General features: G+C 36.3%; 50 protein-coding genes (2 of these 50 running past the window's edge). 32 read left to right on the top strand and 18 right to left on the bottom strand.

What is annotated here, in order from left to right; all coding sequences use genetic code 11:
- The 13 genes from serS to EKM00_RS03315 all read left to right on the top strand — a co-directional run.
- A protein-coding gene (serS, locus tag EKM00_RS03375; protein WP_126451915.1) for a serine--tRNA ligase crosses the window boundary here: on the top strand, positions 1 to 53 show its end. 1,219 nt of this gene lie to the left of the window's left edge; the window shows 53 of its 1,272 coding nt (coding positions 1,220-1,272); its start codon lies beyond the left edge, outside the window; it ends in the stop codon at positions 51 to 53.
- 29 nt (positions 54 to 82) lie between these two features.
- Positions 83 to 664 (top strand): TIGR00730 family Rossman fold protein, encoded by a 582-nt coding sequence (locus EKM00_RS03370; RefSeq protein ID WP_126451916.1) that lies wholly within the window; start codon positions 83 to 85, stop codon positions 662 to 664.
- Positions 665 to 717: 53 nt separating this feature from the next.
- A complete protein-coding gene (locus EKM00_RS03365) occupies positions 718 to 2,496 on the top strand; it encodes a tetratricopeptide repeat protein (RefSeq protein WP_126515240.1) in 1,779 nt (592 codons plus the stop codon).
- A gap of 69 nt (positions 2,497 to 2,565) precedes the next feature.
- Entirely contained in the window at positions 2,566 to 2,877 is a 312-nt protein-coding gene (locus EKM00_RS03360) for a DUF4286 family protein (RefSeq protein WP_126451918.1), read from the top strand.
- Between the two features lie 183 nt (positions 2,878 to 3,060).
- Positions 3,061 to 3,516, top strand: coding sequence for an ORF6N domain-containing protein (locus EKM00_RS03355; RefSeq protein WP_233592230.1), 456 nt, complete (start codon positions 3,061 to 3,063; stop codon positions 3,514 to 3,516).
- A 116-nt stretch (positions 3,517 to 3,632) separates the two neighbouring features.
- Positions 3,633 to 4,412, top strand: coding sequence for a 16S rRNA (adenine(1518)-N(6)/adenine(1519)-N(6))-dimethyltransferase RsmA (gene rsmA, locus EKM00_RS03350; protein ID WP_126451919.1), 780 nt, complete (start codon positions 3,633 to 3,635; stop codon positions 4,410 to 4,412).
- Positions 4,402 to 5,754, top strand: a complete 1,353-nt coding sequence (gene mgtE, locus EKM00_RS03345; RefSeq protein WP_126451920.1) for a magnesium transporter — start codon at positions 4,402 to 4,404, stop codon at positions 5,752 to 5,754. Before rsmA ends, mgtE begins: the two co-directional genes overlap by 11 nt.
- 207 nt (positions 5,755 to 5,961) lie before the next feature.
- Entirely contained in the window at positions 5,962 to 6,738 is a 777-nt protein-coding gene (gene proC, locus EKM00_RS03340) for a pyrroline-5-carboxylate reductase (RefSeq protein ID WP_126515238.1), read from the top strand.
- Positions 6,739 to 7,091: 353 nt separating this feature from the next.
- On the top strand, positions 7,092 to 7,709 hold the full coding sequence (locus tag EKM00_RS03335) for a hypothetical protein (protein ID WP_126515237.1): 618 nt from the start codon (positions 7,092 to 7,094) through the stop codon (positions 7,707 to 7,709).
- Between the two features lie 198 nt (positions 7,710 to 7,907).
- The gene (locus EKM00_RS03330) at positions 7,908 to 8,258 is read left to right on the top strand and encodes a hypothetical protein (protein WP_126515236.1); all 351 of its coding nucleotides are present in this window, start codon (positions 7,908 to 7,910) and stop codon (positions 8,256 to 8,258) included.
- Between the two features lie 146 nt (positions 8,259 to 8,404).
- Complete coding sequence (locus EKM00_RS03325) at positions 8,405 to 8,785, top strand: Dabb family protein (RefSeq protein WP_199734590.1); 381 nt, start codon at positions 8,405 to 8,407, stop codon at positions 8,783 to 8,785.
- Between the two features lie 55 nt (positions 8,786 to 8,840).
- Complete coding sequence (locus EKM00_RS03320; protein ID WP_126515234.1) at positions 8,841 to 9,437, top strand: hypothetical protein; 597 nt, start codon at positions 8,841 to 8,843, stop codon at positions 9,435 to 9,437.
- Between the two features lie 102 nt (positions 9,438 to 9,539).
- The gene (locus tag EKM00_RS03315; protein WP_126515233.1) at positions 9,540 to 9,911 is read left to right on the top strand and encodes a hypothetical protein; all 372 of its coding nucleotides are present in this window, start codon (positions 9,540 to 9,542) and stop codon (positions 9,909 to 9,911) included.
- An 82-nt stretch (positions 9,912 to 9,993) separates the two neighbouring features.
- Here the strand turns inward: EKM00_RS03315 and nhaA are convergent, their stop codons facing one another.
- Positions 9,994 to 11,163 (bottom strand): Na+/H+ antiporter NhaA, encoded by a 1,170-nt coding sequence (gene nhaA, locus EKM00_RS03310; RefSeq protein WP_126515232.1) that lies wholly within the window; start codon positions 11,161 to 11,163, stop codon positions 9,994 to 9,996.
- 145 nt (positions 11,164 to 11,308) lie between these two features.
- On the opposite strand from nhaA, the gene EKM00_RS03305 reads away from it, so the two are divergent.
- From EKM00_RS03305 to EKM00_RS03295, 3 genes are all read left to right on the top strand, one after another.
- Entirely contained in the window at positions 11,309 to 12,256 is a 948-nt protein-coding gene (locus EKM00_RS03305; protein WP_126515231.1) for a 2-hydroxyacid dehydrogenase, read from the top strand.
- 80 nt (positions 12,257 to 12,336) lie between these two features.
- The gene (locus tag EKM00_RS03300; protein ID WP_126515230.1) at positions 12,337 to 12,525 is read left to right on the top strand and encodes a hypothetical protein; all 189 of its coding nucleotides are present in this window, start codon (positions 12,337 to 12,339) and stop codon (positions 12,523 to 12,525) included.
- Between the two features lie 176 nt (positions 12,526 to 12,701).
- A complete protein-coding gene (locus tag EKM00_RS03295) occupies positions 12,702 to 12,983 on the top strand; it encodes a TM2 domain-containing protein (protein WP_126515229.1) in 282 nt (93 codons plus the stop codon).
- Positions 12,984 to 13,257: 274 nt separating this feature from the next.
- Here the strand turns inward: EKM00_RS03295 and EKM00_RS03290 are convergent, their stop codons facing one another.
- Positions 13,258 to 15,060 carry a GNAT family N-acyltransferase gene (locus EKM00_RS03290; RefSeq protein WP_126451930.1) on the bottom strand — a complete coding sequence of 601 codons (1,803 nt, stop codon included), beginning with the start codon at positions 15,058 to 15,060 and terminating at the stop codon, positions 13,258 to 13,260.
- Positions 15,061 to 15,259: 199 nt separating this feature from the next.
- Here EKM00_RS03290 and EKM00_RS03285 point away from each other — a divergent pair, with 199 nt between their 5' ends.
- From EKM00_RS03285 to EKM00_RS03275, 3 genes are all read left to right on the top strand, one after another.
- Complete coding sequence (locus EKM00_RS03285; protein WP_126515228.1) at positions 15,260 to 16,021, top strand: exodeoxyribonuclease III; 762 nt, start codon at positions 15,260 to 15,262, stop codon at positions 16,019 to 16,021.
- A gap of 172 nt (positions 16,022 to 16,193) precedes the next feature.
- Positions 16,194 to 17,135, top strand: a complete 942-nt coding sequence (locus tag EKM00_RS03280) for an OmpA/MotB family protein (RefSeq protein ID WP_126515227.1) — start codon at positions 16,194 to 16,196, stop codon at positions 17,133 to 17,135.
- Positions 17,136 to 17,413: 278 nt separating this feature from the next.
- Positions 17,414 to 18,451: an aldo/keto reductase gene (locus EKM00_RS03275; RefSeq protein ID WP_126451933.1), complete on the top strand. Its 1,038-nt coding sequence runs from the start codon at positions 17,414 to 17,416 to the stop codon at positions 18,449 to 18,451.
- 51 nt (positions 18,452 to 18,502) lie between these two features.
- Here the strand turns inward: EKM00_RS03275 and EKM00_RS03270 are convergent, their stop codons facing one another.
- The 4 genes from EKM00_RS03270 to panC all read right to left on the bottom strand — a co-directional run bounded on the left by EKM00_RS03270 (position 18,503) and on the right by panC (position 23,659).
- On the bottom strand, positions 18,503 to 20,470 hold the full coding sequence (locus tag EKM00_RS03270) for a biosynthetic peptidoglycan transglycosylase (protein WP_126515226.1): 1,968 nt from the start codon (positions 20,468 to 20,470) through the stop codon (positions 18,503 to 18,505).
- A gap of 378 nt (positions 20,471 to 20,848) precedes the next feature.
- The gene (radA, locus tag EKM00_RS03265) at positions 20,849 to 22,210 is read right to left on the bottom strand and encodes a DNA repair protein RadA (RefSeq protein ID WP_126515225.1); all 1,362 of its coding nucleotides are present in this window, start codon (positions 22,208 to 22,210) and stop codon (positions 20,849 to 20,851) included.
- Between the two features lie 235 nt (positions 22,211 to 22,445).
- Entirely contained in the window at positions 22,446 to 22,796 is a 351-nt protein-coding gene (gene panD, locus EKM00_RS03260) for an aspartate 1-decarboxylase (RefSeq protein ID WP_126451936.1), read from the bottom strand.
- Between the two features lie 14 nt (positions 22,797 to 22,810).
- The gene (gene panC, locus EKM00_RS03255) at positions 22,811 to 23,659 is read right to left on the bottom strand and encodes a pantoate--beta-alanine ligase (protein ID WP_126515224.1); all 849 of its coding nucleotides are present in this window, start codon (positions 23,657 to 23,659) and stop codon (positions 22,811 to 22,813) included.
- A gap of 108 nt (positions 23,660 to 23,767) precedes the next feature.
- Between panC and EKM00_RS03250 the strand changes: the two genes are divergently transcribed.
- The 7 genes from EKM00_RS03250 (at position 23,768) to EKM00_RS03220 (ending at position 34,896) form a co-directional block, all read left to right on the top strand.
- Entirely contained in the window at positions 23,768 to 24,574 is an 807-nt protein-coding gene (locus EKM00_RS03250; protein ID WP_126451938.1) for a glycogen/starch synthase, read from the top strand.
- A gap of 20 nt (positions 24,575 to 24,594) precedes the next feature.
- On the top strand, positions 24,595 to 26,184 hold the full coding sequence (locus tag EKM00_RS03245; RefSeq protein ID WP_126515223.1) for a DUF4270 domain-containing protein: 1,590 nt from the start codon (positions 24,595 to 24,597) through the stop codon (positions 26,182 to 26,184).
- Positions 26,185 to 26,193: 9 nt separating this feature from the next.
- Entirely contained in the window at positions 26,194 to 28,041 is a 1,848-nt protein-coding gene (glmS, locus tag EKM00_RS03240; RefSeq protein WP_126515222.1) for a glutamine--fructose-6-phosphate transaminase (isomerizing), read from the top strand.
- Between the two features lie 381 nt (positions 28,042 to 28,422).
- Positions 28,423 to 31,248 carry a carboxypeptidase-like regulatory domain-containing protein gene (locus EKM00_RS03235; protein ID WP_126515221.1) on the top strand — a complete coding sequence of 942 codons (2,826 nt, stop codon included), beginning with the start codon at positions 28,423 to 28,425 and terminating at the stop codon, positions 31,246 to 31,248.
- Between the two features lie 33 nt (positions 31,249 to 31,281).
- On the top strand, positions 31,282 to 32,775 hold the full coding sequence (locus EKM00_RS03230; protein WP_126515220.1) for an SGNH/GDSL hydrolase family protein: 1,494 nt from the start codon (positions 31,282 to 31,284) through the stop codon (positions 32,773 to 32,775).
- A gap of 258 nt (positions 32,776 to 33,033) precedes the next feature.
- Complete coding sequence (gene atpD, locus EKM00_RS03225; protein ID WP_073204939.1) at positions 33,034 to 34,545, top strand: F0F1 ATP synthase subunit beta; 1,512 nt, start codon at positions 33,034 to 33,036, stop codon at positions 34,543 to 34,545.
- A 69-nt stretch (positions 34,546 to 34,614) separates the two neighbouring features.
- Positions 34,615 to 34,896, top strand: a complete 282-nt coding sequence (locus tag EKM00_RS03220; protein ID WP_126457953.1) for a FoF1 ATP synthase subunit delta/epsilon — start codon at positions 34,615 to 34,617, stop codon at positions 34,894 to 34,896.
- 167 nt (positions 34,897 to 35,063) lie between these two features.
- Here EKM00_RS03220 and EKM00_RS03215 read toward each other — a convergent pair whose 3' ends face one another.
- The 4 genes from EKM00_RS03215 to EKM00_RS03200 form a co-directional block, all read right to left on the bottom strand.
- On the bottom strand, positions 35,064 to 35,273 hold the full coding sequence (locus EKM00_RS03215; protein WP_126451944.1) for a helix-turn-helix domain-containing protein: 210 nt from the start codon (positions 35,271 to 35,273) through the stop codon (positions 35,064 to 35,066).
- 334 nt (positions 35,274 to 35,607) lie between these two features.
- A complete protein-coding gene (locus EKM00_RS03210; protein ID WP_126515219.1) occupies positions 35,608 to 37,164 on the bottom strand; it encodes a phosphatase PAP2 family protein in 1,557 nt (518 codons plus the stop codon).
- Positions 37,154 to 38,077, bottom strand: coding sequence for a hypothetical protein (locus tag EKM00_RS03205; RefSeq protein WP_126515218.1), 924 nt, complete (start codon positions 38,075 to 38,077; stop codon positions 37,154 to 37,156). The genes EKM00_RS03210 and EKM00_RS03205 overlap by 11 nt, the downstream gene beginning before the upstream one ends.
- A 485-nt stretch (positions 38,078 to 38,562) precedes the next feature.
- A complete protein-coding gene (locus EKM00_RS03200; RefSeq protein WP_126515217.1) occupies positions 38,563 to 39,102 on the bottom strand; it encodes a hypothetical protein in 540 nt (179 codons plus the stop codon).
- 295 nt (positions 39,103 to 39,397) lie between these two features.
- Between EKM00_RS03200 and EKM00_RS03195 the strand changes: the two genes are divergently transcribed.
- Positions 39,398 to 40,537, top strand: coding sequence for an aminotransferase class I/II-fold pyridoxal phosphate-dependent enzyme (locus EKM00_RS03195; protein WP_126515216.1), 1,140 nt, complete (start codon positions 39,398 to 39,400; stop codon positions 40,535 to 40,537).
- A 267-nt stretch (positions 40,538 to 40,804) separates the two neighbouring features.
- Here EKM00_RS03195 and rpoN read toward each other — a convergent pair whose 3' ends face one another.
- The 3 genes from rpoN to EKM00_RS03180 form a co-directional block, all read right to left on the bottom strand.
- Positions 40,805 to 42,271, bottom strand: a complete 1,467-nt coding sequence (rpoN, locus tag EKM00_RS03190; protein WP_126451949.1) for an RNA polymerase factor sigma-54 — start codon at positions 42,269 to 42,271, stop codon at positions 40,805 to 40,807.
- Between the two features lie 75 nt (positions 42,272 to 42,346).
- Positions 42,347 to 43,783, bottom strand: coding sequence for an asparagine--tRNA ligase (gene asnS, locus EKM00_RS03185; protein ID WP_126515215.1), 1,437 nt, complete (start codon positions 43,781 to 43,783; stop codon positions 42,347 to 42,349).
- Between the two features lie 464 nt (positions 43,784 to 44,247).
- Positions 44,248 to 46,665 carry an efflux RND transporter permease subunit gene (locus tag EKM00_RS03180; RefSeq protein ID WP_126515214.1) on the bottom strand — a complete coding sequence of 806 codons (2,418 nt, stop codon included), beginning with the start codon at positions 46,663 to 46,665 and terminating at the stop codon, positions 44,248 to 44,250.
- A gap of 198 nt (positions 46,666 to 46,863) precedes the next feature.
- Here EKM00_RS03180 and EKM00_RS03175 point away from each other — a divergent pair, with 198 nt between their 5' ends.
- Both EKM00_RS03175 and EKM00_RS03170 read left to right on the top strand, forming a co-directional pair.
- Positions 46,864 to 49,134, top strand: a complete 2,271-nt coding sequence (locus tag EKM00_RS03175; protein WP_126451952.1) for a cation:proton antiporter — start codon at positions 46,864 to 46,866, stop codon at positions 49,132 to 49,134.
- Position 49,135: 1 nt separating this feature from the next.
- Positions 49,136 to 49,465, top strand: coding sequence for a DMT family transporter (locus tag EKM00_RS03170; RefSeq protein WP_126451953.1), 330 nt, complete (start codon positions 49,136 to 49,138; stop codon positions 49,463 to 49,465).
- Here EKM00_RS03170 and EKM00_RS03165 read toward each other — a convergent pair.
- The 4 genes from EKM00_RS03165 to EKM00_RS03150 all read right to left on the bottom strand — a co-directional run bounded on the left by EKM00_RS03165 (position 49,462) and on the right by EKM00_RS03150 (position 54,261).
- On the bottom strand, positions 49,462 to 51,960 hold the full coding sequence (locus EKM00_RS03165; protein ID WP_126515213.1) for a DUF5686 family protein: 2,499 nt from the start codon (positions 51,958 to 51,960) through the stop codon (positions 49,462 to 49,464). The two genes, EKM00_RS03170 and EKM00_RS03165, sit on opposite strands and share 4 nt — an antisense overlap.
- Before the next feature lie 111 nt (positions 51,961 to 52,071).
- Positions 52,072 to 52,635, bottom strand: a complete 564-nt coding sequence (gene frr, locus EKM00_RS03160) for a ribosome recycling factor (RefSeq protein ID WP_126451955.1) — start codon at positions 52,633 to 52,635, stop codon at positions 52,072 to 52,074.
- 70 nt (positions 52,636 to 52,705) lie between these two features.
- Complete coding sequence (gene pyrH, locus EKM00_RS03155) at positions 52,706 to 53,413, bottom strand: UMP kinase (protein ID WP_126451956.1); 708 nt, start codon at positions 53,411 to 53,413, stop codon at positions 52,706 to 52,708.
- Between the two features lie 68 nt (positions 53,414 to 53,481).
- Positions 53,482 to 54,261 (bottom strand): patatin-like phospholipase family protein, encoded by a 780-nt coding sequence (locus EKM00_RS03150; RefSeq protein ID WP_126451957.1) that lies wholly within the window; start codon positions 54,259 to 54,261, stop codon positions 53,482 to 53,484.
- Positions 54,262 to 54,493: 232 nt separating this feature from the next.
- Between EKM00_RS03150 and EKM00_RS03145 the strand changes: the two genes are divergently transcribed.
- Positions 54,494 to 55,099 (top strand): thioredoxin family protein, encoded by a 606-nt coding sequence (locus tag EKM00_RS03145; protein WP_126515212.1) that lies wholly within the window; start codon positions 54,494 to 54,496, stop codon positions 55,097 to 55,099.
- A 421-nt stretch (positions 55,100 to 55,520) separates the two neighbouring features.
- Here the strand turns inward: EKM00_RS03145 and EKM00_RS03140 are convergent, their stop codons facing one another.
- Positions 55,521 to 56,111 (bottom strand): thymidine kinase, encoded by a 591-nt coding sequence (locus EKM00_RS03140; RefSeq protein ID WP_126451959.1) that lies wholly within the window; start codon positions 56,109 to 56,111, stop codon positions 55,521 to 55,523.
- A 248-nt stretch (positions 56,112 to 56,359) separates the two neighbouring features.
- Between EKM00_RS03140 and EKM00_RS03135 the strand changes: the two genes are divergently transcribed.
- Together EKM00_RS03135 and rsmI are read left to right on the top strand one after the other, a co-directional pair.
- Positions 56,360 to 57,439 carry a hypothetical protein gene (locus EKM00_RS03135; protein ID WP_126515211.1) on the top strand — a complete coding sequence of 360 codons (1,080 nt, stop codon included), beginning with the start codon at positions 56,360 to 56,362 and terminating at the stop codon, positions 57,437 to 57,439.
- Positions 57,440 to 57,516: 77 nt separating this feature from the next.
- Positions 57,517 to 57,671: the 5' portion of a 16S rRNA (cytidine(1402)-2'-O)-methyltransferase gene (gene rsmI, locus EKM00_RS03130; RefSeq protein WP_126451961.1), read on the top strand. Its footprint extends 559 nt past the window's final position; only the first 155 of its 714 coding nucleotides appear in the window; its start codon is at positions 57,517 to 57,519; its stop codon lies off the right edge, out of view.

The following is a 57,671-nucleotide window of genomic DNA, read 5'->3' as shown; positions in this document are numbered from 1 at the left end:
TCGTAATTCCTGAGGTTTTGCGTGCGTATTGCGGATTTGATAGTATCAATTAGTTAAAACACTACTGAAAAATATTTTGTTGATGAAAAAGATTACGGTGTTCTGTGGCTCCAGTTTTGGGAATGAAAAAAATTATGAGGTTCAAGCGATAGTACTGGGACAGGTAATGGCTAAGAAGAACATTGATTTGGTTTACGGTGGCGCAAAAGTTGGTTTAATGGGTGCGGTTGCTGACGGTGTTTTGAGTGAAAACGGAAAAGTATTTGGTGTTTTACCCCGTTTTTTGATGTCTAAGGAAGTGGCTCACGATAATTTGACCGAGTTAATCATTGTGGAAAGTATGCACGAAAGAAAAACCAGAATGAATGAATTAAGCGATGGCGTAATTGCATTGCCTGGTGGATTTGGAACTTTAGAGGAGTTTTTCGAAATGCTCACGTGGGGGCAACTCGGACTTCATAAGAAACCCATTGGGATTTTAAACGTTGATGGATTTTATGATTTATTATTGCAATTCATCCAAAAAATGGTTGATAACGGTTTTTTAAAAGAAATCAATCAAAAGATGATTTTGGTTAGTGATAATGCGGAAGAATTGCTGAACAAAATGGAAAATTACACCGCACCGGAAGTTGGAAAATGGATTAAAAAAGGAAATGAATAAAGACACGAATATGTATTCCAAGACCTAATCTGAATTAGAAAAACAGATAAAAAATGAAAAAAATCGTTCTCTTAATACACCTGTTTTTATCGTTATTTGCTTTCGCCCAAAACGAACAATTGGCACAGTATTATTATGATAAAGGCGATTTTGAAAAAGCCAAAATCAGTTATGAAGAATTACTGCAAGAGATTCCATTAAACTCTCAGTATTTTTTAAGAATAATCGATTGTTCACAGCAATTGCAAGAGTTTGAAAGTGCCGAAAAAGCCATTCAAGAACGACTTGACAAGTACAATCAAGGAAATCTTCTGGTAGAATTAGGATATAATTTTCAGTTGCAAAAAAATGATGATAAAGCCAAGATGTACTACGATCAGGCATTAGACCGCATCAGAAAAAATCCAAATCAAGTGTACGGAATTTCAAACACTTTTGAGCGAAAAGTGCTACTCGAATACGCGCTGAAATCCTACCAAATCGCAGTAGAATTAGAGCCTAATTTTAATTTCAATTATCAAATAGGATTGCTTTACGGTCAATTGTCTAATATAGAAATGATGATTTCCACTTTTCTGGATGAAGCGTTTGCTAATCCTCAAAACTCCATTCGAATCCAAAATCAACTGGTTCGTTTTATGGCTGATGAAGGCGATGCAAATTTCAATGAATTGTTGCGTAAAGCTTTAATTGTAAGGACGCAGAAAAATCAAGACATTTTTTGGAACCATTATCTGAGTTGGTTTTATGTGCAGGAAAAGGAATTTGGGAAAGCATTTATTCAGCAAAAAGCCATTTATAAACGCAATCCAGAATCGCTTGCTACGATTGTAAATTTAGGGCAACTGGCAATTGACGAGGAAAATGAGGAAGCGGCAAAGGAAATTTTAGGGTTTGTATTGCAAAACACACTAGATTTAGAATTGCTGATCCAAGCGAATTCGTATTTGATTGCGATGAAAATTGAAAAAGCAACCGAAAAAGACTTTGCCGTTATCAGCAAAGAATTAGACGGTTTGGTGAAACAATTTGAAATAAGTCCTTTTACCTTATCTTTGCAGCTGATTCAGGCACATTTCACGGCATTTAAGTTAAAAAAACCGGAGGAAGGAAAGGCAATAATCAAGAGAGCGCTGGAATTGCAATTGAATGATTATCAGGTGGCTGATGCCAAAATGGAACTGGCAGATATTTTGTTGTACGAAGAAAAATTCAATCAGGCGTTGATTTATTATTCCCAGATTGAATTGGACTTGAAGAATGATGTAATGGCGCATGAAGCCAGTTTGAAAGCCGCAAAAACGAGTTATTTTAAAGCTGATTTTGCTTGGGCGTTGAAACAATTTAAGGAATTGAAATCAGCCAATACACAGTTGATTGCGAATGATGCTTTGGAATATTTTCTGTTAATCAATGACAATACCGTCGTTGATTCGACACAAACGGCTTTGAAACAATTTGCCAAAGGAGATTATCTGTTGTATCAAAATAGGAATCAGGAAGCGATAACGCAGTTTCTATCGATTTTAAAAAATCATAAAGGTCAGCAAATAGAAGCCGTGACGTTGTTGCGTTTGGGAAATATTTACGAAGAAACGGGCGATTTTACTTTGGCTTTAAGCCAATACCAAACGATTATGGATCAGTATAGCGATGGGATTTACATAGACGAAGCGCTGTATTTTTCGGCAGAGATATATAAAAAACAACTGCTATTGCCTGATAAAGCGAAACCTTTGTATGAGAAGATTATTTTTAATCATCAGGACAGTATTTATTTTGTGGAAGCCAGAAAGAAATTCAGGCAGTTGAGGGGAGATACTAATTTATAAGTAAATGTTTAATCGGTTAAATGTTTAACCGATTAACCGAAAAAACAATTAACCAGTTAAACAAAAAAAATGATACTATACAACGTCACTACAAACATACACGAAAGCGTTCACGATCAATGGATGATCTGGATGCAACACAAACACATTCCAGAAATTCTGGCTACAGGAAAATTCTCTTCGGCAAGAATGGTACGGGTTTTAATTGAAGAAGAAATGGGCGGAGTTACCTATTCCGTTCAATATGTGACGGACAGCAAAGACACTTTGGAGAAATATTATTTGGAGGACGCACCGGCTTTTCGTGAAGAAGGAGCGAAGCTGTTTGGGGACAAAATGCTGGCGTTTAGAACAGAATTAGAATTGATTGCGGATTATTAGAGTCCTTGCGAGGAACGAAGCAATCCTATTCAGATTGTCGTTTTGAATCACAATCTTCAAGTCGCAATTTGCGACCTCCAATTATAAAAAACATAAAAATTTCATTTTACGAGCGATAAAATTTCAATAATTCCAGATGACATTGTTATCAATAAAATTTATTTCATCAGAAACCAAAAAGTAATGCTGGATCGTGATTTGGCAATACTTTACGGGGTTGAAACAAGGGTTTTAAAGCAAGCTGCGCGAAGAAATTTGAATAGATTTCCAGAAGATTTTATGTTTGAATTATCTAAAGTAGAATTGGAGAATTGGAGGTCACAAATTGTGATCTCCAATTCTGAAAAGATGGGTTTGCGATATGCTCCGATGGCTTTTACAGAACACGGCGTATTAATGTTATCGAGTGTTTTGAATAGTGAAAAAGCAATTCAAACCAATATTCAGATAATGCGGATATTTACAAAAACGAGGCAAATGCTCTCCGATAATTCGGATTTACGTATTGATTTTGAAACAATGAAAAAGAAAATTGAAAATCAGGAAAAAAACATAGAACTCGTTTTTCAATATGTAGATGAACTTATGGAAAAGAAAGAAATCATTCCAGAACGAGGAAAAATAGGATATAAGAAGTAGTTGCAATATTGATTTTGCGATAGTTTTCTGGATATTTAATACAATACAGTGGTGCCTTAGGGGCAAAATAAACCTAACAATAAAGTGAGATTGCTTCGTGCCTCGCAAAGACAAACATGGAAAAAGTAAAAGCAAAAAAACACCTCGGACAACACTTCCTGAAAGACGAAAGTATTGCCAAAGACATTGCAGATACATTGAACTTAGAAGGGTATGATGATGTACTGGAGATAGGTCCTGGAATGGGCGTTTTGACAAAATATTTATTGGATAAACCAATGAACACCTACGTTATTGAAATCGATGCGGAATCAGTGACGTATTTAGATGAAAATTATCCAAAATTAAAGGATAGAATCATTTCTAAAGATTTCCTGAAATACAACATCAATGAAATTTTCGAAGGGAAACAATTCGCAATTATTGGAAATTTCCCGTATAATATTTCGACACAAATTGTGTTTAGAGCATTGGAATATCGCGATCAGATTCCAGAATTTGCCGGAATGTTCCAGAAAGAAGTGGCACAACGCATTTGTGAAAAAAAAGGAACAAAAGCGTATGGAATCCTGTCAGTTTTGGTACAGGCTTTTTATGATGCCGAGTATTTATTTACGGTAGACGAACATGTTTTTATTCCGCCGCCAAAAGTAAAATCAGGAGTTTTGCGTTTGCGCAGAAAAAAAGATTACAGCTTGCCTTGTGGTGAAAAATTGTTTTTTACGGTAGTGAAAACGGCTTTTCAACAACGACGTAAAACGTTACGCAATAGTTTAAAAACCTTAAATTTGTCGGATAGTTTGAGAGAAGATGAAATTTTCAACCTTCGACCAGAACAATTAAATGTAGCACAGTTTATAGCACTCACCCAAAAAATAGAAGCCGATGGAGTTTAAAATCAGCAAAGGATTAATTCAGGAATTAGAGCAACTCATTCAAAACAAAAACGACCAGCAACTGGAAGTATTATTGAATGATATGCACCATGCTGATATTGCTGAAATCCTCGATGAGCTTGATTTTAATGAAGCGACCTATATTTTTAAAGTATTAGACAGTGAAAAAACTGCCGAAATTCTTCTGGAACTAGAAGATGATTTACGAGAAAATATATTAAGCAGGCTTTCGCCAAAAGAAATTGCAGAAGAGTTAGATGAGCTGGAAACCAATGATGCAGCTGATATTATAGCGGAGCTTTCACAAAATTTGAAAGCCGAAGTAATATCAGAACTTCAGGATGTAGAACATGCCAAAGATATTGTTGACTTATTGCGCTATGACGAAGATACCGCCGGTGGAATCATGCACAAGGAATTGGTAAAAGTCAATGAAAATTGGAATGTGCTTACTTGTGTCAAAGAAATGCGCATTCAGGCCGAAAATATCTCCAGAGTCCATTCGATTTATGTGGTGGATGATGAAGACCGATTGAAAGGGCGTTTATCCCTCAAGGATTTATTGACCACTTCTTCCAGAACCCCAATTAATGATGTGTACATCCGGAAATTAAACTCCGTAAAAGTAGATACAGAAGATGTTGAGGTAGCCCGAATTATGCAGAAATATGATTTAGAAGCTATTCCTGTTGTAGATGAATTAGGAAGGTTAGTGGGCCGAATCACTATTGATGACATTGTGGATGTAATCAAGGATGAAGCCGATCAGGATTACCAGTTGGCTGCAGGTATCTCGCAAGATGTTGAAGCCGATGATAGTATATTCGAACATACAAAAGCGCGGTTGCCTTGGTTAGTTTTGGCTCTTTTAGGCGGTTTTATCTCCGTAAAAGTATTGGGCTTGTTTGAAGGTGCAATGCTGCAACATGGTAATTTATTCTTTTTCACGCCCCTTATCGCTGCGATGGCAGGAAATGTCGGTGTACAATCCTCGGCAATTATCGTACAGGGTTTGGCTAATAATACGTTGAGTGGGTCGCTATTTAATCGATTAGTGAAGGAAGTTTCCCTAAGTTTATTAAATGGATTGATTCTGGCTATAATATTATTTTTAGGAAGTCATTTTCTATTGGATGTTGAAATGATAATTGGCGTTATAATCTGCGTAGCATTAATTTCAGTAATTATTATTGCTTCATTAATAGGGACTTTTATCCCGTTATTGCTGGATAAATTTGGTATTGATCCCGCATTGGCAACCGGTCCGTTTATTACAACCAGTAATGATATTTGTGGCATTTTGATTTATTTTTCGATAGCAAAAATGATTTTAGGGTTTTAGGAAAGTAAGGAACAATGAGAATAGAACAACGAGAGTAGAGAGAATAGAATAAAGAGAATAGAATAGACAAAAAGAGAATAGAGAGGAAATACAACAACAACAAACGAATACATTTATAACTACACAACCAACATTTTTTCCAGACGGCTTGCTTTCTTTTGGAAAGTCCCGAAGCTTCTGGAGAGGAGAGGAAAAACCAAAACCAGCATGAAAGTACATATCATTGGCGGAGGAAACTTAGGAGTTTCTATCGCATTAGGACTATCAAAATTTTCACCAGAAGACCAAGTTACCATAACCCGAAGAAATACCTCCAGTATTCTGTATCTTGAAAAATTAGGAGCAACAGTTTCTACAAATAATATGCATCAGATTCAGGAAGCCGATGTCATTATTTTGACCATCAAACCATACCAAGTAGACACTGTTTTGGCCGAAATTCTTCCCGTAATTTCTAATAAAATCATCGCCTCGGCAGTGAGTGGATTGTCGATAGAAAATCTGCAAAACAAAATCGGTACTGCTAATAGTGCCATCCGAATCATGCCCAATATCGCGGCACAGTTTGGCGCCTCAGCCACCTGTATTGCGTTTCATGAAAAAGACAAAGAGCAGGCACAAGATGTTGTTTCCCTTTTTCAGAGTTTGGGAACCGCTCCTATTATTGACGAAAAATTAATGGATGCTGCAACTGTTTTGGCCGCCAGCGGAACCGCTTTTGCGCTACGCTACATTCGCGCCTCGATGCAAGCCGGAATCGAAATTGGATTTGACTGGCAAACGGCCTTGGCCATCTCGGCACAAACCGTAAAAGGCGCTGCCGAAATGCTACTAGAAGAAAAAGTACACCCGGAACAATTAATAGACCGCGTGACCACGCCGCAAGGTTGCACGATCGCGGGATTGAACGAAATGGAAATGCACGGATTCAGTTCGTCCCTAATCCGAGGTATTAAAACATCCTTGAAACAAATCAAGGGATAAATTTCATTTGGGCGTGCCGCCATTACAAAAAGGGTCCTCTCAGCGTAACTGTTGAGAGGACCCTTTTTTTATTGGCGTCAGGCTATCCGCGCTACTTCGGTAGCTAGCTGCTATCCTTCACGCGAACCCGATTGGTTTTTCTATACATTTTATATCTAAAATCAAAAATCGTTTATCAAAAATCTGCAATCATTTTTATTTTTTTTCAAATGTGGGAAACCGTAATGGGTTGTGTTTTATTTTTGATAGATTTGATAAAGAATTAATTTATATTTTATAAATGAATTAACAACGAACGTCTTAAAAAAGATGTGTAAAGTTGAAAATGTTTAATAGTAATGCAATATGAACTTATGGTAGAAGATGAAAATTTAATAGAATTGATGAAAGATGTGCATACAAAGTATGCTTCAGAAAATCTAATTGCCCTTATTCCAAATAAGTTGGCAAAAAAATACAATGCTTACTGTTCAATGAGAATTGACTTAAAGATGATTCAAGAATATTTAGCACTATTAAATTCAAATTCCAGTATTATTCAGTCGGCTCTAACTTATTCGGTAATTGCTTTATACGGAAAGTGTTTTACAGATGCATCAACAGATTGTAATGCTAAACTTGATAAAAAAGTATATGAAAACAATCAAGATTTTTTAGAAACTCACGATTTCTTGATGGATTTAAGGCATAAATTTATATCTCATCGAGGAAACACGTATAATGAAGTTGGAATTGCTTATTTATTAATTCCAAAAAATGAGCTTTTTTCGGAAGGCAGTATAGAATATATGAATTCAAAACGTAAAGGATTTATTAAATTAGAAATTGATAAGATTAATTTGTTGATAGTTTTTTTAAGTCAATGGTTGGAAAGTCAAACTGAAAAATTTCAACATAGATTAAGAGAGCAATTTTTAAAACAATTTTTGCCTTTCAAAATTGAAAAAGTAATTATCAACGATTTGTTTTAGCATTTACATAGCTTAATCGTAGTTTTTATATGTTTAATAATTAGATTGTTTTAATGCAATTTAATCGTTAATTAATTTTAATCGAAAGTTTATGCTTTCCTAATACACTACATCGTAAGTTGCAAAACACTATATATAACCATACCAAATCCAAAACTTTAATATTAGTAAATCATTTTTAAATTAAATATATACAACATGAAATTCAAAAAAATATTTTTAGCTTTCGCTACGATGCAATTCTTATTAATTATTAGTTGTGGAGAAATCGTAAAACCGATGGACGATCCGAATAACAAAACAGCACTTGCAGAAGTTAAAAAAGAAATGAAAGTAAAAGAAGCCATTATAACTGATGCAAACGTGCTTTATGTAAGTGTGGAAGATGATGGAACAATTCGAAATGGATATGCTCAATATTTATGTCAAATATTAAATGAAAATAAAGCAACTACTAAATGGGTGAAAATTGTAAAAGTTAATTCAATTAACGACCCAAATAGTGACAACGCATACGGAGTTTTATTAGGGGAATCAAATTGTAATTAATAAACGCTCTGCCCTGCTCCGTAAATTTTTCGTTATATAAACTGCGCAAATGTCTCTGACTTTGCGCAATTTTTTTTACTTAAGCTTCGCAAATATTAATATTTGTTTACACAATCAAATAAATCTTATATTTGAAAAAAATAACCATGAAAAAACTACTCCTATTAATCCTTATTTTAATTTCAAGTTATACTGTGAGCGCGCAAAAAGACGAACAAAAACAGCTCCTTAAGCATGTGGTGATGTTTGGTTGGAAACCTGGTACAGATGCAGCAGCAATTGACAAAGTGGTCACTGCTTTTGGGAACTTGGAACATAAAATCAAATTCATAAAAGCGTATGAATGGGGAATCAATAACAGTCCTGAAAACCTGAATAATGGTTTGACCCATTGTTTTGTGTTGGCTTTCACCAGCGAAGCGGACAGAGATGCATATTTAATTCATCCGGATCATAAAGCTTTTGTGGCTGTTTTGAGTCCGGCACCAGATAAAGTTACCGTAGTAGATTATTGGACGAATAAGTAAACAGAAATCTGGTTTAAAAATTTAAATAACAGAGAATAACACTAATAATCAATAAATGAGAAAAGTCCTAGTAGTCCTGATTTTAGCATTCAATCTAAATGCAAATGCCCAAGAAGTAACCGTTGAAAAATCAATTTTTGGCATACAAACCGGATTCGGAGTACACGCAGGAATTTGGTTTAACAATGAAAGTAAGGTGTCTAATAGTATCGCTGTGCGCAGTGAAATCGGTCTTGAAAAAGATTTTACGGTAGGAGATCACTATGATGGAACCGGTTTTATTTTGCAGCCAGTAGTCACTTTAGAACCAAGGTATTACTATAATCTGGAAAAAAGGAATTCAAATGGGAAGCAAATCGCCAATAATAGCGGGAATTATTTTTCCATTAAAACAAGTTACCATCCGGATTGGTTTGTGATTAATCTTGCAGATAACGTTACAAAAACGGCTGATTTAGCAATTGTACCCACTTGGGGTTTGAAGCGTACTATTGGGAATCATTTTACCTATGAAACTGCGGTAGGATTTGGGTATCGAGTGGTTTATTTGAAAGAGAATTCGGTTAACGGTAATGTCCAGAACACAGATGGAGCATACAATAGAAACCAATACATTCCTTTTTTACACCTAGGAATTGGATATACTTTTTAGGGTAAATATGTGTAGACTTGTTACAGGAACCATGAATAAGGTTTTGTTAGCATAAAAAACGGTAAAAAATCAAACATGAATTAGAGCACAATTGTTTTCAGAATGTCTAAAAGCAGTGGTATTTACAATAAATCCAATCGCTATGTAGTACGTATTGATAGCAAAACGGAGTGTGAAATGAACTACAGCAACAACCGGAAAGAATACCGTGTTTTGCCCGGAAAACATACCATAGAAATTGGTGATGGGACTTCTTTTCAAACAGAAGAGATAGTGCTAAAGGCGGGAGAAACGAAAGTACTGAGCATAAATCCTAGTCTTACGTACAATCTTGGATTCGGAATACTGACCGGAATGGTGGTAACCGGTTTGGTTATTCAATTTGCAGTACTTCAAAAATTTTCTCCTGTGATGATTATTCCATTCATGCTTTATTTATTAAAAAAAGAGATTTTAAAAATAGTTTTGCGATAAGTTATTCAAAATAGAAGCTTATTGAACATAAAAAAGCCTCGTTTAATTGCTTAAACGAGGCTTTTTAGGATCACAATATGTTTTATACTAGTGCTGTTTTCTTCTTTTTAGATTGTTTTCTTAAGGTATATTTCAACCAGAAGAAACCCGTCAGACCAGCAACAAAAGAAGCAATCAGAATAGCAATTTTAGAGTATGTAATAACTTCTTCGCCACTTTCTTTGAAAGCAAGAAGGGTAATGAAAATGGACATGGTGAACCCAATTCCACCAAGCATTCCTGCCCCAATTATTTTTTTCCAATTTAAATCTTTGGGCAACGTGCAAATGCCTAAACTCACTCCTAAAAAGGAGAAAAGCCAGATTCCAAGAGGTTTTCCCACCACAAGTCCCAACATGATCCCAATTGTATTAGTATGATTCAATCCTTCTGACCAATCAGAACCAATGGCAATACTGGTATTGGCGATGGCAAAAAGCGGCAGAATCAAAAACGCAACCGGTTTATGTAAAAAATGCTGTAATATATAAGAGGATGTTTTCTTGCCTCCGTCTCCAAATGGAATGACAAAAGCCAATAAGACGCCTGTAATAGTGGCGTGAACACCTGAATTCAGCATAAAATACCACATAGCAGCACCCCCAATTAAATAGGGGATAAGGTTGTGAACCTTTCTTTTGTTCAGGATAAATAAACCACCCATAATGGCAAAAGCAATAAACAGATTAGTAAAAGCAATTGTTTTTGTATAAAAAACAGCAATTACCAAAATAGCCCCTAAGTCGTCAATTACAGCAAGGGCAGTAAGGAATACTTTCAGCGAGGTAGGAACCCGATTTCCTAAAAGCGATAAAACTCCAATTGCAAAGGCAATGTCAGTAGCCATAGGAATACCGGCACCATTTTGTGTGGGAGTTCCAAAATTGAGCAGTAAAAAAATTCCCGCCGGAACAATCATCCCGCCTAAAGCACCAAAAATAGGTAAAGTGGCATTTCTAATACTCGACAATTCTCCTTTGTAGATCTCCCGTTCTAGCTCTAAACCAATCAAAAGAAAGAAGATAGTCATCAGTCCGTCATTGATCCAGTGGGTGATCGAATGGTTGCCGATATTGGTTTCCCAAAAAGCAATATAGTCAGATTGAAAAGGGGAATTAGCAAATAGAAGAGAGAGTATCGTAACTAGGAGTAATAAAAGACCTCCCGCTTTTTCGTTTTCAAAAAAGGCTTTGAATGTTTTTGTTAATCTCATTTGTTGTTTTTCTTTTCCTATAATTAATAGTATGAAGGATGAATAGGAATTCTGCAAATTTAAGCTTTTGAAAGCTAATTTCCGTTCTTAAAAGTATAAACCGTAATTTTTTTGTTAATTTTGACTATCAAAAAATACTATTTTTATGGATATTAAAATTCTGCACCTAGATAGCAATCACTCTTTACTTTGGGATCAATTGCAAAAATCCGGGTTTATCAATCACAGTGATTTTACTTCTTCAAAAGAAGAAATTGAAACTAAAATTCAGGAGTATCAAGGAATTGTGATTCGAAGTCGTTTCAAGATTGACAAAACTTTCTTAGATAAAGCTACTAATTTGCAATTCATCGCTCGCGTTGGAGCCGGACTAGAAAGCATTGATTGCGAGCATGCTGCATCTAAAAACATTACACTTATTGCCGCTCCAGAAGGAAATAGAAACGCTGTTGCTGAACACACCTTGGGTATGATCTTATCCATTTTTAATAAATTGAATCAAGCTGACAGCGAGATACGAGCGGGCCATTGGAACCGGGAAAGCAATCGCGGTCAGGAACTTGATGGTAAAACCGTTGGGATTATCGGGTATGGAAACATGGGAAAATCGTTTGCCAAAAAACTCCGTGGTTTTGATGTCGAAGTCTTGTGTTATGACATTCAAGAAAATGTGGGTGATGCTAATGCGAAGCAGGTTTCCTTAGCAGAATTTCAGCAAAAAGTAGATGTAGTGAGTTTGCATATTCCATGGACTTCCGAAACAAATAAAATGGTGAATGCTGATTTTATCAATGGATTTCTTAAGCCTTTTTGGATTATTAATACCTCTCGAGGCAAGAATATCGTCACTGCTGATTTGGTTACTGCCATGCAATCCGGGAAAATTCTCGGAGCAGGTTTAGATGTTCTGGAATATGAGAAGTTGTCTTTTGAAACGCTTTTTAACGATAAAAATACACCAGCGGCTTTTCAGTATTTGTTGACAGCCAAAAACGCAATTCTGACGCCACATATTGCCGGTTGGACTTTCGAAAGCCATGAACGATTGGCACAAGTAATCGTTGATAAAATAAAAGCAAAGTATCTTAGTTAGGTAAAATTTGTCGTGCCGTAGCAGCGCAATATGGGAATTGGAGTTTCTTCTTTAAAGTAAAAATTCCTAAAACTCGTCGCTTGTTGCGGAGACAGCATTTTGGTTTAAAAACCAATTCGTATCGTTTTACTTTTTGGTGGAAAGACAAAATGGGGAAGGATCGTTTTATCCAATGGAAGCCGTTTATGGATGATACCAATGATTTTGAGCCAAACGAAAAACGGTTCGTGCAAAATTTTATAGTTGATGATTTAGAACGGTTATTGTAAAAAGTATCAGATGAAGGTGTAGTAATTGTGAGTGATATGGAGGTTTGTAACTCTAGAAAATTCGGATGGGTTTTGAATAGTGGAGGAAATAAAACCGAATTTTGAACCAATTGGTAGAGTGTTTCAATAATTTTTATATTTTTAACCATTGAAAAACAATCTAATACAAATTATTTATGCAAAATTTGAAGATTGAAAATTGGAATAATCCGCTGCCAGTTCGTCAAAACAATAAAAAGCTGCCTGCCGGAATTTTAGCGATACTTTTAGGTCCTCTTGCGATTCATAAATTCCTATTGGGGTATACTACTGAAGGGATAATTTGGCTGGTAATTAGTCTTTTTACCTGCGGAACGGTGACATACATTTTAGGTATTATCGAAGGAATAATTTATTTGACAAAATCTGACGAGGAGTTTTACCAAATGTATCAAGTAGGTAAAAAGGCTTGGTTTTAAAACATAAAAAACGCCGGTTTTAGACTATTCCCAAAAAGTCAGACACTATTTGGGGGTATTTTTCTACCACAAATTTTACTAATTGCCCCGAATTAATTTTGTGCTGATTTGTAAAATTTCTAGCAACTAAGTAATAACCATGGTATAATGTCGTATTTTAAAGTCAAGATAAAATTATGTAACAATCTGATTTAAAGTTGTTTTACTTAAAGTTAATTCTTTTGACTTTACGACTTTTAAACTTTCGACTTACTTATTTAATGGGATTCTGAAATTAATCTTCTTTCTCGCTCAGTTTTCGCTCCAGTTCTTTCTGGAATTCTTCCATGACGGGCTTCATCGTACTTTCCGGAATGTCTGCAATCCTGATGTACATCAATCCGTCTACGGCATTGTTAAACAACGGATCCACATTAAATGCGACCACTTTTGCATTTTGTTTAATGTATTTTTTGATTAAAACCGGCAAACGCAAACTTCCCGGTTCCAGCTCGTCGATAATTTTATCAAACTTATTCAAATCCGATTCGGTTTCGTTAAAAATAAAATCCTTATCGGCATCTTTTAATTTTACTTTATACGCTTTTTTGGGATGAATGTATTGCGCAATGTACGGATCATAATAATTGGATTTCATAAATTCAATCATTAGGGATTTAGAAAAATCTGAAAATTGATTACTGATACTCACGCCTCCCAATAAAAATTTATGTTCGGGATAGCGTAAGGTGGTATGCATAATTCCTTTCCAAAGCAAGAAAAGCGGCATTGGTTTTTGTTGGTACTCTTTGATGATAAAAGCGCGTCCCATTTCGATAGATTTGTGCATCATGTCATGCAATTCGGGCTCAAATCTAAACAGATCGTTGAGGTAGAATCCATTGATTCCATACTTCGGATAAATTTCTGAACCTAATCCCATTCGGTACGCACCGGCAATCTTATGGGCTTCATTATCCCATAAAAACAAATGATGATAATATTTATCGTGCTTGTCTAAATCAATAGACTCATTGGTTCCTTCGCCTACTTCCCTAAAAGTGATTTCTCTAAGACGTCCTATTTCGTGTAGGACATTAGGAATTTTAGCGGCTTCAGTAAAGAAAACCTCGTAATTTTTACTTTGCAAAAGGCGGCAATCGCTATTTCTTGCGGCATCAACTTCGGCAATCATTTTTTCACTGTTGGCCGGAGTAACAATCTTCTTTGGACTTTTAGGGATTTTTAAGGTGGGTGTTGGCAAAAAAGGAATTTCTTTCTCAAAAGGATTGGCCAGCATATATGTTTTTTTTCGTAAAAACTCTGAGTATTCTTCTAAAGTCTTGTGCTCATTTTGTTCGCTTACGGAAATTGGTTTACCAATACGTACTTTGATCACACGACGTTTCTGGCTAAAGACTTCCGAAGGCAGTTTTGCCGTTCTAAAAGTGCTGCTTATTTTAGAAAGTAAATAAAATAATCGACTGTTTTTAGCATGAAAATAAATAGGGACCACAGGCACCTGTGCTTTTCTAATTACTTTGATAGCTCCTTCTTCCCACGGCTTATCTACCATTAACTTTCCGTCTTTATAGGTAGATACTTCACCTGCGGGAAACATGCCTAAGGGTTTTCCATCGCTTAAATGACGCAGTGTTTCCTTGATTCCCACCACGCTTGATTTAGCATCCTTATGATTTTCAAAAGGATTCACCGGCATGATGTATTTTTTGAGCGGCTTAATGCGGTGTAAAAGAAAATTAGCTATAATCTTGAAATTGGGCTCTCTCTCCAGCATTAATTTCAATAATAAAACCCCGTCAATTCCTCCCAGTGGATGGTTTGAAATCGTGATGTAAGCTCCTTCTTTTGGTAGGCGTTTTAAATCCTCTTCCGGAATTTCAAATTTTATTTGTAAATCATCTAATATTCCATTCAGGAAATTAACATCTTTCAAATGCTTATTTCTGTCGTACATTTTGTTTAAGGTAGAAATCTTTAGCACCTTCATAAGTATCCATCCTGAAAAGGTACCCAAAACTCCATACTTATCAGCATTTATTGCTTTTGCAACTTCTTTGGCGGTTACTAAACCCATGAATTTTTTTCTTTTAAAGCAAGAAACAAAGATAGCAAAAAACTCCATTTTCTCTATTTTTCTGAGTCAAACTTGTACTTTTTTATTACATTTGAAATCGGTACATACACGCCATAATTTTTTCTGACAGAATCTAAAAATGTATTTCTAATACCATTTGGAAATTATTTATTTCGACAGAAATTCAAATACACACTATATGAGAATTATTTCATACAACGTCAACGGAATCAGAGCCGCCATTTCAAAAGGATTTATCGATTGGTTGCAACAGGCAAATCCGGACATCATTTGCCTACAGGAAATCAAAGCCACTGAAGATCAAATTCCTGTGGAGGCTATTGCAAAGGCAGGGTATCCGTATCAATATTATTATTCAGCCACTAAAAAAGGGTATAGCGGCGTAGCAATTCTTTCAAAGATCAAACCTAATAATGTGGTCCACGGAACCGAAATTCACCACATGGATTTTGAAGGAAGAAATCTTCGGGCTGATTATGATGATTTTTCCGTGATGAGTTTGTACCTGCCATCTGGGACAAATATGGAGCGACTCGACCATAAATTTATGTTTATGGATGATTTTAAGAATTATATTGATGAACTCAAAAAAGAAACGCCAAACTTAATTATCTGTGGTGATTACAACATTTGCCACGAGGCAATTGACATTCATGACCCAATCAGAAATAAGACCGTTTCCGGATTTTTACCCCAAGAAAGAACCTGGCTTGACGGATTTATAAAGTCCGGATTTATCGATAGTTTTCGCCATTTCAACAGTGAACCGCATCAGTATTCCTGGTGGAGTTACCGCGCTGGAGCCAGAGGAAATAACAAAGGGTGGCGCATCGATTATAATTTAGTTGCCGATTCTTTGAAACATAAACTCAAAAGAGCCGTTATTTTATCAGATGCCGTACATTCAGATCATTGCCCGGTCTTGGTAGAATTAGAGTAATCCTCTTTAGCGCAGCCTAGGGAGGAGCTATTTCCCGCTATCCGTTACAATCTTTTCTCTCGTTAAAAAACGAGAGAAAAGGATTTTCACTTCTATCGGGGCTAGGACATCCGAATGGAATTCAAATTTTTGATTTCAAAACAACAATAAAAACGATATAAACACCATTAAAATGATTAAAAAATTTTCCTTAGGATTACTCGTATTGGCACTTTCAACATCCTGCGTGTCGAAAAAAATATACAATGACTTAGAAAACAAGTATGCGGATTCCAAAAAGGAAAACCGAAGTCTAACGGACGAAAATGAAGATTTACTGAAAACTAAAAACCAATTGGATTTAGATCGGACCGCTTTAACTTCTGACTTGAGTGCTTCTAAAGCAGCGCTTGATAAATTGAAAGCAGATTATGCTGCTGCTCAAAACAAACTCGAAGTCCTGCAGGATTCCTATGCCGCTTTAGAGAAAAACAGCGGAGAGGCTTTACAAAGTAATATGAAGAAAAATCGTGATTTACTAGGCCAATTAGATGAGAAAGCAAAAGCGTTGGCAGTAGAACAGGAGCGTTTGAGCAAAAGTGCCCAGCGTTTGCAAGAATTAGAAGATTTGATCGCCGCCAAAGAAGCTAACATGAAAAAACTAAAAGAAACACTCTCTAATGCTTTGAATAGTTTTGAAGGAAAAGGATTGACTGTCGAACAAAAAAATGGAAAAGTATACGTATCCATGGAGAACAAACTGCTCTTCAATTCCGGAAGTTGGTCAGTAGGTTCCGAAGGGAAAAAGGCAGTAGTAGAATTAGGTAAAGTTTTAGGAGACAATCCTGAAATCTCCGTTCTTATTGAAGGACATACGGATGATGATGCTTTTTCAGCTTCTGGACCAATTGCCGATAACTGGGATTTATCAACCAAAAGAGCCACCGCAATCGTAGCGATTTTGAGCGAAAACTCAAAAATCAACAAACAAAGTCTTACCGCCGCCGGAAGAGGAGAGTTCTCCCCGCTAGCCAGCAATGCAACTGCTGATGGAAAAGCGAAGAACCGTAGAATTGAAATCATTCTTACCCCAAGATTAGATGAAATCGCCGAAATGCTGAATGACATCAATTAATTGCCAATATATACTGTTATAAGTTTAGCCATTAAGGAATTAAGAAAATTGTGCGTGAATTCTTAATGAAAATTAATCTCTTAATGGTTTAAAAAAGGAACCTTTTCTTAACCGCTAATTCGCTAATTTTATCTCTTGATTGAGAGGTTTTTATTTGCGAATTCGCGGTTATTCTATTAACATCCTGTAAAGTTTTGTCAATTTTCTGTTAACACTAAATCGTAACCGCAAACTAATTTTATCTTTGTTTTCGAAAATAAAATACAATTTCCTTAAAAATGAAATACACTACACTACCCAATACTGATATAAAAGTCAGCAAAATTTGCCTTGGAACCATGACTTTTGGGCAACAAAACACAGAAGCTGATGGTCACGCACAAATGGATTATGCTTTAGAAAACGGAGTCAATTTCTTTGATACTGCCGAAATGTATTCTATTCCGGGGCGTCAGGAAACCTATGGAAGTACAGAGAAAATCCTTGGAACCTGGTTCAAGAAAACAGGGAAAAGAGAAGAAATTGTTTTGGCCTCCAAAATTGCCGGACCCAATCCTAATTTTGGCTACATGAGAGAAAAATTAGATTTTTCGCCCGCCAGTATCAAGTTTGCATTGGACAGTAGTTTGCAACGCCTGCAAACTGATTATCTGGATGTGTACCAATTGCATTGGCCGGAACGTAAAACCAATTATTTTGGACAACGCGGTTTCAAAGTGCAAGACGATGCTTGGGAAGATAATATTCATAATGTGCTGGAAGCATTAGACGGTTTTGTCAAGGAAGGAAAAATAAATCACATAGGTCTTTCAAATGAAAATCCTTGGGGAATTATGCGTTTTCTGGAGGAAAGCAAATACAATAATCTGCCAAGAATAAAGACGATTCAAAATCCGTATTCGTTATTGAACCGACTTTTTGAAAACGGATCCGCTGAAATTTGCCTGAGAGAAAATGTTGGTTTATTGGCTTATTCTCCAATGGCTTTTGGCGTTTTGTCCGGTAAATTCCTTACTGGCGAAGCGCATCCAAATGCCAGAATCAAATTGTTTCCGCAGTATTCCAGATACAACAGTCCACAATGCATCGAAGCCACGCGGCTATATCAGGAAATCGCTAAGAAAAACGGATTGACCTTGACGGAATTGTCGTTGGCATTTATAGAACAACAGCCGTTTGTAACCAGCACGATTATTGGCGCAACCACATTGGAACAATTAAAAGAAAATATTGATACCATTCAAGTATCACTTTCGGATGAAATCTTAAAAGCGATTGATGAAGTGCAAGCCGTGATTCCGGATCCGGCACCTTAATTTAACAAACCCTGTGAGAGTTCCAAACTCTGACAGGGTTGTTTTTAATAATTAAAGATCAAATTCATCATCAACGGCTAAGGAATCCATTTTTATTTGCGTGGAATCTTGTACTTTGAATTTGATAAAAGATTTTGCAGGTCCTGAAATCAATATTGGTAAGGTCTTGTAAATCGTGTCTTCAGAAGTCAAAAGTCCTCTTCGAAACATAATATTCGTTAAGAACGATTCTTGTTGTACAGCAAAATCTTTCAACATCCCTAGATCGTTAAACTGATACATGAATTTCTTAGGACTTGGAATGATTCTAGCAAGATACAAGCATTCGTTCAGCGATAATTCCAAAGGTGTTTTTTGAAAGTAAAATTGACTTGCTTCGCCAATTCCATATACATTTGGACCCCATTCGATAATATTAAAATACACTTCGAGCATGCGTTCCTTGCTTACAATCCGGTTGTTTTCCAGAATATAAACCAATAAAATTTCTTCCAGTTTACGGGAAACAGTTTTTTCCCGACTCAGAAAAACATTTTTCACTAATTGCATGCTGATGGTACTGGCGCCGCGGGAAAACTTTTTAGTTTTTATGTTTTTGATGATGGATTGTTTGAAAGCTTCGCTGATAAAACCACGATGCGAAAAGAAAGAAGGATCTTCCGTTGTCAAAACCGACTTTCGTAAATAGGGTGAAATTTGGTCCAGTGGCGTGAAATTTGGATTAGCAGAGCCCACTAAAACCGGACGTTGCAACACGTTCTTTATAAGTGCGCGATACACAAATTCGCCATTGAGTTTGTTCAGGTTGGCTTCACCGTATTTTGTAATTTTTAGATTTTCTTTTTTTAGTTTGCTGTCAAAAACCAGTTGATTGGGTTTGTTTTGGTTGAATGCAAAGTCCAATTTGTAATCAAAAGTACCACTGGCTTTCATGCCTTGAAAATTGGCAAATAAACCGTCTGGAAGCGAAGTGATAAAATCCTGCGCGTTCATTTTTGGAATATTCACTTTGAGTTTATAAATCGTGTCTTTTTCAGTTTCATAAGCCACATAAGGATGAAGTTTTATCTTGTTTAACTGAACTGTTGAGGTGCTGTCAATCGAAATAAAATCAGAACCCAAAAGAAAACGGTAGTCAAATTTGGCGTTTTTTAGCAATACATCTTTGCTGGCGATTTTAGGGTGGTTGAGTTTTAAATTAGCAATAGCCATAAACCCATCGATATGCAATTCATCACCGTCTTTATCTATGTTTTGAATATTCAAACGAATGGAGTCAAAGCTTGATTTTAGGTTGAACCGCTCGTCTAAATACGGCATTTTGATGGCACCGGTGTCGATATTAACGAATCTAATATCGGCTTTTTTATTTCTGGGATCGGCAAATCCTTTAATTTTCCAGTGCTGAGTAAAGGTGTTGGTTTGCACTTGAATAGCAGTTTCAAGTTGCTTGTTGACCAATCGCAATTTTTGGAAATTGATGTTTGTTTTTTTTTCGTTATCGTTAATTCGGATCGAAAGATTGTTCAGAATCATATCAGTTGGAACTAAATTTAGTACTTTTGAGATGATTCTGTAGGCAAATTGAGCGTAATCTCTTTTCTCATTTTGTACTGGTGTTTGATTGTCCCTCTTTAAAAAAGCATCGTAATTTCCCTTTTTTCCTTTTTTTACTAATTGAATAAAACCATTCTGAACCTCTAAAGTACCAAGTTGTAGGTCGCCGGTTGTCAAATGCCACAAATTAACGCTGGTTTTTAATTTTTTAATTTTAAAAAGCGTATCGGCATTTTTTGGAACCAAAATGATTTCAGTAAGATTTAGACCGGACAATCCTTCAAAAGAAGCTTTTTTTATCGTAAAAGTACTGTTGTAATCCATTTTCATTTCATGGGAAACTTTTGCAATGGTTTGCTGTAAAACGGCATCACGAAAGAGGTAAAAAGCAATAATTATAGTGGTAAACAATACAAAAAGTATTTTTGTTGCTAGAATTATGTTTTGTTTTTGGGTTTTCATAAACAGTTTTAAAAATAAAAGAATCTAAAATACAAGGCGTTTATAATATTATTCATAAAGAAAAGGAAAATAATACTAAAGCTGAGTTTTTTATAATTTTCTTTATAGTTTTGATTGGATAAAATGAATACTATTCCATTTTAGGACATAAAAAAACTACAACATTTCTGCGTTGTAGTTTTTGATATTAGCGGCAGCAGTGCCATTAGTAATTGGATTTCGGTTTTTTATATCCCGATAACGGATTTGCAATCCGTGCCCTTAGAGTATTTGAAAACAAATCAAGACTACAACTTCTGCATCGTAAACCAATCAATTACAATTAGTTGCAACACTAAATGTATAAGAGAAACGTTATTTTAGATTTGTCAACAAATATCATCCAAACAACTCACTCGCCACATCTTCAATTTTGGCTACTAATCGAATGTTAATTCCGGTATTTTTCAATGCAATTTTATTATATTTAGAAACAAAAATGGTCGAAAAACCTAATTTTTCCGCTTCCTGAATGCGTTGGTCCACGCGGTTTACCGGACGTATTTCACCGGAAAGTCCCACTTCGCCGGCAAAGCAAAAACCTTTATTGACCACAATGTCTTCATTCGAGGACAAAATGGCGGCAACTACAGCCAAATCTATCGCTGGATCATCTACTGAAATTCCTCCGGTTATGTTCAGGAAAACGTCTTTGGCGCCAAGCCTAAAACCGGCTCTTTTCTCTAAAACGGCTAGAATCATATTAAGTCTTTTGGCGTTATACCCCGTCGTGCTGCGTTGTGGCGTTCCATAAACGGCGGTGCTTACCAAGGCTTGAATTTCAATCATCAACGGGCGCATGCCTTCTAAAGTTGAAGCAATTGCTGTTCCCGATAATTCCTCGTCTTTATGCGAAATCAGTATTTCGGATGGATTCGAAACTTCGCGTAAACCATTGCCCAGCATTTCATAAATACCAATTTCAGCAGTGGATCCGAAACGGTTTTTTAACGAACGTAAAATGCGATATACGTGATTTCGGTCACCTTCAAACTGCAAAACTGTGTCCACCATGTGTTCTAGGATTTTTGGTCCGGCAATGTTACCGTCTTTGGTGATATGACCAATCAGAATCACTGGAATATTAGTTTCTTTGGCAAATTTGATTAGTTCGGCAGTGGTTTCCCGTATTTGAGAAATACTGCCGGGAGTGGATTCGATATAATCCGTATGCAAGGTTTGAATGGAATCGATAATCACGATTTCCGGTTGTATGGCTTCAATTTGCTTGAAGATGTTTTGGGTTTTGGTTTCGGTAAGAATATAGCAATTGTCACCGCTGGGCGTGATTCTTTCGGCACGCATTTTTATTTGTTTCTGACTTTCCTCGCCTGAAACATATAAAGTTTTATACGGTAATTTTAAAGAGATTTGGAGCAACAGTGTGCTTTTTCCTATGCCGGGTTCACCACCTAAAAGGATCAAGGAGCCGGGAACGATTCCGCCACCCAGAACGCGATTTAGTTCGCCATCTGTCGTGTCCATTCGGATTTCCTGAGCAGAATCAATTTCGTTTATTCGTAACGGTTTTGGTGCTTTACTGCTAGAAGTAGTTTCGCTTTTCCAAGCTGTTTTTTCTTGTTTCTGTATAATTTCTTCTGCTATTGTATTCCATTCTTTACAGGAATTGCATTGTCCTTGCCATTTGGCATATTGTGCGCCACAGTTTTGGCAAAAAAAAGTTGTTTTTACTTTTGACATTATTTTTTTGGTATTTGGCTTTTCATAGCATCCTGTTTTTCTAGTAGCAACCGTTTGGTTAAAGTACGGGTATTTAACGCTCACTAGGAGAAGCAATATACTACATTATAAAAAATTAGCCACTGTTGCTTTTATTTTTCTTATTTAAAAAATAGAGCATCAGTGGCTGGAAGTGACAAGGGCCTTTTGCGTATCATAAACGATACCATAAAGAGCCGTTTTAGAATGGAATGTTTTAGGTCAAAGAATTGTCTTTTTCATTGGGAAAAACAACCCAAGGCTTGAAGGTTTTGGCTTCTTCAAATTCCATTGTTGCGTATGAGATGATGATGATGATGTCGTCTTTTTGCACTTTTCTGGCCGCAGGTCCGTTGAGGGTTATGGTTCCTGAATTTCTTTCGCCTTTGATGGCGTAGGTTTCAAAACGTTCACCATTATTGATGTTTACAATAGACACTTTCTCCCCCTCAATGATGTTAGAAGCATCCAGTAACGTTTCGTCAATGGTAATACTTCCGATATAATTCAGATCGGCTCCCGTTACTTTAACGCGGTGAATTTTTGATTTTAAAACTTGAATTTGCATGCTACAAAAGTAAATTAATTTAATGAAATGGTGTCAATCAAACGAATATTGTTGACTATTACAACAATAAAAGCACGGTATTTTTTATTTTTATGTTTTCGGGTACACGGAAGCAGGGTTGCTTCATCAGCAATAACGAAATATTCCAATACAAAAGTAGGATTGTTCCGGAATGATTTTTGAACCCATTCTGAAATTTCGGCGGTACTTTTTGTAAAAAATTGGGCTTTTACAGAAGTTAAAATTTTGTAGATGATTGCGGCTTCGATTCTTTCCAGAGCTGATAAACGTTCATTTCTGGAACTCATGGCCAGATTGTTAGGCTCTCTAAAAATGGGACAACCAATTATGGTTATGTCTAAATGGTTTTTAGCTACCATTTTTTTTACGATTTGCAATTGCTGAAAATCTTTTTCCCCAAAATAAGCTTTTGTAGGTTGAACAATCTCAAATAGACGTTTTACAATTGTACCGACACCATTAAAATGCCCAGGCCTGAACTTGCCTTCCATTTGATTTTCAAGTCCATCAAAATCAAAATGTTCTGCAAGGGGTGTTCCATCATAAACATCCGCCACCGCAGGGGCGTATAAAATGATATTTGGATTCAAAGCCGTAAGTTTTTTTACGTCTTCATCTAATGTTATTGGGTATTTTGCCAGATCTTCGGAATTGTTGAATTGCGTAGGATTGACAAAAATACTCACTACCGTATTCTCATTTTCCAACAATGATTTTTGCATTAATGCCAGATGGCCTTGGTGTAAAGCACCCATAGTTGGAACAAATCCAATGGTGGAGTGAAGTGCCTTTATAGGTTTCAAATAGTCCATTAAAGATCCTTTTCCGCAGAAAATAGGCATGACTGTATTATTAAAATTAAATGCAAACTTACTATTTTAGTTAATAACTGCATAAATTATTGTAATTTTGCACTGTTTTTATTGCCAATAAATTAAGTAAATTACAATATGAAAGATAAGAGGATATTATACGTATCATCTGAAGTGGTGCCTTATCTCGCTGAAAATGAGGTTTCTTTGATGTCTTATGACGTTCCAAAAATGATTAACGATCAAGGCGGACAAATAAGAATTTTTATGCCAAGGTATGGGAATATTAACGAGAGAAGACATCAGTTGCACGAAGTTATCAGACTTTCGGGCATGAATTTGGTAGTAAATGATTTGGATATGCCGCTGATTATTAAAGTGGCATCTATACCAAAGGAACGAATACAAGTGTATTTTATTGATAATGATGAATATTTCAAGCGTAAAGCAACTTTTGCAGATGAAGAAGGCGTCATGTATCCAGATAATGATGAGCGTGCTATTTTCTTTGCAAAAGGCGTGGTAGAAACCGTAAAAAAACTCAATTGGGTGCCAGATATTATACATGTTCATGGCTGGATGGCGGCAATGTTGCCCATTTACATGAAACATTATTATAAAAATGAGGCATTGTTTTCAGAGACAAAGATCGTTACATCGGTTTACAGTCAGTCTTTTGAAGGAAGTTTAGATGCTGGAATGATTAATAAAGTAAAATTTGATGGCATACCTAAAGAAGATATAGCTGATCTAGAAATCCCGGATTATGAAAATATTATTAAGGCCACAATAAAACATTCTGATGCTGTGATTATTGCCTCGGAAAACCTGTCTTCAAGTTTAACAAAATTTATAGAATCTTCAGGGAAACCTTTTTTATCTTTCGTCCCGAAAGACGCATTCGCGGAAGCCTATACTAATTTCTACAGAAACGAGGTTCTTTAAATTAAACTTTTTTATTAAATATGTACAATAATTCTTTCTTTAAGAAAATTCTGGTAGTGGCAAGTATTGCTTTTTTATATTCTTGTGATAAAGATTATAATGAAATTGGAGCGGGTTTAATAGGTGAAAATAATTTTAACCTAGAAAAAGAAACGTATGATGTAATAGCCTACAATCAAAAAACAGGGCCAATACAATCTAATAATTTGGCAGTAAGCCCTCTAGGGATTTTTAATAATCCTAATTTCGGCGAAGTAACAGCAAATTATGGTACACAATTGACATTGGTCACTCCTATAACTACTATAGGTGCAAACCCTTATATAGAAAGTGTAATCTTGACAATTCCATATTTTAGCACATTGACCTCCTCGTCTACCACAACGGGAAATGTGTATCGCTTAGATTCAATTTATGGTGCCGAAAAAGCTAAAATGAAAATTAGCATCTATGAGTCGGGTTACTACATGAGAGATGCGAATCCGGTAGGTGGTTTTCAACAGGCTCAAAATTATTTTACAAACCAAAATACAGAATTTGATAATGTTAAAGTATCCAATCGTTTAAATGACGCTGTGGATACAGCACAAAACGATGCTTTTTTCTTTAATCCTGCGGAGCATGTAGTTGCGGTTACGGATTCCTTAACTAGTGCTGTTACCACAACAAGAACGGCTCCGGGAATGCAAATCAGTCTAAATAGAGGCTATTTTAAGACAAGAATAATAGATGCTGTTGCTTCGGGAAAATTAGCAACAAATGATGTTTTTAAAGACTATTTTAGAGGCCTGTACTTTAAAATGGAGAAAGCGGCAGGAAGTGCTGGTAATTTAGCAATGTTGGACTTTAAAGCAGGGAAAATCACAATAAAATATAATGAAGATTTGGCCTCAACCACGGGAGGGAACCCAACACGAGTTAAAAAAACCATAGTGATGAACCTGACAGGAAACTGTGTTAGTTTGTTAGAAAACAATTTTGGAAGTAGCGGACTTGCCTATAATGCTTTGCCTAATACGGGAAATACTTCGGAAGGAGACGAGAAATTATACCTTAAAGGGGGCCAAGGATCCGTTGCAGTATTGAGTCTTTTTAACACTCCGGGTCAGTTAGAAGCCATTAGGAACAGTGGCTGGTTGATCAATGAAGCAAGTCTTGTTTTTCATATTGATGCGGAGGCTATGTCAGGTAGTTATGAACCAAAAAGGATCTATCTATATGATTTTAATAATAATCGGCCTATTGTGGACTATTTTATGGACTTATCTTCTAATACTGCCAATCTTAAAAAAGCAAAAACAGTTTTTGATGGGAATATTAACGTAAACGCTACTTCAAAAAAAGGGTTGACATACAAGATCAGAATAACCAATCAAATACGAAATCTAATCAATGTGAAGGATTCAACTAATGTCAAATTAGGAGTTGTTGTTACCGAAGACATCAGTGTATTTCCTTCCCATATATTGAGAACTCCTAATTCCTTCATCACTGGAGCGCCAAAAGCTTCTGTTATGAGTCCTTTGGGAACTATTTTATACGGTTCTAAATCTACCGTACCATCAGATAAACGATTGAAACTTGAAATTTTTTATACAAAACCAAATTAAACCAAATTTATGTGTGGAATCGTTGGATATATAGGTTATAGAGAAGCTTATCCTATTGTAATAAAGGGATTGAAAAGGCTTGAGTACAGAGGGTATGATAGTGCTGGAGTCATGCTATATGATGGCGAAAACTTGAAACTGTGTAAGACAAAAGGAAAGGTTTCTGATCTGGAGGAGAGCGTTTCTTCTAGCATTACTACCAACGGAACAATTGGAATAGGTCACACACGTTGGGCTACGCATGGAGTTCCTAATGATGTAAATTCGCATCCGCATCTTTCTAATTCTGGAGATTTGGCTATAATCCATAACGGAATTATTGAAAACTATTCTCCCTTAAAAGCAGAGTTGATAAAAAGAGGGTATGTATTTCATTCAGATACGGATACCGAGGTGTTAGTGAATCTAATTGAAGAAGTACAAAAAAAAGACAATCTAAAATTAGGCAAAGCAGTCCAGGTCGCTTTAAACCAAGTGGTGGGCGCTTATGCAATTGCTGTCTTTGATAAAAAAAATCCTAATGAAATTGTGGCTGCCCGTCTGGGAAGTCCACTGGCTATAGGTGTTGGAGAAGGAGAATTTTTCATTGCCTCTGATGCTTCCCCATTCATAGAATATACATCGAATGCTATTTATTTAGAGGACGGTGAAATGGCGAATATCAGGTTGCACAAACCGATGAAAATCCGGAAAATTAAAGATGATTCTTTAGTAAATCCAAATATTCAGGAACTTCAAATGAATTTGGAGCAAATTGAAAAAGGAGGATATGATCATTTCATGCTGAAAGAAATTTATGAGCAGCCAAGTGTTATCAAAGATACTTATCGTGGAAGGCTTCATGCTAATCAGGGATTGATTCAAATGTCTGGTGTGGAAGATAATTTAGAAAAATTTTTAAACGCCGATAGAATTATAATCGTTGCTTGCGGTACTTCTTGGCATGCCGGTTTAGTTGCGGAATATATATTTGAAGAATTTGCCCGTATCCCAGTTGAAGTTGAATATGCATCAGAATTCCGATATAGAAATCCTATAATTAATAGTAAAGATATTGTGATCGCCATCTCTCAATCTGGAGAAACGGCAGATACAATGGCGGCAATTAAGTTGGCCAAAGAAAACGGGGCATTTGTTTTTGGAGTATGCAATGTGGTGGGTTCTTCTATTTCTAGAGAAACACATGCGGGAGCCTATACACATGCCGGACCTGAGATAGGTGTTGCTTCGACCAAGGCTTTTACCACTCAAATTACGGTTTTGACTATGATTGCGTTGCGCTTGGCTAAAGCCAAAGGGACATTGTCAAATTCTGTTTTTCATGCTTATTTACAGGAATTAGAAATTATACCTGAAAAAGTAAAAGAAGCTTTAGAGACAAACGACAGAGCAAAAGAAATTGCGGCGATGTTTAAAGATGCTCCAAATTGTCTTTATTTGGGGAGAGGCTATAACTTTCCTGTAGCGCTTGAAGGAGCCTTAAAGCTAAAAGAGATTTCCTATATTCATGCTGAAGGTTATCCTGCTGCTGAAATGAAACATGGACCAATTGCACTGATAGATGAACACATGCCAGTAGTCGTTATTGCGCCTAAACAAGGTCATTACGATAAAATTGTAAGTAATATACAAGAAATAAAATCCAGAAGTGGTAAAATTATTGCAGTGGTGACTAAAGGCGATACTCAAGTTAGGGAGTTAGCAGATTATGTTATCGAAATACCAGAAACTTCAGATGCTTTATCGCCGCTGATAACTACAATACCGTTACAGCTCTTGTCCTATCATATTGCTGTTATGCGGGAATGCAATGTAGACCAACCTCGTAATTTAGCAAAGTCGGTTACTGTAGAATAAAATATAATAGGGATATTATTGACATCCTTTTTAATAGTGCCAGCCTCGAAAGAAAAACTTTCGAGGCTTTTTTTATTAGTACTTTTTTTGTCTTTAATTTTTTTCCGAAATGCAAACGAATCATAAATGTTTGCTCTTTTGACACTTTTATCATATATCCAAAAATCAATAATAATTTTGTGATAAATGTATTTTTTATATGCATGCATAGTGAAATTTTGATTTTTTAATCTAAATTTTAACATTTTAAAATAAAATACAAATGTAGAATAACTGTAAATGAGGCAAAATTACTGATAAATATGAAATTTTTTAGCCGATTTTTTATTAATATCAAAAATATTTGTACTTTGGCTACATAAACCAACAAAATAGAACCCAATGAGAGTGTATTTACTTTTTTTGTCATTGTTTTTTTGCAATCTAACCTTTGCTCAAAACTCAATTTCAGGTATTGTTACAGATAGTAACAACCAACCAATTCCTGGAGCCAACATCAAGATAGTTGGAGATACTTCTGGCACAATTACGGATCTTGATGGTTCTTTTGTATTGCAATCCTCTAAAAAACTACCTTATTCAATTGAGGTGACCAGTGTGGGGTTTGTTTCCCAACAAATTAGTGTTGTTTCCAGTAGTCAAAAACTATTCATAATTCTTCTAGACGAAGAGAATAAATTAGATGAAATTGTCGTTTCTGCTTCAAGAACACCAGAACGAGTGATCGAGTCCCCGGTTACTATTGAAAGAATGGGAATTCAGCAGATAAAAAACACCACAGCGCCAACTTTTTATGATGGTTTAGAAAACCTGAAAGAGGTGCATTTTAATACCAGTAGTATTTCCTTTAAATCGATCAATACAAGAGGTTTTTCAACTGTCGCCAACACGCGTTTTATGCAATTGGTAGACGGAATGGATAATTCCTCTCCGGCCTTAAACTTTGTTTTGGGAAATTTAATAGGACTTTCTGATATTGATGTTGCTAACGTAGAATTACTGCCAGGAGCTTCCTCTGCATTGTATGGTGCAAATGCTTTCAATGGTATTTTATTTATGAACAGTAAAAATCCGTTCACAAATCAAGGAATCAGTACTTATGTAAAATATGGACAAACAACCCAGAAAGCAGCAGGAACTAATGATTATTTTGATTTTGGACTTAGAGCTGCTAAAGCGTTCAGCAAGCATTTTGCCGCCAAAGGGAATTTTAATTTTTTGAGGGCTACTGAATGGATTGCTGCTGATCAAAGGAGTGTTACTGGCGGATCAATAGGTCATGCTAATAATCAAAATTATGACGGATTAAATTTATACGGTGATGAGGTAACCACTTTTATCACTAATGTTGGTCAGGTAAGCAGAACGGGATACCGAGAACAAGACCTGAATGACAATAAAGTAAGAAGTGTAAAGGCAGATTTTTCTTTACATTTTAAACCATGGGAAGGGGAAACCGAAATTATATTACAGCACAAAATAGGTTTGGGGAGCACTATTTATCAAGGAGCGAATAGATATGCGCTTAATGATTTCTTTATGCAACAAACTAAAATAGAAGTAAAAGGGAAAAATTTCTTTGTGAGAGGGTATGTTACTGATGAAGATGCGGGGAATTCCTATGACATGCGTTTTGCTGCTTGGAATGTAAATAGAGCGGCAAAATCAGATACAGAATGGTTTACGAACTATGCTACAGCATATCAACTTTCAGGGGCAGTTTTGGGAACTAATGCGCAGTTGTCTGCCGCCAATGCAAGGAACTATGCCGATTACAATATTAAACCGGCTGGACTTCCTTTTTTGCCAACTCCAACAGGGAGTGCAAGATTTGAACCGGGTTCGGTACAATTCAATCGTGCTTTGGCGGCTGCAATCGCGGAACCGGATCTAACCAAAGGAGCTAAATTTATTGATCAATCAAAAATTTACCATTCAGATGTAAATTATAATTTTAAAGATCTCATAAAATTTGCAGAGATCCAATTAGGAGGGTCATTCAGACAATATGAAATGAATTCTCAGGGAACAATTTTTACTGATTTTGATGGTCCTTTACGTTATAACGAGTATGGTGCTTATACGCAATTAACTAAAAAATTCTTAGACGACCGATTGAAATTTACTGGGTCTGCACGGTACGATAAAAGTCAAAATTTTAATGGAAATATATCCCCACGTGTCTCTTTAGTGTATTCTGCGGGAGAGTCAAAAAGACATAATTTCAGGGTTTCTTATCAAACTGGTTTTAGAAATCCAACAACTCAAGACCAGTATATTGGTCTTGACTTAGGGCCATTTGCTCTAATTGGTTCAGCTCCTGAAAACTTAGATCGTTTTACAGAGGTTAGAGGAGTTAGTGCGGCGGGACAAGCAATGGGCGTTCCTGCTACGTTAACATTAACAGGACAAAATGCGTATAATAATTCGTTTACGCTAGCTTCAGTTCGGGCTTTTAGTGCGGCAATAGCGGCTAATCCAGCTAATGTTCCGGCTGCAGCAGCTTTGTTGCAAGTGGCTAATATAGGGCTGGTAAAGCCAGAAGAAGTTCAAGCACTTGAGCTAGGATATCGTACGGTTGTAAATAATGACTTATCAATTGATATTAATGGATATTACAATGTGTATAATGATTTCATGAATGTTTCAAGAGTAATTAGTCCTTATTATGGGGACGTTAACACGACATTTGATTTTGGCAATCCGGCAACTTTAGCGACACTTTCTGCTTTAAGTAACGGAGATAGAAGGGTGTATCAAGTGTATACCAATACCACTGCGAAAATTACGTCTCAAGGGTTTGGAGTAGGCTTATCTAAAAAAGTGTATAAAGATTTTGAGGTTGGTGTCAATTATAACTTTGCTGAATTTAGTTTCGATCAAGCAGAAGATCCAGGTTTTGTAGCTGGTTTCAATACTCCAAAACATAGGGTTAAAGCGTCTTTAGGAAATGATAAATTATTCAAAAATTTTGGGTTTAATATCAATGTGAGATACAATACGGAATATTTATGGCAGTCCTCGTTTGCTGATGGAATTGTTCCTGAATATACAGTCTTAGATGCTCAGATTAATTATGGTTTTCCGTTCTTAAAATCAGTGCTTAAAGTAGGAGCTACTAATTTAGGAGGAAGGGATTATATTCAGGTAATTGGAGCGGGTGCCATCGGACAACAATGGTTTGCTTCTTGGACAATTAATCCGTAATTCAGAAAAGTCAATAATTTTAAAAAATATATTATGATAAAAAATTTCAAATGGCTGTTGTTGATTTCGCTAACCTTCGCAGCATGTAATAACGAGGATGAGGTAGTCGTTGAAGAGCCGCTAACTGCAGGTTCTGCAGATTTCTCTAAATTTGTGGCTTTAGGAGATTCATTTGCGGCAGGATATAGTGATGGTGCTCTTTTTAAAGCGGGTCAAAAAAATTCATATCCAAATATTATGGCAGAGCAATTCGCTTTAGTTGGTGGAGGTGTTTTTACAAATCCATTTATGGCTGACGATAATAGAGGAGGTTTTTCTAATGGGGGGAATCAAATTCCACAATTTCCAACTCGTTTGTATTTCAATGGTGCTGGGCCTGTAAATGTTTCAGGTGTTTCGGGAACAGTTTTTGGCACTAGTATTTCTGGAGCATACAGCAATATGGGTGTTCCAGGTGCGAAAGCTATACACTTAGGAATTGCAGGATACGGGCAAGCGAACCCATACTTTGGCAGATTTGCAAAAACCGCAATGTCAAGTATGGTTAAAGATGCTACAGATCAAAATCCAACTTTTTTCTCCTTGTTTATTGGAGGGAATGATGTTTTAGGATATGCTACTAATGGTGGTATTCCTACTTCGCAAGATCCTGTTGCGGGAAATGATATTACTCCGGCAGGCACATTTAACGCGGCTTACAATGCTTTAGCTGTTGCTCTTGCTGCAGGAGGAAGAAAAGGAGTTGTAGCAAATTTACCATATATCAACAATCTTCCGTTTTTCACGACGGTTCCCTATAACCCAATTCCATTGGATGCTGCCACTGCAGCACAATTGAATACACAGTTGCTAGGGCCTGTAAAACAAATTCTTTCTGCTTTGGGCGCTGGAAGCAGAATCAAAACACTGTCTGCTTCAGCTACAAATCCGTTGTTGATAAGGGATGAAACTTTGGTAAACTACAGTGCTCAGATAACTGGTGCTTTGACTGCTGCTGGCGTTCCTGCATCTCAAGCTGGTTTAATGGGTAACTTATACGGTCAAGCACGTCATGCTAATGGAGGAGCAAATGTTGCTAATAAAGATTTTATATTACTTACTACCAGAACGGTTATTGGAACATCACAAGCTGGAATTCCGCCTCCATTTAATACAGTGGGGGTGACTTATCCATTACAAGATAATAGAGTTTTAACAGCTTCGGAGGTTTCTGAGATAAAGTTAGCTACTGATGCTTATAATGTAACGATAAAAGCTGCTGCAGATTCTAATGGCCTGGCTTTTGTTGATGCTGCGTCAATTTTAAATCAGTTGAATAACGGAGGAATTCGTTTTGGTACTTTTCACATGACAGCTGCTTATGTAACTGGTGGTACTTTTTCTTTAGACGGAGTTCATCCAAGTCCTAGAGGATATGCTTTGATTGCCAATAAATTCATAGAAGCCATAAATACTAAATATGGCTCTAACTTGAAAGGTGTTGATTTAGGGTTATACGGAATTCAATATCCGGCTTCTATTCAATAATTAGAATTTGATTTTTACATAATAACAACCACCCGTTTGATGACGTGGTGGTTGTTTATTTTAGTGACAACTCGGTCTTTTGTTAGTTTCTAAGTCGTTTCTAGATAATCTATTAAAAAAATATCTTTTTTTATAAAAAAATATCTTGATTTTATATTTTAAAAATTATCTTTGCACACTGAAAAAAGGGTGTAATCGATATGTTTCGATTGGTTCTGTTTCATAAACCTAAATAGCTATTTAATAAATACATAAGTGATGTCAAAAGTAATAGGAAAAGTTGCCCAAATCATTGGCCCAGTAGTTGACGTTGTTTTCAACGGTAAGGATGTTGAACTTCCAAAAATTTATGATTCATTAGAAATCACAAAAAAAGATGGTACACTATTAGTACTTGAAGTACAATCTCACATTGGTGAAAACACAGTACGTACCATTTCGATGGACTCAACAGATGGTTTGAGTAGAGGTTATGAAGTAGTTGGAACAGGAAATCCTATCCAAATGCCAATTGGTGCTGATGTTTACGGTCGTTTATTCAACGTGATTGGAGATGCAATTGATGGTTTAGGAAACTTGCCAAAAACAGGAGAAAACGGGATGTCTATTCACAGACAGGCACCGAAATTTGAAGATCTATCAACTTCATCTGAAGTTTTATTCACAGGTATTAAAGTAATCGATTTAATTGAGCCTTATTCAAAAGGAGGAAAAATTGGATTGTTTGGTGGTGCTGGTGTTGGTAAAACAGTATTAATTCAAGAGTTGATCAACAATATTGCAAAAGGTCACGGTGGACTTTCTGTATTCGCAGGAGTAGGGGAAAGAACACGTGAAGGAAATGACTTACTTCGTGAGATGCTAGAGTCAGGAATTATAAAATACGGAGATGAATTCATGCACTCTATGGAAAACGGAGGATGGGATTTATCTAAAGTAGATATGCCAGGAATGAGAGAGTCTAAAGCTACTTTCGTTTTCGGACAAATGAATGAGCCTCCAGGAGCTCGTGCTCGTGTAGCACTTTCTGGATTATCTATCGCTGAATATTTCCGTGATGGCGCAGGAACTGATCAAGGGAAAGATGTATTGTTCTTCGTGGATAATATCTTCCGTTTTACACAAGCAGGTTCTGAGGTTTCGGCACTTTTAGGCCGTATGCCATCTGCAGTGGGTTACCAACCAACATTGGCTACTGAAATGGGTGCAATGCAAGAGCGTATTACATCTACAAATAAAGGTTCTATTACATCGGTACAAGCGGTTTATGTTCCTGCGGATGATTTAACGGATCCGGCTCCGGCTACAACTTTTGCTCACCTTGATGCAACAACAGTATTATCTCGTAAAATTGCTGAGCTAGGTATTTATCCAGCGGTTGATCCATTGGATTCAACTTCAAGAATCCTTACTCCTCAAATTTTAGGTGATGAGCATTATGACTGTGCACAAAGAGTGAAAGAAATTTTACAAAAATACAAACAATTACAAGATATCATCGCGATCCTTGGTATGGAAGAATTATCTGAAGAGGATAAATTAGCCGTTTCAAGAGCGCGTCGTGTACAACGTTTCTTATCTCAACCTTTCCACGTTGCAGAGCAATTTACAGGATTAAAAGGAGTGTTAGTGGACATCAAAGATACTATCAAAGGATTTAATATGATTATCGACGGTGAATTAGATCACTTGCCAGAATCAGCTTTCAACCTTAAAGGTACTATTGAAGAAGCTATCGAAGCTGGAGAAAAAATGTTAGCGGAAGCATAAATTAATGTTCAGTTTACAGTCTCAGTATTCAGTACTGTGACTGTAAACTGAGACTGTAAACTAAAAAGTATGTTATTAGAAATAGTATCACCAGAAGCAAAATTATTTTCAGCAGAAGTAACTTCGGTTACATTGCCCGGAGTTGATGGAAGCTTTCAAATTTTGAATAACCACGCGCCAATCGTTTCTATTTTAGGAAAAGGTGTCGTGAAAATTACAGCTTCTACTTTTGCTTTTGCAAAAGAGGTAGTAGGTAAATTCACGAAGTTAGATGATCAAAATTATACGCTAACGATCACTTCAGGAACAATTGAAATGAAAGATAATAAAGTTATTATTTTAGTTGACTAAAATAATTTTGAGTTATAAATCAAAGCTTCACAATTTGTGGGGCTTTTTTTTTGGAGCTATTTCCAGCTGTCCACTATATCTTTTACAAAGCTTCCAGCCTTCAAAAGGCTGGAAGCTTTGTAAAAGAATGCCGTTTTCATCTGGGCTAAAAAGTCGAGAACAAGAGATTATTTATCCTTTACGAACTCCATAATATCTCCGGGTTGACATTCCAGAATTTTACAAATCAGTTCTAGAGTCGAAAATTGAATCACCTTTGCTTTCACGGTTTTCAAAATAGAAAGGTTGGCCGTGGTAATTCCCATTCGTTCCGCTAATTCATTGGAACGTATCTTCCGCTTTGCGAGCACAATATCTAAGTTGATGATAATAGACATGGTTATATTGTTAAATTATTTTCCGTTTCTATGATATTTCCTTTTTTAATAACATCAGAAAAAGCTAATAACCCAAATCCAATTGCAAGTAGTAAAAAATACAAAATAATGTCAGAAAGTATTTGGTCCTTTGGCGTCTGACTCATGTCCATCAGTCTAATTATAATCCCATAAACGCTTAACAGCAATAAAAGACAGCCACTTCTTTTAAATCTCTCTGCGCTTTTAAAATTAAAAAAGCCTAACTGGTTTCCAACATCTGTTAGGAGGTAGTTGATAAAATTAGATATTAAAACAAACCATTAAAACAAATCACCAACTTGATTATTCCTAGTTATTCGGCACCATCAATAAGAGCTCTTGCAATTGCAAAGCCACCCACTTTTTCGCCTAATTCAAGTCCTTTTTCACAATCGCTTCTATAATGAATGCATCCAAACATTCTGGAATCCGAAGCTTCTTTTGCCATAGCTACAAAACCTTTTGCTTTTGAAGGGATGAGATGTGATAAAACAACATAGGCTGCACCGCTGAAGGTGGAATGGCCGGATACATAAGCAGGGAAATTTGGAATCCCGGTTAATGTTTTTATAGACGGATCCATTTGTGATGGTCTTGGATTGAAGTACCTGTATTTTGCGTCCCAGCAGCAGATCGCCGCATCCATCATGGCAATATTTAGCAACGCTAGATTTCGTGCCCAGCGCACCTCACTATAATTGAGTGCTACAAATGACTCTGATGCAATTGCATTCCAGTGTCCCGGTGGCGTATAAGTTCCTACTCCATCAGCCCAAAAAGTAACAATTTCCATGTTTTTTCTAGTGGCATTTTTTCCATAGCTTTTTACTTCAGCTAATTCTTTTGCAAATTGTTCTGATTTTGTTGATGGTGGTGGAACCGGGCGACTGGCCACGACCATTTCAGGAGTCATAAGAAATGATTTTACTTTTCCAAATAATGGTAGCATTGGAGGTCTTGCTGGTATATCTAATGATTTCCATGGAGTTTCTCCGGTTGCTGCCGTTTGAGTTTCCAGTTGTGTCCAAAGCGCTTGATTGCCAATAGCAGCTGCTGTTCCGTCAGCAGTAGCTCTGGCGATAAATTTGGCTGCTATTTTTCTGCCTAGAATAATTCCGGCATCAACATCACTGCGAACATTGGCACCACTAATAATGCGATATAATTTTTGTTCCGCTGCCTTTTCTTGTATGTAAGCGATTTCTGTTGGGAATAATAATTTTAATAACTCAACCGTTACTCCTGCTAAAACAGCATCTTCAGAGGGATAGGAAGGCAAGTTGCTTTTTGGGATTAAAACCGGTAATGTAGCATCAACCGTAAAAGGTGCAGCTCTATTGTACAGTTTTTTATAATGCCAAGTTGCTATCATCGCATCGCATTGCGCCGCACTCACATAGGCATACGCTCTGGCTGCATAAGGCGGATTTGAGAATGGAAACTGCGGATTCGCAAACGGATTTGCTCCAGATGGTGCAGGGTAGGTTCCGTCTTCATTTTGATACGGCGGTCGATTGTGCCTTGCCACTAATGTTCGCGTGATTTCATTCCAACGCAAAACTCCTCCGGCACTCCAGTATTTTATGATGTTTCTTTGGTCTTGCGTGATGTTTGCCTGATAGCTTTTTATCTCATTTATTTCTCTTGTAAATGCCGCTGCAGTAGTTGCTATTGGTGCATCCAAAGAGAACTCATCCGGAGTAGTCAGTAAGAATGTTTTCCAGGTCCCTGCTAATTCGTCTGTATTGATAGGATTTAATTGAGGGAATTGCTCGTTGCGTTCTGTTAGCTCATCACTGCAAGATTGGTTCAATGTAAGAAACAGAACCAAAAGAGTGTAATAGGCTATTTTTTGTGTTTTATTTTTCATTTTCTTGTGCTGTTTTTTTTAAATTAAGGATGTAAAATAAACCACCGTAGGAGGTGTTTGATTGCCCAATATTTCTACCTTCCGTAACAAAATTGCACCCCCCAATAAGAGATAATCCCGGAATTTTCTGGACTGTGTATTTCGTATTCATGCCAATTTTTAAGGCATTCATAGTATTGCTCGGGAAAGGCATGTTGTTGGTAGTGATGTCAAATCCTCCGGATTGTGATACCCAATTGTCCAGAATCGCTTCGGCTATTAATCTAGTGGAACGATAGCCAATTCTCAAGTTTACAGAAATTGCATCTGGCATGTCTACTTCATTGGTGTAATGCATTTCGGTTGTGTAATAGGAATTTCTATCAATAATTATATTGGCCCTTTTTACATACGCTCCCGAAATAGTGGTAAAAAAATGACCTCTTTGATAATCACCCATGATGCGTAAAGATGCTGTCTTGCTTTTTAGGCCAAGACTCAAGGGTAAATAATCAGCTGAATAATCAGAAACTGGAGCCGAAAGTCCTCCCAAAGCATATAACGAGTAGGTAGCTTTACCAATTGTTTTTTCAATTGGCATGTATTTTATCGTTAGTGAAATATCTTGTAATCCTTTTTGGCCTTCCATTGTTCCAGTACTTGCATGTGTATCCACGTAAGGAAGACTGAAAATAATATTCAATTTATCAGAAACACCATAGTTTCCCATTAGAGCAATTGATTTTGTTGAAACAGTTCCCATATTAAGATTTCCTCTTTTGAAAGTCCCTTCCCAATACTTATCCCAGCTGCTGTACTGGTAAACGGCTCCAAAACAAAAATTATTTTTACTCATCATAATTCCGTCAATCTCGGTTTGAGCATTTATAAATAAAGGTGCCAAAAGCAGGCAGTTCAGATAAATTTTTTTCATTAAAAATGGTTTTTGGTTAATGGTTTTGGCCTTTTTTAGAATGGGTATTAGTATAAAATAGTACAATGACAATTTTTTACCAAAGACGGTCGGTGGTAAAAAAAATAGTGATTGTTTGTCTAGTAATATCGCTGTAAAACAAGATTTATTTTTGGCTTTCGCCAAAAAGGTTCTTTGAATTTACAAGGCTAAATGCATTGATTAAGGGCGTTTTTCAAACACAGAACTGTTCTGTAAATCCATTTTAGTCATGGTCCTAAAGGCTAGTTGTACAAAGTATACCAGAATAGCAATGCAAAATGGCCTATCAAATTATTCACAAAAGTGAATTCAGAAAACACAAAAACCTGTTTTGTATTTATAACGGGCACAATTTCTATCGAAAGGGTGTAATAAATGTACAGATGTAGCTAAAGCAATCATTAATTATCTTGACTTACAAAAACCGGATAAAAGCGAATGATTCCACTAAAATGAAAGAAGATTTAAACGAAATCAGGTGGTGAATACGATAAAGAAATGTACCCGGAATCTAACGCCTGGTTTGGCGTAATGATAGGTTCAGCAGAAAGCATCGCTGTTTTTGGATAAAAAGCTACGCAAACAGTATTATTTGGAATATAATCTTGAAGAAAAGACTTCATGAGTTTTTTAACCGGAGACTCTTTAGAGGAAGATCCATTAAATAATTGATTGTCAACAATATCTTTTAAATCCTGGCTTATTGCATCTTGATGTGCATTGCGCAGGTAATACAAACTTAGTATGTTATTTTGAATTCTTTTCTTGAAAATATGATACCTTTTATTGTTGATAACCACATCTTCATTGACGTACTCAAAATCAGTGTCTTCAATAAAAGAATATAAAGTTGCATTCAATTGGATTACTTCAAACGCTGTATCATGTCTTTTTTCCATAGTAGATACCCACGCTTGCTCTTCTTGATAAGCAAACATCAGATAGTATCCCATCACGTTGTAGAACAACGTTACTATTAAAAAAAGTGATGCAATTCGTTTCATAATTTCCCGAAAGTAGAAAACTATTTAATAAGTTAACATCTTCAATATTAATTTTAAGTTTTTTTTAACACAATTTTATAAAATTACAAAACGAAACCGTTTTCGGAAAAATTTGTAGATTTTTTTTTAATAGTTGTTTTTTAATTGTTAATTTTTATAGAATTATATTTTTTTGAATAATGAAACAAGATTCTCTATTAGAATTTCTATTTCAAAATTCATTAATTGGAAGAAATTAGTAAACAAAAATGGCGCAAAATCCATAAACCAAAAAAGATGCTTATTTTTGTGGACTATGAAACATTTCCCAGAAAATCTATCCGCTAAACTTGAAATTCGAAAGCAAAATAATGCGTTGCGAAAATTGCCTTTATCAAGTAAAAGAATTGATTTTTCTTCCAATGATTACTTGGGCTTTTCACAATCAGAAATTATATTTAATCATACGCACGAGTATTTAATTACTAATAATGTCATTCAAAACGGGGCGACGGGTTCCCGATTGTTATCCGGGAACCATAAGCTGTATCAAGAAACAGAAAACTGTATTGCCAGTTTCCACCAATCAGAAACAGCCTTGATTTTTAATTCGGGTTACAATGCCAATATTGGTTTTTTTAGTGCCGTTCCACAAAAAGGCGATTTGATTTTATACGATGAATTGTGTCATGCTTCTATTCGGGACGGAATCCAACTGTCGAAAGCCAAAGCCTATAAATTCAATCATAATGATTTTGAGGATTTAGAAAACTTGATTTTACGGAATCCAAACACTATTATTTATATCGTTACTGAATCAGTTTTTTCGATGGATGGTGATTGTCCAAATTTAGAAGAATTGGTTTCGGTTTCAACTAAACACAATTGTTATCTTGTTGTTGATGAAGCACATGCTTTGGGTGTTTTTGGCTCGATAGGAGAAGGATTAGTTCAAATGTTGGGTTTGCAAGAGCACGTTTTTGCTCGAATAATGACTTTTGGGAAAGGATTAGGTTGCCATGGAGCAGCAGTGCTAGGTTCGAATGAATTACGAGAATATTTGATAAACTTTGTCAGAAGTTTTATTTATACCACAGGGCTTTCGCCACATTCTGTTGCTGCGATTTTGGTTGCGTACCAGCATTTAGAAATCGATTCGGCTTCAATTTCAAAACTAAGAGAAAACATTATTTTTTTCAATCAGGAGAAGCATTTTTTAGGACTGAAACCTATGTTTGTTCGATCTAAATCAGCCATACAATCTGCGATTATTCCTGGAAATGAAAGAGTCAAAACCATTGCCAGTCAACTTCAAGAAAAAGGCTTTGATGTAAAAGCTATCTTATCTCCCACAGTTCCAGAAGGGCAGGAAAGACTGCGCATTTGTTTGCATAGTTATAACTCACAAGAAGAAATTTCGGAAGTGTTGCGATTGTTGTGCACTTTTCTTTTTTAGCCAGCGGATGCTTCGGATTTCAAGGATTAAAACAGATTAGTGCATTAACGTACTTCTTGCTGTAATTATGGGTTTACTTTTGATTGCAGATTAATCCTGAATTCAAATAATCAAAAAAGCATAAAGAATACGGGTGAATTGTATTGTAAACTATCGATACTTTATTAGGAAAGAAGCGATTAGTATTTAAACCTAATATGGTTTGTAAATTAATTTTTTATTGTATGTATTTTGAGTACTTAAATTGGTCCTTATTTAACGCATCGCCTATATTTTCTTTCTCATTCTCGCCACAGGAATATCGAGTTGTTCTCTGTATTTAGCAATGGTTCTTCTCGCAATTGGATATCCTTTTTCTTTTAGGATTTCGGCCAGTTGATCATCTGGAAGCGGTTTTTTCTTGTCTTCTTCCTCAATTGTATTTTGAAGGATTTTCTTGATTTCCAATGTCGAAACATCCTCGCCTTGATCGTTTTTCATGGATTCCGAGAAAAATTCCTTGATCAGTTTCGTGCCATAAGGCGTTTCTACATATTTGCTGTTTGCTACACGTGAAATCGTCGAAATGTCAAGGCCTACCATGTCGGCAATATCTTTTAAGATCATTGGTTTTAACTTGGTTTCATCACCATCCAGAAAAAACTCTTCCTGATAATGTGTAATCGCATTCATGGTTACAAAAAGGGTTTCCTGACGTTGGCGTATCGCATCGATAAACCATTTAGCTGAATCCAACTTTTGCTTTATAAACTGCACTGCATCTTTTTGCTGTGCCGATTTGTCTCGGGAATCCTTATACGTTTGCATCATTTCCTGATACTCTTTAGAAACGTGCAGAGAAGGAGCATTTCGACCGTTTAAAGTCAGTTCCAGTTCACCGTCTACAATTCTAATGGCAAAATCAGGAACTACGTTTTCTGTTATTTTATTGTTTCCGGTAAAGGATCCTCCTGGTTTTGGGTTCAGTTTTTCTATTTCGTGAATTGCTTTTTTAAGCTGCTCATTTGAAACATTGTATTTTTGTAACAGCTTGTCATAATGTTTTTTAGTAAACGCATCAAACTGATTTTCGATAATGTCAGTGGCCAGTTCTACGGATTCTGTCGGTGTTTTATGTTTTAATTGTAACAACAAACATTCCTGTAAATCTTGTGCGCCTACACCAGATGGTTCCAGTTCATGAATTACTTGCAGCATTTTTTCGACCATTTTCTCATCGGTATAAATGCCTTGCGTGAATGCCATATCGTCTACCATATCAGCAACACTGCGACGAATATATCCCATGTCATCAATACTTCCTACAAGGAATTCGGCAATATCACGCTCTTCATCATTCAGGATGAAGGTATTCAACTGATTGATTAAATCCTGATGAAAACTCACTGGCGCGGCAAAAGGCGTTTCGCGATCATCGTCATCATCACTATAATTGTTAGCCTGCGTTTTATAATCCGGAGTTTCGTCATTGCTTAAATATTCGTCAATGTTGATGTCTTCGGCGTCAATTCGCTCTGATTCCGCATCATCATAATCGTCATAATCTTCGTTTTCGAATTCATCCTTTTCATACTCATCTTCTTCTTTTCCAGTTTCCAAAGCTGGATTCTCGTTCATTTCTTCCAGTAAACGCTGTTCGAAAGCTTGCGTAGGCAATTGAATTAACTTCATCAACTGAATTTGTTGAGGAGATAATTTCTGTGATAATTTTAAATTTAAGAATTGCTTCAGCATTTTTATTGTTTAATCGGTTAACCGTTTATTTGTTGAATCGATTAACCGAATAACCGACTAACCGAATAAACTTTTTTAAAACTCCGCATTCATTGGCGTTCTTGGAAAAGGAATTACGTCACGAATGTTTGTCATTCCTGTTACAAACAATACCAATCTTTCGAATCCAAGTCCAAAACCAGAGTGAACCGCTGAACCAAATCTTCGGGTATCAAGATACCACCATAATTCTTCTTCATCAATTCCTAAGGCTTTCATTTTTTCAACCAAAACATCAAAACGCTCTTCTCTTTGAGAACCGCCCACGATTTCTCCAATCCCTGGGAAAAGGATATCCATCGCACGAACCGTTTTTCCGTCTTCGTTCAAACGCATGTAAAATGCTTTGATATTTGCCGGGTAATCAAACAAGATTACCGGACATTTAAAGTGTTTTTCCACCAAATAACGCTCGTGTTCTGATTGTAAATCAGCTCCCCATTCGTTGATGATATAGTTGAATTTTTTCTTTTTATTAGGCGTACAATCCCTTAAAATATCAATTGCTTCCGTATATGAAACTCGTTTGAAATTGTTTTCCAAAACAAAGTTTAGTTTGTCAAGCAACGCCATTTCGCTTCTTTCCGCAACTGGTTTTGATTTCTCTTCATCCAATAATCTTCCTTCCAGGAATTTCAAATCCTCTGGACATTTGTCCAAGGTGTATTTGATCACATACTGAATAAAATCTTCAGCAAGATCCATATTGTCATTCAAATCATTGAACGCCACCTCTGGCTCAATCATCCAAAACTCCGCAAGGTGACGCGAAGTATTCGAGTTTTCGGCTCTAAAGGTTGGTCCAAAAGTATAAATCTGACCCAAAGCCATCGCAAAAGTTTCTCCTTCCAGTTGTCCCGAAACCGTAAGATTTGTCTCTTTACCAAAGAAATCTTCCTTGTAATTTACTTTTCCGTCTTCAGTTCTTGGCGTTCCGTCAAATGGTAAAGCCGTAACTTTAAACATTTCTCCCGCACCTTCCGCGTCTGATCCCGTGATGATTGGCGTGTTCACATATACAAAACCTTTTTCCTGAAAATAACTGTGAACCGCATACGATAATACCGAGCGTACTCTCATAATCGCTCCAAACATATTAGTACGAACTCTTAAATGCGCATTTTCACGCAAGAAATCTAAACTCGGTTTATTCTTAGGTTGTATTGGGAATTTCTCTGCATCTGAATCTCCAAGGATTTCCAGTTGAGCTACCTGAATTTCAAATTTTTGTCCGGCACCTTTACTTTCTACCAATGTTCCTGTTACAGAAATCGCAGCTCCAGTGGTAATTCTTTTCAAGGTTTCATCTGGAGTGTTTTCAAAATCGACAACACATTGTATATTATTGATAGTCGAGCCATCGTTTAAGGCAATAAATTGATTGTTTCTAAAAGTTCTCACCCATCCTTTTGCATTCACTTCATGAAGCGTTGTTGTGCTATTTAGTAAGTCTTTAACTTTTGTATGTCTCATTTTAGGGGTATAATTAATATTAAATAGTGTCTTGTAATTGAACTGCAAATATAAATGATTTGTTTTAAAAGTCATTGCGAGGAGTGAAGCAATCTGGAGCTATTTCCCGCGATTCGCTATATCTACGCCCAAAAGCGTGGGATGCCGCTGCTATCGGGGCTAAACGAATGGAGTTATTTGGGAATTTTTGAAAGTATTTTATGAATTTCCTGTACCGTTTTGCCTTTCTGTTCTTTATTTGCCATTCTGACGAAGGAGGAATCTTATCACTAATAGTCCATTTTTATAAGTTTTATCTTTAGTTAAAATGACAACGAGATTGGATAGGTTTTTTTAAATTTTTCTAGTTTTCATAATTCCCTAGCCCCGATAGCAGTGAAAATCATTTTTAAAGCTTCCAGCCTTTCAGAGGCTGGAAGCTTTAAAATATTGTAACGAATAGCGGGAAAAAGCTCCAAGTACTATTACTTGTTTTTCTGTAAATCATCAATCTCGGCATCACTTGGTTCGATGATGTCAATTTTGGGTTCGATAAAATCTTGTTCGTTGGCCAAAGTTTTATTCAAGGTCAAGACTAAAGCTGGCAACAACATCAAATTGGATAGCATTCCGAATAACAATGTCAATGAAATCAATCCGCCAAGTGCTATTGTTCCCCCAAAACTGGACAACATAAACACCGAAAATCCAAAGAACAACACGATAGAAGTATAAAACATGCTCAGGCCGGCATCCGTAAATGTGGCGTAAACGGATTTGCGAATTTTCCAATTATTTTTCTTTAATTCCTCGCGGTATTGCGACAGAAATCTTACGGTGTCATCCACCGAAAGACCAAACGCAATTCCGAAAACCAATATCGTCGACGGTTTCAGCGGAATGTCCAGAAAGCCCATGATTCCTGCGGTTAGCATTAGCGGCAATAAATTAGGAATGATAGAAACCAACACCATTTTGAACGAACGGAACATAAAACCAATCAAAAGTGCGGTCAGGAAAAAGGCGAAAGCCAGCGACGAAAGTAAGTTGTCCAGTAGGTAACCAGTTCCTTTCTGGAAAACTAAAGCTTTTCCGGTGATGGTGACTTTATATTGATCTGGCGGGAAAATTTTATCAGCTTTCTTGCGAATTTCAGCTTCAATTTTGGCAATATTATCGCCATTTTCATCACGCATAAAAGTCGTGATTCGTGCAAATTGCCCCGTCGAATCCACATAGCTTTTCATCAGATTATCTTTGGAGTTTTTCGTGGCATTTTTAGCATACGACAAAATAAACGACTGTTCCTGTGACGTTGGCAATTCGTAGTAATCGGGATTTCCATTATAATACGCTTGCTTAGAATATTTTACCAGATTCACAATCGAAATGGGTTTTGATAATTCCGGGATTTCGTCAATGGTTTCCTCCAATTCGTCCATTCGCCTCAGCGTAGACAATTTCATAACTCCTTTTTTGCGTTTGGTGTCAATCATGATTTCGAGCGGCATCACGCCATCAAATTCTTTTTCGAAGAAAACAATGTCTTCAAAAAAGGCTTCTTTTTTAGGCATATCTTCAATCAAACTGCCGGAAATGCGCATTTCATAGATTCCTATAATGCTAATGACAAGTAAAATAATGGAAATAACATAAATTGAAAATCGATTGTATTTTACGTTTCTCAGAATCCAATTCATAAAAACCTTCACATAATTGCGGTCTAGGTGTTCGATGTGGCGCTCTTTGGGTGCTGGAATGTAACTATGAAAAATAGGAATGACAATAATACACAAAAAGAAAAGTGCCATGATATTGATGGATGTTACCACTCCAAATTCTAATAACAATTGATTATTTGAAGCCACAAACGTAGCAAAACCTATAGCCGTGGTGAGATTCGTCATCAAGGTTGCCATTCCTACTTTGGTCGTGACACGCTGTAATGCTTTGGCTTTATTGTGGTGAATTTTGTATTCCTGATGGTATTTATTGGTCAGGAAAATACAGTTGGGGATTCCGATTACGATGATTAATGACGGAACTAGGGCGGTCAAAACCGTAATTTCGTAGTTTAATAATCCTAAAAACCCAAAAGACCACATCACGCCAATAATGACAATTACCATTGATATTAACGTCGCCCTAAAACTTCTAAAAAAGAAAAAGAAAAGCAATGAGGTGATTAATAAAGAGGCTCCAATGAAGATGCTAATCTCATCAGTGACAGTTTTTGCATTTAGTGTTCGGATGTAAGGCATTCCTGAAACGCGCAGGTCGATTCCGGTTTCTTTTTCGAATTTTTCGACTGCAGGAACTAATTTATCAAGGATAAAATCTTTTCGGGCTGCTGTGTTTACAATTTTTTTATCCATATAAACGGCAGAGCGAACGCTTCCGGATCTTTTGTTGAAAAGTAATCCTTCGTAAAAAGGCAAATCATTAAAAAGTTCTTTTTTAATTTTTTGAAGGTATGCCGGATCAAGAGTTTTGCTTTGGTCCACAAAAGGAACAAGTTCAAAGATTGCCAACGAATCATTTTTTTGTAATTTCTTTAAGTCATTTAACGAAATTATTAAATCAACCGCTTTTTCACCTTTTAACGTATTCATCATTTTGCTCCAGGAAGCAAAGGCTTTCGGGGTATATATGGCGTCATCTTTTACCCCGATGATGACTAGATTTCCCTCTTCCCCAAATTTATTTAAAAAGGCATTGTACTCAATGTTTACAATATTGTCATCCGGTAATAAATTGGCTTCAGTAAAAGCGAAGTGAATATTTTTCCATTGTAATGCTAAAAGTGCTGTTATCACAACAATAATAGATAACATTAAAACTCTGTTTCTAAGGACAATTCGCGCTATTAATTCCCAAAATCCTAAACTAAACCACTTAATCATAAATCAATATTAAAGGCGGTAAAGGTAGTCAAAACCACTATAAATCATTTATTTTAAAGGAAACTTTTTGTTGTTTTACCGGGCTAATTATACCCTTTTTTTATTTTACAATAAAATAATTTTGTGGCATATAAATTATACATTTGAATTTCTCATCTTTGTTTCTTTAAAGTGGGGAAAGTCCATATAAAAATAGATATGAAGAATTATAAAAACACACTATTTTATTTAAGTGTTACTGGCGGTTTTATAGCGCTAATGTATTGGATCATAAGTAAAGGAAAGCATTTAGAAGTGGCAGAAACGATAGTGACACCAGAGAGCGGAAACGGTTCGTGGAGTGATTTTTTAGTGTCGATTCAGCATAACTTCCAAGATCCTTTGGCTATCCTTTTGGCACAAATTATTACGATTATTCTAGTTGCTCGTGTTTTTGGCTGGATTTTCAAGAAAATTGGTCAGCCTTCAGTAATTGGGGAAATTATTGCGGGTATTGTTCTAGGACCATCTTTGCTGGGATTGTATTTTCCAGAATTTTCAATTGCTTTATTTCCTGTTGAATCGTTGGGGAACTTAAAGTTTTTGAGTCAGATAGGACTGATTCTTTTTATGTTCGTGATAGGGATGGAACTCGATTTAAAAGTGCTGAAGAACAAAGCTAATGAAGCGGTGGTAATCAGTCATGCAAGCATTGTGATTCCCTTTACTCTCGGGATTGGTCTGGCTTATTTTGTGTACAATCGATTTGCTCCTGAAGGCGTTAAGTTCCTTTCTTTCAGTTTGTTTATGGGAATTGCGTTGAGTATCACTGCTTTTCCTGTGTTAGCCAGAATCGTTCAGGAAAGAGGTATTCATAAAACTAAATTAGGTTCTATAGTTATTACATGTGCTGCTGCTGATGACATTACGGCTTGGTGTATACTGGCAGTGGTCATTGCAATCGTTAAAGCAGGAACGTTCGTGAGCTCCCTATACATTATTATGTTGGCGGTGCTTTATGTTGTAGCTATGATTTTTATTGTAAAACCATTTCTAAAAAGAATTGGAGATTTATATGGTTCTAAAGACAGTATTATAAAACCAGTTGTGGCGATCTTTTTTCTGGTACTTATTATTTCCTCGTATGCTACTGAGGTTATCGGTATTCATGCTTTGTTTGGAGCGTTTATGGCGGGAGCCATTATGCCAGATGTTCCAAAATTCAGGACCATATTTATAGAAAAAGTAGAGGATGTGGCGTTGATTCTTTTACTGCCTTTATTTTTTGTATTCACAGGTTTGAAAACTGAAATTGGGCTGATCAATGATCCGTATTTGTGGAAAGTGACCGGTTTTATTATTCTGGTAGCCGTGGTAGGAAAATTTTTGGGAAGTGCATTGGCCGCCAGATTTATAGGGCAAAGTTGGCGGGATAGTTTGACAATTGGTGCCTTGATGAATACCAGAGGTTTGATGGAATTGATTGTGTTAAACATCGGGTTGGAGCTTAAAGTGTTGACTCCTGAAGTCTTTACCATGATGGTCATTATGGCTTTGGTCACGACTTTTATGACCGGTCCGGCCTTAGATCTCATCAATTATATTTTTAAAACCAAAGATGGGGTTGAGATTTTGGAACCATCAAATGATAACAAATACCGAATTTTAATTTCATTTGGAAACAATGAAAAAGGAAAATCGTTGCTTCGATTGGCCAATAGTTTGATAAAAAAACAGAAAAACACTTCCAGTGTTACCGTCATGCATTTGTCTTTAAGTGATGAGGTACATACTTTTAACATGGAAGACAAAGAAAAAAATAGTTTTTATCCTATTGTTGAAGAATCCCATCTCCTGAAACAGGACATCACCACGATTTTTAAAGCAACGATGGATATTGAAACTGAAATTGCCGATGTAGCCAATCAAGGCGACTATGATTTGTTATTGATAGGTCTAGGGAAATCTATTTTTGAAGGGACTATTCTTGGAAAAGTAATTGGCTTTACCACACGGATCATCAATCCGGATCGTTTGATTGATAAGTTTACCGGCAAAGAAGGCTTGTTTGAAAACTCGCCCTTTGATGAAAGAACCAGACAGATTATTTCTAAAACCAAGATGCCAATAGGGATTTTGATCGATAAAGATTTACAGCACGTAAACCATATTTTTATTCCAATTTTTAGCCCTGAAGACTCTTTTTTGATTGATTATGTGCAAAAATTAATTTACAACAACAATTCTAAAATTATTCTTTTGGATGTAAATGGGCATCTTACGACTAATTTTGTCATGAAGAGCGCTATTGATTCTTTGGAGCAAAAATACCCAAATAACATTGGTTTGATAACCGATAAAATCATTAAAAAGGAATTTTTAGATCAGCAGGATTTAATGGTAGTCAGTCTTGAAAGTTGGAAAGACTTGGTGGACTCCAGAAGCACTTGGCTGAGCGGAGTTCCTTCGGTATTAATTTTAAAACAATAATATGAACTGGATTTTATTAATTTTAGGAGGTCTTTTTGAAGTGGGTTTTGCCACTTGCTTGGGCAAAGCCAAGGAAAGTTCCGGAATGACAGCCACATTCTGGTTGTGCGGATTCTTGATTTGTCTGGCAATAAGCATGGGATTACTTTACAAAGCCACACTCACTTTGCCTATAGGCACCGCATACGCGGTTTGGACTGGGATAGGAGCAGTGGGAACCGTATTGGTTGGAATTTTTGTCTTTAAAGAACCAGCTGATTTTTGGCGAATATTTTTCATCACCACTTTGATCAGTTCTATTATAGGATTAAAATTTGTGTCGAGTCATTAAAGGCCTATATTGAGGACGAAGCTTATTTTGACAGCAATATTATCTTGAAATTTACTCAACTGATTGGGTCCATACCGGTAAAACCCACCTAATCCAAGTCCTTTGTAAATTTGATTCAGTTCGATTCCCGATTCGAAATACCCTTTGTTCAGTGTCTTATAATCCAGTCCGATGTGCTGCTCCGGGTTTTGTAAATTACCCCAAGCCACGCGGGATACAATGACTAAAGACGGTTTTATTTTTTTGAATAATGTGACACGGCTAAACCCGTGCTTGAATTGAAAATAGGCATATTGACTGGAGAAAAACTCATTGAAAAACATGGTTTCAAAACTGTTTTTGCCTGAAAAAGTAATCCTTTGAATGATAGTTTCTTTGGTAATATTATTAGGCGAGGTGTTGTACAAATGAGTTAAGGGTATTGCACCAAAAGAATATCCTGCCTCGAAAAGTAAGCTTGTTTTTTGACCGTTTAAATATTTTTTTTCATACTCTGTTTTAAAATCTATTTTGCTAAACTCAAAATCATTTTGCCAGATTTTGGGGATGGATTGGGTGTATTGAAACGTAAATTTCGGAAAACGTTTTTCAACCTCAATTCGTCCCGTAGGCGTTTGCATATAATCACTAAATGGATTCCAGCGCAAAGAAACCATTGCGGTAGTCATCACGTAATTGGGGTATAATTTTCCGTTTAAATTGAAAATATAATTGAATTGTGGTTCCACAGCCGTTCTAGAGAGTTCCCATAAACTTTCGGTTTTTGGAATGATTTTAGTCTCTATAAATGTTTTCCAAGTTACATAATTATAAAAAGTACTGATGTTTATTGGTCTGGGATCATAAATTTTAAAAGGCTTTTTGTCAATTGCAAATACGGTACTGGCAATTTCTCGAAGATCATCCGTATAGGAAACTCCTATCCAGGAATTAGTAAATTTCCCTACACGTGCTGCTATTCCTAAGTTATACTTAAAATCATTATCTTTTGTTCCGTAAGCGGTGTATCCTTCGACTCTGAAATTTTTTGAAAATCGTTCGTTTGTAGTGCCTCCAATTCCCAATCTAAATCCTTCGTAGTTATTATAGCTAAACAATTTACGTAAGTCTAAATCGAATTTTCCTATAGGTAAATACCCATTGATGATTTTCCTGCCAAAACGGAGGCGGCTTTCAATTCTTTTTTTGATCGAAAGACTGTCGAGTGCCAGATAGGTCTTTTGGCTTCGGCTGTCTAAGCTGTCTTTTCTGTAGGTGTCCCAAAAAGCCTCTGGTTTATTAACTGCATCGTCTTTGATTTCGATAGTGACGGCTGATTTTTTTATTTGGATCGGTATGTTATACTGGATTTCAAAATTGTTGGTTTGCGATAATAAATAGGTGAAATCCGAGGCTGTTTTTTTTCGTTCTTTAAAATCGTTTTCTACATCACCATCAAATTGAATCGTTCCGCCAAGGATTTTTATATCGTCATCATTTTTGCCCTTTACAATTTTAAAGGTTTTGTCCGTTGGAAACCATAATTTTTCACTGGGAATGTACTTAAAGTTATGAATTCCACTAATGTCAAGAACGCCTTTTATGCGCATTACTGCTTTGGCGACAGCAAAATTATTTTGGTCAATATAAAGTACGCCTTCCAGTCCTGACGCTCTTCTTTTTTTCTTATTCTTGAAGTAAATCATGTAGGTGTTTCTGCCGTCAATGATCAGGGAATCCAACAGTTTATAGTTGTAATCTTTTAGGGCATCATTGGCAATGGGGCTGTTGTACTTGGTTTCAAAAAGTTCGTAACGGGAATCGTAAATAGAGAAGGACTGTAAATTAAATGCAATGATTTCATAAACAGGTTGCTTGAAACCCGCCATTTTGGTACCTAATATAGTTTCTTTTAATGTGCTATTAGCAAATTGATATTGTGATACTTTTTCAGTTTGAAACAGATGTTGCTGACGTACGATATCTTTAAACTTATACTCGGAAGAGTCAATTTTTGAGAACTGATCACCGCTTGATTTTTGGACAAAAACAGAATCGATTCTCCCGTCAATGGAGTCAGGATTTGCGCTTACAATGAGTTTATTATAGGATTTAAACTCGAAACTGTAGAGTTTTTTTTGGGGGTTATTATTGTCTTTATTTTCGATCGCCTTTCGGATAATTGCCAAAGCTGGGTTTTCGTCTGGAACCACCACTTCATTCAGATCATCTGTTTTTTGAGATAGCATGACCACATAATAATTTTTGTTTTTTTCAAGGGTAATTCTGGCTTTGGTGAAACCAATATATGAAATATCAAAGGCTGTAAAGGGAATTGGAGTAACGATACTAAACTTCCCATCCACATCAGAGATGGAGTTTATACCGTCAGTTGTAGTAATCGTAGCAAATGGTAATGGTTTATTGGTTGTAGACTCTTTCACAATTCCATTGACTTGAAACTGCGCCTGTAGCGAAAGCGTTAAAAAAAAGAAGAACACACACAATTGCTTCATAAATAGGGTTTACTGCAAAACGGGTATAATCTCATTTTGGTACCGCAAAAATAACAATAAAAAAATCCGTTCCCCTAAGCGAACGGATTTTTAATAGGATTTGAAAGGGAATTACACCTTCATGATTTCAGCTTCTTTAACCACTAAAAGTTCATCTATTTTACGGATATAACTATTGGTTAAGTTTTGAACTTCTTCTTCGGCACTTTTGCAAATGTCTTCTGATGTTCCTTCTTTTTCTAATTTTTTGATCTCAGTGTTAGCATCTTTTCTGGCATTTCTGATACCCACTTTAGCGTCTTCGGCTTCAACTTTGGCTTGTTTGGCAAGATCACGTCTTCTTTCCTCGGTTAGTGCAGGAACACTGATGATAATTACATCGCCGTTATTCATTGGGTTAAAACCAATGTTGGCCACCATAATTGCTTTTTCAATCACGTGTAGCATGTTTTTTTCAAAAGGTTGTAACGTAATTGTTCTGGCATCAGGCACACTTATTTTTGATACCTGCGAAAGCGGTGTTGCGGATCCGTAATAATCAACAAAAACACTTCCCAGCATGGCAGGAGATGCTTTTCCGGCACGAATATTCAAAAATTCTTTTTCTAAATGCGCAATAGAACCGGTCATGGATTCTTTGGTGCTATCTAATATAAATTCAATTTCTTCAGTCATTTTTTTAGGTTTTGGGTTTTGGGTTTTAGAAATTTGGAGCAATCCAAAAGCTATAACCAGGAACCATTAACTATATATTTACTACGGTTCCTATGTTTTCTCCTTCGCAGATTTTTAATAAATTGCCTACTTTATTCATATCAAAAACCACGATTGGTAATTTATTTTCCTGGCTTAATGTAAAAGCGGTTGTGTCCATTACATTCAATCCTTTTTTGAGGACATCTTCAAAGGAAATAAATTCAAATTTCACGGCAGATGGATTTTTTTCCGGATCACAATCATACACACCATCCACGCGAGTTCCTTTTAGAATCACATTGGCATTGATCTCAATACCCCGTAAAACGGCTGCGGTATCTGTTGTGAAATAAGGATTTCCTGTTCCGGCTCCAAAAATTACAATTCTTCCTTTCTCCAGGTGGCGGTCTGCTCTTCTTTTGATATAGGGTTCCGCAATGGATTCCATTTTTAACGCCGTTTGCAAACGGGTTTTCATTCCTTTTTCTTCCAGTGCACCCTGTAAGGCCATTCCGTTGATCACAGTGGCCAGCATTCCCATGTAATCTCCTTGCACTCTGTCCATTCCTGCGCTGGCTCCGGCAACTCCTCTAAAAATATTTCCACCACCTATTACAATCGCTATTTCTACTCCTTTATCATGAATTAGTTTAATTTCGTCAGCGTATTCAGCTAGTCTTTTTGGGTCAATTCCGTATTGCAAGTCGCCCATTAAAGCTTCTCCACTTAGTTTAAGAAGAATTCTTTTGTATTTCATGTGTGTGTTGAGTTGATTGGTGCAAATATAGACATATTCTGTTTTCTAAAAAATGCGTTATTTAAATTTTATAAATTTAGTTTTTCGTACGATTTTTTTGCGGCTTCATAGCCAATGTTAAATACGGCATCCATTTTAATTCGGTTGGTTTCAAACGTACTGTACAGGCATAAATCCTTTGGTTCTATGATCCAATCGCAGATGTTAAATTTATGCATATTAGAATTTGCTGAAAGAATATCAAAAGCCCGAGTCGTTACCGCTTTGATCGTATTCAAATCTTTGGCGTCTATTTTTTGAATAGGACTCACGTAAACACCAATCAGGGTATCGCATTGTCCTTGCAGGATATCTGTTGGAAAATGATTTAGGATCCCTCCGTCACTATAAATGCTTCCTTTTATTTCATAAGGGGACAAAATACCCGGAAACGCCGAGGAAGCTAAAACAGCATCTGTAATTTTTGTTTCGGGGGCAAATATTTTTAGTTTTCCTCGAACCATATCGGTAGCTGTAATTTGAATTGGAATTTTTAAATCGCCCAAAACAGCCTCTCCAAAAATAGTATGAAAATAACTTTTGAAGGATTCTGAATCAATCAACCCCGCCTTTTTAAAGGTCAAATGTTTCCAATGAAAAAGATAGATCGACTTGAAAAACTCCAGAATTTCCTCCGGTGTCTTTCCCCAGGCATACATTGCACCAACAATAGCACCTGCGCTCGTACCCGCTATCTGAGACGGGCGTATGTTTTTTTCTTCTAAAAATTTGATCACGCCAGCATGAGCAATACCCTTAGAACCGCCTCCGGAGAGAACTAATCCTATCGATTTTGTTTTTAAATCCATCTTTGTAATTTAGGATAAAAATACACTTTTTGTAGAATTGAAACTGATATAAGTAAGTCGAAAGTTTAAAAGTCGTAAAGTCAAAAGAATTAACTTTAAGTAAAACAGCTTTAAATCAGATTGTTACATGATTTTATCCTGATTTTAAAATACGACATTATACCATGGTTATTACTTAAGTCATCTTTATAGGCCAATTTTATGCTAACTTTGTGTAAACAACTTACGTATTATGAAAATTCCTGTAGCTAAAGCATTATTTAACAGTCATTCCTATACCGATTACAGAAAACTTATTTCAGATTTAATATTGGAAGGAAAATCCACAGGAAAGGAACAATCCGAAAATTTGACGCAGTATAGCACCCTGAATGAAACCCGTATGCATCGTTTGGACAAAACCATTACAATTACGGAAGAAAATCAGATTAAGTTAAAGAATCTAAAAAGTGAATACATTTGGGTAGTAATTTCAGAAGGTTGGTGCGGAGATGCTGCTCAGTTGTTGCCAATCATGAATACAATGGCAGTGCAATCTGGCAAAATTGACTTGAGAATTGTGCTGCGTGATGAAAATGAAAAACTAATGAACTTATATCTGACGAACAAAAAAAAATCAATTCCTATATTGATCGTTGTCGCTAAAACAACAGGCGCTATACTCGGTAGTTGGGGACCAAGACCTAAAGCTGCTGCTGATTTGGTTGCGGATTATAAAAAAGAATTTGGCGTTATTGACGAAACTTTAAAAACCAACTTACAACTCTGGTATTTGCACGATAAAGGGATAACAACCCAAAACGAGTTGATTGGTTTAATGGTTAATTTAGAGGTGTAATTTTTAAGTCAATACGCATCAAATTTTGAATAGTCTAACCTATTTTGTTTAAAAAGTGATTATTGGGAGTCAGGCATGTACTTTTATGGTAGCATGTCTTAAAACCAATATTTAAAAAAATATCTGATATTTATCAAGTTATTGATACCACAACACCTGTTTTATTGCTATCAGAGTTGCAGATTTAGGATTATTGGTCTCAAATATAGTTTAACCGTGCAGACTAAATTCTATTTGCCAGTTATAGCAGGAATCAATTTAACAAAGTTATTCCACGAGAATCCTTTTTTTGTAGTTTTGTTAAAAAGGAATAGTTGTGATAACAGACATTAATTTATTGGATTTAAATAAAACCTATTCGTTTGTGAATTATCTAACTTGGGAATTTCAGAAAAAAATGGAATTAAGAAGGGGAGAGGATTTACTTCTCCTGATCTTTCCGCATCGCATGATAATACGCAGCACGGCTCAATGGTTCGTATTCTTCGGTTTCGCCCAGCATGACGAGTTTGTCATTGTCGGTTTTGCGGAAACTGTAATTCGCGAGATTTCCCGTGCGGGTACACACGGCATGGACTTTGGTTACATATTCAGCAGTTGCCATTAAAGCAGGCATCGGGCCAAAAGGATTTCCCTTGAAATCCATATCCAATCCGGCCACGATAACACGGATTCCCTGATTGGCCAAATCGTTACAGATCTTGACAATTTCGTCATCGAAAAACTGTGCTTCGTCAATGCCCACTACATCACAACCTTGCGCCAAAATTGCAATATTTGCGGCAGCGGGAACGGGCGTAGAACGGATTTCATTAGCATCATGAGAGACCACCATTTCATCATCATAGCGGGTGTCGATTGCTGGTTTGAAAATTTCGACTTTTTGCTTGGCAAATTGCGCTCTTCTCAAACGACGGATCAATTCTTCGGTTTTACCCGAAAACATGGAGCCACAAATGACTTCGATCCAACCAAATTGTTCTTTGTGATTTACTGTATTTTCGAGAAACATTTTGTATTTTTCTGACTTAAAAAATGAATAGTTTTTATTACTTTATAATAAAGAAACCGACTTAAAAATTGTATACTTTTACGTCGTTTCAAAAGTATAAAATTTATATCAAATGGGAGATTCGAGAGCACTTATTTAAAAAAATAAAAATCGTGTTCACAAAGATTCCCTTTTCTTGGGACGATATCAAACGGAATACGAAAACGCATCAAAAAAGACCCGCTTAACACCCTATAATTTCAACAGACATGAAAAAAAAATTGGAAGCCGATTTAATCAGCATTGCTCACAGAATATTACAGCTAAAAAATAAATCGGATATCAATCAATTATATCTGGAAACACAGAAGTTATACGAAAAACTTTCTGTCTTACGATTTGTGGACGAACATTTCAGTGAAGCAAAACCAACCATTGGCATAACGGAAATCAGTAGAGAAATCGCAGCTGTTTTTGATACAACTGATTCCGTTCAACCACAAACAGTTACGGTACTAGAAGAAACAATAGTTGAAGAAACAGTAGAAACGACTTTGGAACAAACCCAAGAAATAACTCCTTCAGAGGAACCGGATCCAGTTGCAACGGAGGAAGAAAGTGCCGTGGAAGTCCAAGAAAATGAAGCTGATAAAATTCCTGAAGAGGAAATAATTATTGAGGAAGCAGCTGCTGAGAAAACTATCGAAATGCCTTTAGAGCAAGCCGAAGCGCTACTTGAGGAGCATGAAAAAGAAGAGGAAACGGTAGTCGAGAGCGAAATAGTTGTTGCTACGGAAACGGAAGCGGAGGATGAGACAGCAGAACCGGAAGCGCCTTTTGAACCTGCTTTTGAATTATCACAGGAAGAAGAAACGCAGACGGAATTGGAAATGCCAAAGAAAGCGCAAGCGGTGCAAATCTCTTTTGAGGATTTATTAGGAGGCAATTATCACGACACGCTTTTTGTAAAAAAACAGCAAGTAGATAACATTCCAACAGCAATAGTTATTGAAACTCCAAAAGAAAATCTACAACCTGAAGAACCGGAATCAGAAAGTACTCCCGCAGCACCAACCGAAAAAGTAGAGCCAAAAATAGTTTCGCTGAACGAAAAATTAGCCAAAGGAATCAATATCGATTTAAATGACCGCATTGCTTTTATAAAACATCTTTTTGGAAACAGCAGCGAAGATTACAACCGCGTTTTAAATCAATTAATCACATTTGATACTTTCTATGAAACCAGAGATTTTATCCAGGAAATGGTAAAACCGGACTATAAGAACTGGGAAGGAAAACAAGAGTATGAAGAACGTTTTATGGATATTATAGAGAAAAAATTTTTGTAAATCGCCTTGAATTGTTCTGAATATACATTTGAACAAATACAGACTTTCTTTAAATTTTGTATTTAATTATTTTATCTATGTCAAAATTATACATCGTTCCTACGCCTATTGGCAATCTCGAAGATATGACTTTTCGAGCGATTCGGATTCTTAAAGAAGTCGATTTGATTCTCGCCGAAGATACGCGTACAAGCGGAAAATTGTTAAAGCATTTCGAAATTGGCACCCACAT

The organism is Flavobacterium sp. RSP15, assembly GCF_003968755.1.
Taxonomy (GTDB): domain Bacteria; phylum Bacteroidota; class Bacteroidia; order Flavobacteriales; family Flavobacteriaceae; genus Flavobacterium.
Note: the sequence above shows the minus strand (reverse complement) of the source record. Positions and strands in the feature narration are given on the sequence as shown.

Excerpts from the sequence above, each read along its gene's own strand:
- EKM00_RS03365 (WP_126515240.1), top strand. The coding sequence starts at position 718 with ATGAAAAAAATCGTTCTCTTAATACACCTGTTTTTATCGTTATTTGCT.
- EKM00_RS03280 (WP_126515227.1), top strand. The coding sequence starts at position 16,194 with ATGATTAAAAAATTTTCCTTAGGATTACTCGTATTGGCACTTTCAACA.
- frr (WP_126451955.1), bottom strand. The coding sequence starts at position 52,635 with ATGACTGAAGAAATTGAATTTATATTAGATAGCACCAAAGAATCCATG.
- EKM00_RS03305 (WP_126515231.1), top strand. The coding sequence starts at position 11,309 with ATGGATATTAAAATTCTGCACCTAGATAGCAATCACTCTTTACTTTGG.
- EKM00_RS03370 (WP_126451916.1), top strand. The coding sequence starts at position 83 with ATGAAAAAGATTACGGTGTTCTGTGGCTCCAGTTTTGGGAATGAAAAA.
- EKM00_RS03320 (WP_126515234.1), top strand. The coding sequence starts at position 8,841 with ATGAGAAAAGTCCTAGTAGTCCTGATTTTAGCATTCAATCTAAATGCA.
- atpD (WP_073204939.1), top strand. The coding sequence starts at position 33,034 with ATGTCAAAAGTAATAGGAAAAGTTGCCCAAATCATTGGCCCAGTAGTT.
- glmS (WP_126515222.1), top strand. The coding sequence starts at position 26,194 with ATGTGTGGAATCGTTGGATATATAGGTTATAGAGAAGCTTATCCTATT.
- EKM00_RS03170 (WP_126451953.1), top strand. The coding sequence starts at position 49,136 with ATGAACTGGATTTTATTAATTTTAGGAGGTCTTTTTGAAGTGGGTTTT.
- EKM00_RS03175 (WP_126451952.1), top strand. The coding sequence starts at position 46,864 with ATGAAGAATTATAAAAACACACTATTTTATTTAAGTGTTACTGGCGGT.
- EKM00_RS03355 (WP_233592230.1), top strand. The coding sequence starts at position 3,061 with ATGCTGGATCGTGATTTGGCAATACTTTACGGGGTTGAAACAAGGGTT.
- rpoN (WP_126451949.1), bottom strand. The coding sequence starts at position 42,271 with ATGCTGAAGCAATTCTTAAATTTAAAATTATCACAGAAATTATCTCCT.
- EKM00_RS03200 (WP_126515217.1), bottom strand. The coding sequence starts at position 39,102 with ATGAAACGAATTGCATCACTTTTTTTAATAGTAACGTTGTTCTACAAC.
- nhaA (WP_126515232.1), bottom strand. The coding sequence starts at position 11,163 with ATGAGATTAACAAAAACATTCAAAGCCTTTTTTGAAAACGAAAAAGCG.
- EKM00_RS03145 (WP_126515212.1), top strand. The coding sequence starts at position 54,494 with ATGAAAATTCCTGTAGCTAAAGCATTATTTAACAGTCATTCCTATACC.
- EKM00_RS03140 (WP_126451959.1), bottom strand. The coding sequence starts at position 56,111 with ATGTTTCTCGAAAATACAGTAAATCACAAAGAACAATTTGGTTGGATC.
- EKM00_RS03180 (WP_126515214.1), bottom strand. The coding sequence starts at position 46,665 with ATGATTAAGTGGTTTAGTTTAGGATTTTGGGAATTAATAGCGCGAATT.
- EKM00_RS03285 (WP_126515228.1), top strand. The coding sequence starts at position 15,260 with ATGAGAATTATTTCATACAACGTCAACGGAATCAGAGCCGCCATTTCA.
- EKM00_RS03150 (WP_126451957.1), bottom strand. The coding sequence starts at position 54,261 with ATGGATTTAAAAACAAAATCGATAGGATTAGTTCTCTCCGGAGGCGGT.
- EKM00_RS03335 (WP_126515237.1), top strand. The coding sequence starts at position 7,092 with ATGGTAGAAGATGAAAATTTAATAGAATTGATGAAAGATGTGCATACA.
- EKM00_RS03250 (WP_126451938.1), top strand. The coding sequence starts at position 23,768 with ATGAAAGATAAGAGGATATTATACGTATCATCTGAAGTGGTGCCTTAT.
- EKM00_RS03165 (WP_126515213.1), bottom strand. The coding sequence starts at position 51,960 with ATGAAGCAATTGTGTGTGTTCTTCTTTTTTTTAACGCTTTCGCTACAG.
- pyrH (WP_126451956.1), bottom strand. The coding sequence starts at position 53,413 with ATGAAATACAAAAGAATTCTTCTTAAACTAAGTGGAGAAGCTTTAATG.
- EKM00_RS03135 (WP_126515211.1), top strand. The coding sequence starts at position 56,360 with ATGAAAAAAAAATTGGAAGCCGATTTAATCAGCATTGCTCACAGAATA.
- EKM00_RS03220 (WP_126457953.1), top strand. The coding sequence starts at position 34,615 with ATGTTATTAGAAATAGTATCACCAGAAGCAAAATTATTTTCAGCAGAA.
- mgtE (WP_126451920.1), top strand. The coding sequence starts at position 4,402 with ATGGAGTTTAAAATCAGCAAAGGATTAATTCAGGAATTAGAGCAACTC.
- EKM00_RS03230 (WP_126515220.1), top strand. The coding sequence starts at position 31,282 with ATGATAAAAAATTTCAAATGGCTGTTGTTGATTTCGCTAACCTTCGCA.
- EKM00_RS03295 (WP_126515229.1), top strand. The coding sequence starts at position 12,702 with ATGCAAAATTTGAAGATTGAAAATTGGAATAATCCGCTGCCAGTTCGT.
- rsmA (WP_126451919.1), top strand. The coding sequence starts at position 3,633 with ATGGAAAAAGTAAAAGCAAAAAAACACCTCGGACAACACTTCCTGAAA.
- panD (WP_126451936.1), bottom strand. The coding sequence starts at position 22,796 with ATGCAAATTCAAGTTTTAAAATCAAAAATTCACCGCGTTAAAGTAACG.
- EKM00_RS03195 (WP_126515216.1), top strand. The coding sequence starts at position 39,398 with ATGAAACATTTCCCAGAAAATCTATCCGCTAAACTTGAAATTCGAAAG.
- EKM00_RS03205 (WP_126515218.1), bottom strand. The coding sequence starts at position 38,077 with ATGAAAAAAATTTATCTGAACTGCCTGCTTTTGGCACCTTTATTTATA.
- asnS (WP_126515215.1), bottom strand. The coding sequence starts at position 43,783 with ATGAGACATACAAAAGTTAAAGACTTACTAAATAGCACAACAACGCTT.
- EKM00_RS03330 (WP_126515236.1), top strand. The coding sequence starts at position 7,908 with ATGAAATTCAAAAAAATATTTTTAGCTTTCGCTACGATGCAATTCTTA.
- EKM00_RS03290 (WP_126451930.1), bottom strand. The coding sequence starts at position 15,060 with ATGGGTTTAGTAACCGCCAAAGAAGTTGCAAAAGCAATAAATGCTGAT.
- panC (WP_126515224.1), bottom strand. The coding sequence starts at position 23,659 with ATGCCTATTTTCTGCGGAAAAGGATCTTTAATGGACTATTTGAAACCT.
- EKM00_RS03270 (WP_126515226.1), bottom strand. The coding sequence starts at position 20,470 with ATGAAAACCCAAAAACAAAACATAATTCTAGCAACAAAAATACTTTTT.
- EKM00_RS03275 (WP_126451933.1), top strand. The coding sequence starts at position 17,414 with ATGAAATACACTACACTACCCAATACTGATATAAAAGTCAGCAAAATT.
- EKM00_RS03210 (WP_126515219.1), bottom strand. The coding sequence starts at position 37,164 with ATGAAAAATAAAACACAAAAAATAGCCTATTACACTCTTTTGGTTCTG.
- proC (WP_126515238.1), top strand. The coding sequence starts at position 5,962 with ATGAAAGTACATATCATTGGCGGAGGAAACTTAGGAGTTTCTATCGCA.
- EKM00_RS03360 (WP_126451918.1), top strand. The coding sequence starts at position 2,566 with ATGATACTATACAACGTCACTACAAACATACACGAAAGCGTTCACGAT.
- radA (WP_126515225.1), bottom strand. The coding sequence starts at position 22,210 with ATGTCAAAAGTAAAAACAACTTTTTTTTGCCAAAACTGTGGCGCACAA.
- EKM00_RS03325 (WP_199734590.1), top strand. The coding sequence starts at position 8,405 with ATGAAAAAACTACTCCTATTAATCCTTATTTTAATTTCAAGTTATACT.
- EKM00_RS03235 (WP_126515221.1), top strand. The coding sequence starts at position 28,423 with ATGAGAGTGTATTTACTTTTTTTGTCATTGTTTTTTTGCAATCTAACC.
- EKM00_RS03245 (WP_126515223.1), top strand. The coding sequence starts at position 24,595 with ATGTACAATAATTCTTTCTTTAAGAAAATTCTGGTAGTGGCAAGTATT.
- EKM00_RS03215 (WP_126451944.1), bottom strand. The coding sequence starts at position 35,273 with ATGTCTATTATCATCAACTTAGATATTGTGCTCGCAAAGCGGAAGATA.
- EKM00_RS03315 (WP_126515233.1), top strand. The coding sequence starts at position 9,540 with ATGTCTAAAAGCAGTGGTATTTACAATAAATCCAATCGCTATGTAGTA.